59 protein-coding genes and 2 tRNA genes (2 of these 61 cut by a window edge) are annotated in these 53791 nt (G+C 69.5%); 34 read left to right on the top strand and 27 right to left on the bottom strand.

Annotated features, from left to right (window positions below; translation table 11 throughout):
• Together AB0L64_RS03135 and smpB are read left to right on the top strand one after the other, a co-directional pair.
• Nucleotides 1–916, top strand: the 3' portion of a protein-coding gene (locus AB0L64_RS03135; RefSeq protein WP_363707157.1) for a hypothetical protein. Its footprint begins 167 nt before the window's first position; the window shows 916 of its 1083 coding nt (coding positions 168–1083); its start codon lies beyond the left edge, outside the window; it ends in the stop codon at nucleotides 914–916.
• Complete coding sequence (gene smpB / locus AB0L64_RS03130) at nucleotides 897–1376, top strand: SsrA-binding protein SmpB (protein ID WP_363707155.1); 480 nt, start codon at nucleotides 897–899, stop codon at nucleotides 1374–1376. The genes AB0L64_RS03135 and smpB overlap by 20 nt, the downstream gene beginning before the upstream one ends.
• Nucleotides 1377–1391: 15 nt before the next feature.
• Here the strand turns inward: smpB and AB0L64_RS03125 are convergent, their stop codons facing one another.
• From AB0L64_RS03125 to AB0L64_RS03110, 4 genes are all read right to left on the bottom strand, one after another.
• On the bottom strand, nucleotides 1392–2129 hold the full coding sequence (locus AB0L64_RS03125) for a VOC family protein (protein WP_363707153.1): 738 nt from the start codon (nucleotides 2127–2129) through the stop codon (nucleotides 1392–1394).
• A gap of 78 nt (nucleotides 2130–2207) precedes the next feature.
• Nucleotides 2208–2393: a hypothetical protein gene (locus tag AB0L64_RS03120; RefSeq protein WP_363707151.1), complete on the bottom strand. Its 186-nt coding sequence runs from the start codon at nucleotides 2391–2393 to the stop codon at nucleotides 2208–2210.
• An 18-nt stretch (nucleotides 2394–2411) separates the two neighbouring features.
• The gene (locus AB0L64_RS03115) at nucleotides 2412–3203 is read right to left on the bottom strand and encodes a Type 1 glutamine amidotransferase-like domain-containing protein (RefSeq protein ID WP_363707149.1); all 792 of its coding nucleotides are present in this window, start codon (nucleotides 3201–3203) and stop codon (nucleotides 2412–2414) included.
• A 95-nt stretch (nucleotides 3204–3298) separates the two neighbouring features.
• Nucleotides 3299–3790, bottom strand: a complete 492-nt coding sequence (locus tag AB0L64_RS03110; RefSeq protein WP_363707147.1) for a hypothetical protein — start codon at nucleotides 3788–3790, stop codon at nucleotides 3299–3301.
• A 175-nt stretch (nucleotides 3791–3965) separates the two neighbouring features.
• Here AB0L64_RS03110 and AB0L64_RS03105 point away from each other — a divergent pair, with 175 nt between their 5' ends.
• Complete coding sequence (locus AB0L64_RS03105) at nucleotides 3966–4595, top strand: glyoxalase superfamily protein (RefSeq protein WP_363707145.1); 630 nt, start codon at nucleotides 3966–3968, stop codon at nucleotides 4593–4595.
• A 457-nt stretch (nucleotides 4596–5052) separates the two neighbouring features.
• Here the strand turns inward: AB0L64_RS03105 and AB0L64_RS03100 are convergent, their stop codons facing one another.
• Nucleotides 5053–5532, bottom strand: a complete 480-nt coding sequence (locus AB0L64_RS03100; RefSeq protein WP_363707143.1) for a hypothetical protein — start codon at nucleotides 5530–5532, stop codon at nucleotides 5053–5055.
• Between the two features lie 626 nt (nucleotides 5533–6158).
• A tRNA-Arg gene (locus AB0L64_RS03095) sits at nucleotides 6159–6231 on the bottom strand.
• A 128-nt stretch (nucleotides 6232–6359) separates the two neighbouring features.
• Between AB0L64_RS03095 and AB0L64_RS03090 the strand changes: the two genes are divergently transcribed.
• The 4 genes from AB0L64_RS03090 (at nucleotide 6360) to AB0L64_RS03075 (ending at nucleotide 11068) form a co-directional block, all read left to right on the top strand.
• Nucleotides 6360–6914 (top strand): hypothetical protein, encoded by a 555-nt coding sequence (locus tag AB0L64_RS03090; protein ID WP_363707141.1) that lies wholly within the window; start codon nucleotides 6360–6362, stop codon nucleotides 6912–6914.
• A 132-nt stretch (nucleotides 6915–7046) separates the two neighbouring features.
• Entirely contained in the window at nucleotides 7047–7637 is a 591-nt protein-coding gene (locus tag AB0L64_RS03085; RefSeq protein WP_363707139.1) for a hypothetical protein, read from the top strand.
• On the top strand, nucleotides 7634–8857 hold the full coding sequence (locus tag AB0L64_RS03080; RefSeq protein WP_363707137.1) for a hypothetical protein: 1224 nt from the start codon (nucleotides 7634–7636) through the stop codon (nucleotides 8855–8857). The genes AB0L64_RS03085 and AB0L64_RS03080 overlap by 4 nt, the downstream gene beginning before the upstream one ends.
• A 324-nt stretch (nucleotides 8858–9181) precedes the next feature.
• Nucleotides 9182–11068 carry a phosphoenolpyruvate carboxykinase (GTP) gene (locus tag AB0L64_RS03075; RefSeq protein ID WP_363707135.1) on the top strand — a complete coding sequence of 629 codons (1887 nt, stop codon included), beginning with the start codon at nucleotides 9182–9184 and terminating at the stop codon, nucleotides 11066–11068.
• 108 nt (nucleotides 11069–11176) lie between these two features.
• Here AB0L64_RS03075 and AB0L64_RS03070 read toward each other — a convergent pair whose 3' ends face one another.
• The gene (locus tag AB0L64_RS03070) at nucleotides 11177–11833 is read right to left on the bottom strand and encodes a phosphoribosyltransferase family protein (RefSeq protein ID WP_363707133.1); all 657 of its coding nucleotides are present in this window, start codon (nucleotides 11831–11833) and stop codon (nucleotides 11177–11179) included.
• A gap of 29 nt (nucleotides 11834–11862) precedes the next feature.
• Here AB0L64_RS03070 and AB0L64_RS03065 point away from each other — a divergent pair, with 29 nt between their 5' ends.
• The 9 genes from AB0L64_RS03065 (at nucleotide 11863) to AB0L64_RS03025 (ending at nucleotide 18018) form a co-directional block, all read left to right on the top strand.
• Nucleotides 11863–12276 (top strand): TIGR03618 family F420-dependent PPOX class oxidoreductase, encoded by a 414-nt coding sequence (locus tag AB0L64_RS03065; protein ID WP_363707131.1) that lies wholly within the window; start codon nucleotides 11863–11865, stop codon nucleotides 12274–12276.
• The gene (locus AB0L64_RS03060; protein ID WP_363707129.1) at nucleotides 12267–13157 is read left to right on the top strand and encodes an LLM class flavin-dependent oxidoreductase; all 891 of its coding nucleotides are present in this window, start codon (nucleotides 12267–12269) and stop codon (nucleotides 13155–13157) included. Before AB0L64_RS03065 ends, AB0L64_RS03060 begins: the two co-directional genes overlap by 10 nt.
• Nucleotides 13158–13232: 75 nt before the next feature.
• Nucleotides 13233–13322, top strand: a tRNA-Ser gene (locus AB0L64_RS03055).
• A 367-nt stretch (nucleotides 13323–13689) separates the two neighbouring features.
• Nucleotides 13690–15273, top strand: coding sequence for an LCP family protein (locus tag AB0L64_RS03050; protein WP_363707127.1), 1584 nt, complete (start codon nucleotides 13690–13692; stop codon nucleotides 15271–15273).
• A 55-nt stretch (nucleotides 15274–15328) separates the two neighbouring features.
• Complete coding sequence (locus AB0L64_RS03045) at nucleotides 15329–15787, top strand: hypothetical protein (RefSeq protein WP_363707125.1); 459 nt, start codon at nucleotides 15329–15331, stop codon at nucleotides 15785–15787.
• Nucleotides 15788–15791: 4 nt separating this feature from the next.
• Nucleotides 15792–16751, top strand: a complete 960-nt coding sequence (locus tag AB0L64_RS03040) for an alpha/beta fold hydrolase (RefSeq protein WP_363707123.1) — start codon at nucleotides 15792–15794, stop codon at nucleotides 16749–16751.
• Nucleotides 16752–16794: 43 nt separating this feature from the next.
• Entirely contained in the window at nucleotides 16795–17112 is a 318-nt protein-coding gene (locus tag AB0L64_RS03035; protein ID WP_355693194.1) for a metalloregulator ArsR/SmtB family transcription factor, read from the top strand.
• 14 nt (nucleotides 17113–17126) lie between these two features.
• A complete protein-coding gene (locus AB0L64_RS03030; protein WP_363707121.1) occupies nucleotides 17127–17630 on the top strand; it encodes an SRPBCC domain-containing protein in 504 nt (167 codons plus the stop codon).
• On the top strand, nucleotides 17623–18018 hold the full coding sequence (locus AB0L64_RS03025; RefSeq protein ID WP_363707119.1) for a VOC family protein: 396 nt from the start codon (nucleotides 17623–17625) through the stop codon (nucleotides 18016–18018). The genes AB0L64_RS03030 and AB0L64_RS03025 overlap by 8 nt, the downstream gene beginning before the upstream one ends.
• Here AB0L64_RS03025 and AB0L64_RS03020 read toward each other — a convergent pair.
• The 3 genes from AB0L64_RS03020 to AB0L64_RS03010 all read right to left on the bottom strand — a co-directional run bounded on the left by AB0L64_RS03020 (nucleotide 17998) and on the right by AB0L64_RS03010 (nucleotide 19845).
• Nucleotides 17998–18579 carry a class I SAM-dependent methyltransferase gene (locus AB0L64_RS03020; RefSeq protein ID WP_363707117.1) on the bottom strand — a complete coding sequence of 194 codons (582 nt, stop codon included), beginning with the start codon at nucleotides 18577–18579 and terminating at the stop codon, nucleotides 17998–18000. The two genes, AB0L64_RS03025 and AB0L64_RS03020, sit on opposite strands and share 21 nt — an antisense overlap.
• 5 nt (nucleotides 18580–18584) lie before the next feature.
• A complete protein-coding gene (locus tag AB0L64_RS03015; RefSeq protein WP_363707115.1) occupies nucleotides 18585–18815 on the bottom strand; it encodes a hypothetical protein in 231 nt (76 codons plus the stop codon).
• A 148-nt stretch (nucleotides 18816–18963) separates the two neighbouring features.
• Nucleotides 18964–19845, bottom strand: coding sequence for an HIRAN domain-containing protein (locus AB0L64_RS03010; protein WP_363707113.1), 882 nt, complete (start codon nucleotides 19843–19845; stop codon nucleotides 18964–18966).
• Between the two features lie 230 nt (nucleotides 19846–20075).
• On the opposite strand from AB0L64_RS03010, the gene ilvA reads away from it, so the two are divergent.
• Nucleotides 20076–21356 (top strand): threonine ammonia-lyase IlvA, encoded by a 1281-nt coding sequence (ilvA, locus tag AB0L64_RS03005; protein WP_363707111.1) that lies wholly within the window; start codon nucleotides 20076–20078, stop codon nucleotides 21354–21356.
• A 3-nt stretch (nucleotides 21357–21359) separates the two neighbouring features.
• Here the strand turns inward: ilvA and AB0L64_RS03000 are convergent, their stop codons facing one another.
• The 7 genes from AB0L64_RS03000 to AB0L64_RS02970 form a co-directional block, all read right to left on the bottom strand.
• Entirely contained in the window at nucleotides 21360–21836 is a 477-nt protein-coding gene (locus AB0L64_RS03000) for a hypothetical protein (RefSeq protein WP_363707109.1), read from the bottom strand.
• A gap of 73 nt (nucleotides 21837–21909) precedes the next feature.
• Nucleotides 21910–22152, bottom strand: a complete 243-nt coding sequence (locus AB0L64_RS02995; protein ID WP_355693208.1) for a LuxR C-terminal-related transcriptional regulator — start codon at nucleotides 22150–22152, stop codon at nucleotides 21910–21912.
• A 5-nt stretch (nucleotides 22153–22157) separates the two neighbouring features.
• Nucleotides 22158–23615 (bottom strand): rhamnulokinase family protein, encoded by a 1458-nt coding sequence (locus AB0L64_RS02990; RefSeq protein ID WP_363707107.1) that lies wholly within the window; start codon nucleotides 23613–23615, stop codon nucleotides 22158–22160.
• Nucleotides 23612–25054, bottom strand: coding sequence for an L-fucose/L-arabinose isomerase family protein (locus AB0L64_RS02985; protein ID WP_363707105.1), 1443 nt, complete (start codon nucleotides 25052–25054; stop codon nucleotides 23612–23614). The genes AB0L64_RS02990 and AB0L64_RS02985 overlap by 4 nt, the downstream gene beginning before the upstream one ends.
• Before the next feature lie 10 nt (nucleotides 25055–25064).
• Nucleotides 25065–27104 (bottom strand): bifunctional aldolase/short-chain dehydrogenase, encoded by a 2040-nt coding sequence (locus AB0L64_RS02980; RefSeq protein ID WP_363707103.1) that lies wholly within the window; start codon nucleotides 27102–27104, stop codon nucleotides 25065–25067.
• Nucleotides 27101–28264, bottom strand: a complete 1164-nt coding sequence (gene rhaI, locus AB0L64_RS02975) for an L-rhamnose isomerase (RefSeq protein ID WP_363707101.1) — start codon at nucleotides 28262–28264, stop codon at nucleotides 27101–27103. Before rhaI ends, AB0L64_RS02980 begins: the two co-directional genes overlap by 4 nt.
• Before the next feature lie 2 nt (nucleotides 28265–28266).
• Nucleotides 28267–28596, bottom strand: coding sequence for an L-rhamnose mutarotase (locus AB0L64_RS02970; RefSeq protein WP_363707099.1), 330 nt, complete (start codon nucleotides 28594–28596; stop codon nucleotides 28267–28269).
• A gap of 206 nt (nucleotides 28597–28802) precedes the next feature.
• Between AB0L64_RS02970 and AB0L64_RS02965 the strand changes: the two genes are divergently transcribed.
• Entirely contained in the window at nucleotides 28803–29879 is a 1077-nt protein-coding gene (locus AB0L64_RS02965; protein ID WP_359934467.1) for a LacI family DNA-binding transcriptional regulator, read from the top strand.
• A gap of 56 nt (nucleotides 29880–29935) precedes the next feature.
• Nucleotides 29936–31030, top strand: coding sequence for a YbhN family protein (locus AB0L64_RS02960; protein WP_363707096.1), 1095 nt, complete (start codon nucleotides 29936–29938; stop codon nucleotides 31028–31030).
• Here the strand turns inward: AB0L64_RS02960 and AB0L64_RS02955 are convergent.
• Complete coding sequence (locus AB0L64_RS02955; RefSeq protein ID WP_363707094.1) at nucleotides 31018–31653, bottom strand: TetR/AcrR family transcriptional regulator; 636 nt, start codon at nucleotides 31651–31653, stop codon at nucleotides 31018–31020. The genes AB0L64_RS02960 and AB0L64_RS02955 overlap by 13 nt on opposite strands.
• A 77-nt stretch (nucleotides 31654–31730) precedes the next feature.
• On the opposite strand from AB0L64_RS02955, the gene AB0L64_RS02950 reads away from it, so the two are divergent.
• The 3 genes from AB0L64_RS02950 to AB0L64_RS02940 are packed head-to-tail and all read left to right on the top strand — an operon-like array spanning nucleotide 31731 to nucleotide 34105.
• Complete coding sequence (locus AB0L64_RS02950) at nucleotides 31731–32534, top strand: alpha/beta hydrolase (protein ID WP_363707092.1); 804 nt, start codon at nucleotides 31731–31733, stop codon at nucleotides 32532–32534.
• A gap of 29 nt (nucleotides 32535–32563) precedes the next feature.
• Nucleotides 32564–33508, top strand: a complete 945-nt coding sequence (locus tag AB0L64_RS02945; RefSeq protein WP_363707090.1) for an aldo/keto reductase — start codon at nucleotides 32564–32566, stop codon at nucleotides 33506–33508.
• Nucleotides 33509–33553: 45 nt separating this feature from the next.
• Nucleotides 33554–34105, top strand: a complete 552-nt coding sequence (locus AB0L64_RS02940; protein WP_363707088.1) for a DUF4240 domain-containing protein — start codon at nucleotides 33554–33556, stop codon at nucleotides 34103–34105.
• Here the strand turns inward: AB0L64_RS02940 and AB0L64_RS02935 are convergent.
• From AB0L64_RS02935 to AB0L64_RS02925, 3 genes are read right to left on the bottom strand one after another with little or no spacing between them, the layout of a single operon-like run.
• Nucleotides 34102–34758, bottom strand: coding sequence for a hypothetical protein (locus AB0L64_RS02935; protein WP_363707086.1), 657 nt, complete (start codon nucleotides 34756–34758; stop codon nucleotides 34102–34104). The two genes, AB0L64_RS02940 and AB0L64_RS02935, sit on opposite strands and share 4 nt — an antisense overlap.
• A 19-nt stretch (nucleotides 34759–34777) precedes the next feature.
• Entirely contained in the window at nucleotides 34778–36004 is a 1227-nt protein-coding gene (locus AB0L64_RS02930; protein ID WP_363707084.1) for a DUF6596 domain-containing protein, read from the bottom strand.
• Entirely contained in the window at nucleotides 36001–36354 is a 354-nt protein-coding gene (locus tag AB0L64_RS02925) for a YciI family protein (protein ID WP_363708080.1), read from the bottom strand. Before AB0L64_RS02925 ends, AB0L64_RS02930 begins: the two co-directional genes overlap by 4 nt.
• A 181-nt stretch (nucleotides 36355–36535) precedes the next feature.
• Between AB0L64_RS02925 and AB0L64_RS02920 the strand changes: the two genes are divergently transcribed.
• The 3 genes from AB0L64_RS02920 (at nucleotide 36536) to AB0L64_RS02910 (ending at nucleotide 38579) form a co-directional block, all read left to right on the top strand.
• Nucleotides 36536–37996, top strand: coding sequence for an MFS transporter (locus AB0L64_RS02920; RefSeq protein ID WP_363707082.1), 1461 nt, complete (start codon nucleotides 36536–36538; stop codon nucleotides 37994–37996).
• A complete protein-coding gene (locus tag AB0L64_RS02915) occupies nucleotides 37978–38133 on the top strand; it encodes a DUF6131 family protein (protein WP_363707080.1) in 156 nt (51 codons plus the stop codon). The genes AB0L64_RS02920 and AB0L64_RS02915 overlap by 19 nt, the downstream gene beginning before the upstream one ends.
• Nucleotides 38134–38216: 83 nt before the next feature.
• The gene (locus AB0L64_RS02910; RefSeq protein WP_363707078.1) at nucleotides 38217–38579 is read left to right on the top strand and encodes a YciI family protein; all 363 of its coding nucleotides are present in this window, start codon (nucleotides 38217–38219) and stop codon (nucleotides 38577–38579) included.
• On the opposite strand, the gene AB0L64_RS02905 is transcribed toward AB0L64_RS02910, so the two are convergent.
• Nucleotides 38550–39317 (bottom strand): enoyl-CoA hydratase/isomerase family protein, encoded by a 768-nt coding sequence (locus AB0L64_RS02905; RefSeq protein WP_363707076.1) that lies wholly within the window; start codon nucleotides 39315–39317, stop codon nucleotides 38550–38552. The genes AB0L64_RS02910 and AB0L64_RS02905 overlap by 30 nt on opposite strands.
• Before the next feature lie 338 nt (nucleotides 39318–39655).
• Between AB0L64_RS02905 and AB0L64_RS02900 the strand changes: the two genes are divergently transcribed.
• Complete coding sequence (locus AB0L64_RS02900; RefSeq protein ID WP_363707074.1) at nucleotides 39656–40525, top strand: SH3 domain-containing protein; 870 nt, start codon at nucleotides 39656–39658, stop codon at nucleotides 40523–40525.
• A 68-nt stretch (nucleotides 40526–40593) separates the two neighbouring features.
• Here the strand turns inward: AB0L64_RS02900 and AB0L64_RS02895 are convergent, their stop codons facing one another.
• The gene (locus AB0L64_RS02895) at nucleotides 40594–41859 is read right to left on the bottom strand and encodes an FAD-binding protein (RefSeq protein WP_363707072.1); all 1266 of its coding nucleotides are present in this window, start codon (nucleotides 41857–41859) and stop codon (nucleotides 40594–40596) included.
• A gap of 88 nt (nucleotides 41860–41947) precedes the next feature.
• Here AB0L64_RS02895 and AB0L64_RS02890 point away from each other — a divergent pair, with 88 nt between their 5' ends.
• Entirely contained in the window at nucleotides 41948–42685 is a 738-nt protein-coding gene (locus tag AB0L64_RS02890) for an aminoglycoside phosphotransferase family protein (protein WP_363707070.1), read from the top strand.
• Here AB0L64_RS02890 and sigJ read toward each other — a convergent pair.
• Nucleotides 42666–43544 (bottom strand): RNA polymerase sigma factor SigJ, encoded by an 879-nt coding sequence (gene sigJ, locus AB0L64_RS02885; protein WP_359934495.1) that lies wholly within the window; start codon nucleotides 43542–43544, stop codon nucleotides 42666–42668. The genes AB0L64_RS02890 and sigJ overlap by 20 nt on opposite strands.
• A 75-nt stretch (nucleotides 43545–43619) precedes the next feature.
• On the opposite strand from sigJ, the gene AB0L64_RS02880 reads away from it, so the two are divergent.
• From AB0L64_RS02880 to AB0L64_RS02865, 4 genes are all read left to right on the top strand, one after another.
• On the top strand, nucleotides 43620–44375 hold the full coding sequence (locus tag AB0L64_RS02880) for a glycoside hydrolase family 16 protein (RefSeq protein ID WP_363707067.1): 756 nt from the start codon (nucleotides 43620–43622) through the stop codon (nucleotides 44373–44375).
• Between the two features lie 145 nt (nucleotides 44376–44520).
• A complete protein-coding gene (trpD, locus tag AB0L64_RS02875) occupies nucleotides 44521–45561 on the top strand; it encodes an anthranilate phosphoribosyltransferase (RefSeq protein ID WP_363707065.1) in 1041 nt (346 codons plus the stop codon).
• Nucleotides 45561–46484, top strand: a complete 924-nt coding sequence (locus AB0L64_RS02870; protein ID WP_363707063.1) for an RNA polymerase subunit sigma-70 — start codon at nucleotides 45561–45563, stop codon at nucleotides 46482–46484. Before trpD ends, AB0L64_RS02870 begins: the two co-directional genes overlap by 1 nt.
• Before the next feature lie 55 nt (nucleotides 46485–46539).
• On the top strand, nucleotides 46540–47289 hold the full coding sequence (locus AB0L64_RS02865) for a nuclear transport factor 2 family protein (RefSeq protein WP_363707061.1): 750 nt from the start codon (nucleotides 46540–46542) through the stop codon (nucleotides 47287–47289).
• On the opposite strand, the gene AB0L64_RS02860 is transcribed toward AB0L64_RS02865, so the two are convergent.
• Together AB0L64_RS02860 and AB0L64_RS02855 are read right to left on the bottom strand one after the other, a co-directional pair.
• Nucleotides 47286–48047, bottom strand: a complete 762-nt coding sequence (locus tag AB0L64_RS02860; RefSeq protein WP_363707059.1) for an alpha/beta hydrolase — start codon at nucleotides 48045–48047, stop codon at nucleotides 47286–47288. The genes AB0L64_RS02865 and AB0L64_RS02860 overlap by 4 nt on opposite strands.
• Nucleotides 48038–49036, bottom strand: coding sequence for an acyltransferase domain-containing protein (locus tag AB0L64_RS02855; protein ID WP_363707057.1), 999 nt, complete (start codon nucleotides 49034–49036; stop codon nucleotides 48038–48040). The genes AB0L64_RS02860 and AB0L64_RS02855 overlap by 10 nt, the downstream gene beginning before the upstream one ends.
• Nucleotides 49037–49160: 124 nt before the next feature.
• On the opposite strand from AB0L64_RS02855, the gene AB0L64_RS02850 reads away from it, so the two are divergent.
• On the top strand, nucleotides 49161–49877 hold the full coding sequence (locus AB0L64_RS02850; protein WP_363707055.1) for a DinB family protein: 717 nt from the start codon (nucleotides 49161–49163) through the stop codon (nucleotides 49875–49877).
• Between the two features lie 10 nt (nucleotides 49878–49887).
• On the opposite strand, the gene AB0L64_RS02845 is transcribed toward AB0L64_RS02850, so the two are convergent.
• Entirely contained in the window at nucleotides 49888–50628 is a 741-nt protein-coding gene (locus tag AB0L64_RS02845) for a hypothetical protein (RefSeq protein WP_363707053.1), read from the bottom strand.
• A gap of 135 nt (nucleotides 50629–50763) precedes the next feature.
• Here AB0L64_RS02845 and AB0L64_RS02840 point away from each other — a divergent pair, with 135 nt between their 5' ends.
• Nucleotides 50764–53649 carry an AAA family ATPase gene (locus AB0L64_RS02840; protein WP_363707051.1) on the top strand — a complete coding sequence of 962 codons (2886 nt, stop codon included), beginning with the start codon at nucleotides 50764–50766 and terminating at the stop codon, nucleotides 53647–53649.
• A gap of 98 nt (nucleotides 53650–53747) precedes the next feature.
• Nucleotides 53748–53791, top strand: partial view of an ester cyclase gene (locus tag AB0L64_RS02835; protein ID WP_363707049.1) — the start only. 358 nt of this gene lie beyond the right edge of the window; the window shows 44 of its 402 coding nt (coding positions 1–44); its start codon is at nucleotides 53748–53750; its stop codon lies off the right edge, out of view.

Here is a 53791-nt window from a genome sequence, read left to right as displayed (position 1 = left end):
CCGCTTCTGGTCGGTGGTCCGCTGCTACACGACCGTCGAGGGCCTGGTGTGGTTCAAGGAGAACAACCCGGGCCACCGATTCGAGCCAGGCCTGGTCGCGACGCTGGCACAGTTCGCGCCGTACGACGTGATCCTGCCGATCGCGCTGGACCGCGAACGCGGCCGGCTCCTCACCGAGCATCACGGTACGACGCTCTGGCACCCGGACGTCGCGGATCAGCCGACGCGCTGCACCGTCGTACGCGCACTGGCCCGCCTGCAGTGCTCCCTGCTCGGCCGCCTCGATCCGGCCGAGTACCCCGGCATGATCGAGCTCGCCCCGGCCGCGGCCGGCGATCGGGTCCGCGCGGTCGCCCGGGAGTGGGCGGACCTGCCGCCCGAGCATCCGCTGCACGCCGATCCGGCCATGGTGACCCGCGTCGACCGAGCCGCCGACGTACTGGATCGGCGGACCGCGTCGCTCAGCGACACTGTTCCGCTCGATCTGGAGTTCAACGACGTCTACCCGGCGAACATCTTCGCCGACCGGTCCACCGGCGTACTCCGGCCGCGGTTCTTCGACTTCGGCAACACGATCTGGGCGCATCCGTTCGTCACCCTGCACGGCTTCCTCGACGCGGTGGCCGACTGGACGCGGGCGCCGTTGTCCCGCGGGCACCGGGACGCCCTCCTCAACGCGTACCTCGACGTCTGGTGCGACCGTCTCGATGCGGATCCGCGGGTACTGCGCCGCGACCTCGACGCCACCGAGGCGCTGGTCCGTGTGCACCGCCTCGTCTCCTGGCTGCGCCTGATCCCGTACGCCGACCCGATCGAGCTCCGCACCCGCGCCGAGATCCCACGGAAGTACCTGGCCGGGATCGCGGCGCTGGCCGGCCGCCAGGCAGAATCGGAGTGTGAAGAAGCCAGAGGCTGAGCCCGTCGTCGCGCGCAACCGCAAGGCTGCCCACGACTACCAGCTGGGCGAGTCCTGGGAGGCGGGGATCGTGTTGCAGGGCCTCGAGGTGAAGGCGCTCCGCGCCGGGCGGGCGTCGCTGGTCGGCGGGTTCGCGGCCGTCGAGGACCGGGAGATCTGGCTGTACGGCGTGCACATCCCGCAGTACTCGCAGGCCCGCTGGTTCAACGAAGGCTCGCGGCGCAAGCGGAAGCTGCTGCTGCACCGGGCGCAGATCGACAAGATCGAGCGCAAGGTCAACGAGAGCGGGCTGACGATCGTCCCGGTGACCCTGTACTTCAAGGACGGCCGCGCGAAGGTCGAGATCGCCCTCGCCCGCGGCAAGAAGACCTGGGACAAACGCCAGACCCTCGCCGAACGCGAGGCGACCCGCGAAGTCGAACGCGCCGTCAACCGCCGCCTGAAAGGCCGCCGGGACTGACCCGCCAGGTTGCAGTCAGCGAGGAGCGAGGAGGCAGAACTCGTTGCCTTCCGGGTCGGCCATGACCGTCCACGTGACATTGGTGCCGCTCAGGTCGATGGGTGTCGCCCCGAGAGACTGCAGTCTGGCGGCCTCTGCCTCCAGGTCGTCGCCTGGATACGGGCGGATGTCGAGATGAACCCTGTTCCAGACGGTCTTCTCGTCAGGCGTGCGTAGGAACTGCAGGTAGGGCCCGACACCCTTGGCCGAACGCAGTACTGCGTTGTGGTCGGTCACCTTGTGCACGGTCCAGTCCATGGCCTCGCCCCAGAAGTCGGCCATGGCGCGCGGATCCGCGCAGTCGACCACGACCGTGGCGATCGGTCCGGTGTCCTGGACCGGGTCGTGCCAGTCCAGCACGCAGAACTCGTTGCCCTCCGGGTCGGCCATCACCGTCCAAGAGACGTCGCCCTGGCCCACGTCGGCGAGTGTCGCGCCGAGAGCCTTCAGGCGCGCCACCAGCTCCGCCTGATGGGCGGCCGAGGTGGTGGCGAGGTCGACGTGCACGCGGTTCTTCACCGTCTTGGGTTCCGCGGAGGCGACCAGATCGATACAGACGGCGACGGGGTCGGGGTAGACGAAGCCCTTGGGCTCGAGATTGGTCACGCCGGGTCCCTCGCTCGAGAGTTCCCAGCCGAGCACCTCCGCCCAGAAACCGCCGAGCGCCGAGTCGTCCCGAGCCTTCATGTTGATCTGCACAAGCCGCGTCGCCATGCCGCCGATGCTAGCGACAGTCCCGTCTGCCACTCGCCTGGGTCAGCTCCAGAGGCCCCGCGGGATCCAGCATCACCCTTAACCTGCGCAGTCGTTGGCCTGGATGTTGAGCCACATTCCGCTCCTGGGGTCCTGCAAGGCAGCCCAACGCGGCTCGCGCTCAGGCACCTCCGCCCCGAGCAGGTCGCGGTAGAAGGCAACCTCGGCGTCGTACTCGTCCGGCGCGCAGTCGACGCACACCGCGTTCCACGCGAACCCTGGCATCGTCGGTCGACTCCTTCGCTAGGCGGGAAAGGCCTTCCAGTGTCCTTCGGAGACGACCTCGACGGTGCCGTCCGTCACCTTGATAGCGGTCTCGTCGTCGATCGCGTACGCCGGCCCTGCGATGGCCGCGGCCCATCTCTCCGCATCGGCCATGGTGTTGCCCGGCATCTGCTCGTGGTCCAGGTGCGGGTAGATCGAGAAGTCGACGACCCCGAGCGTGCGGTCGTCGGGCGCGGACGGCCAGCTGACAAAGTCGTCGCCGATCCGCGGGGTCATCACCATGCTGCCGGCACTGAGCCCTACCCAGACCGTCTCCGGCAGCGACGAGACGACGCCCGCCAGCCCCGACTCCCGCATCCAGTGACACAGGTACGTCGCGTCGCCACCGTCCACCAGCAGCACATCAGCCTCCCGAACCCACGGCACCCACCGCTCCTCGCCAATGCTGGGCAACGCCGTGAGCTCCAGAACGCCCAAGGACGCCCACCCCAAGCTGGTCAGCCTGTCAAACGGAGGCTCACCGACGACGGACCTTCGCACCGAGACAGGCCCGAGCATCGGATGCCCCCACTGCGCAGTCGGGATGCAGAGCGCACGAGCCTCGGAGATCGGCTTCCCCAGCAGCTCGACCAACGCATCACGGATGCTGTCGTTCGTCACACCACCGGATGTGAGCAGCAGCTTCACAACACCTCCCAAGCCGAGTACGACGGATCCGCGTGAACAACCGCCATTCACCTGTTCAACGCACGCTACGTTCCGGATCCGACATTCTTGCCAAAAGATTCGGTGGGCATCGATCCCGGACATGCGAAGACGCCAGGTCAGCTACGCGCTCGATATGGGTTTGTCGGCGCACTCAACGTACGCCTGCAATCCCGAACCAAGAGGCGGGCACACGGCGGTCATTGCCGCACCTGTTCGATGCACGCCTGGCGCACGATTCCGGCTAGCTCATCCTCCGTCCGGCTCCATGGAGACCGCAGATCATCGTCAATTCCCCACAACTCGCCGAGGGGCTGCTCGAAGGCCTCGGAGGAATACCCGATGCCAATCACAAGTTCGGCGACTTGATTAACGACCCAGGCCCAGCGGGCCATGCCAGTGAGATGCAGGTTCGCGATGTGGTCGTATGCCACCTTGAGGGCCGCATGCCTTGAGGACAAAGGGTCAACGCCCACGTCTGCGAGAGCTGCCGGGAGGAGATCGCGAACCTCACGGGTGTCCCGTCCACTCAGGCCGGCCAGTTCCGCCAGCGACGCGCCGTCATACCCCTGAACGAGCCAGCTGGCCGCCCACATCGGCACTGACTCTGCATGCAGGGTGTCCAGGGCCAGCCACGCACCCACCAGGCCGGGTGTCGGCGTCTCCCCATCCGGAACAAACTTCTGCAACATGGCGCCATTGTGCTCGGCTCGCGTGCCACCGTCATGGCAGTTTCGCCGCCGAGTGCCCAATGCGCTGTGGTAATCTCGACCTCGCAGGCGCGGGTTCAACCCCGGTCGTAGGGCGCAGCGGCACGCAAGCCGAAAGGGCAAGGCCCACCTACTTCAAGACCGAAGAGGGAGCGCCATGCCCAAGCTCGAAACGTACAAGAAACAGGCGAAACTGCTCGTTCGCTGGCACCGCGAAGGCAACTTCTCGATTGGCGGTCGCATCCGACAGCTCGAGCGCTATCGCACGTTGTCCGACCACGAAGCACTTGCGCTGAAGTTTCCCCTGACCGAGGCCCAGGAGATCATCGCCCTCGAAGCGGGCTGCGCCAACTGGGCCGAACTCAAGGCGAACACGGAAGCGGCCCCGCCCACCAGCGAGCAGCCGGAGACTCAGGACACGCCAGTCGCGAGCGCCAAACCGGTGCTGTTCGTCGCCGACGTCGATGTCTCGGCCACGTTCTATCGGGACCAGCTGGGCTTCCGGATCGACTTCTTGCACGGCAACCCGCCGTTCTACGGATCGGTGTCGCGCGACGGCGCGACCTTGCACCTGAAGCTCGTACACGAGCCGGTGTTCGCGCCCGGCGCCGCGGAACGAGAAGGGCTCATCATGGCGTTCGTCGATACGCCGAACGTACGCGAGCTTTACACGGAATATCTGGCCGCCGACACCGAAATCGTGCAGAAGCTGACCAAACAAGCCTGGGGCGGCACCGACTTCATCGTGCGCGACCCACACGGCAACGCGATCGCATTCGTCGGCTGAGGCCCGACACGGCGGGAGCATGATCACCACAGCCTCAAGAACCCCATCCATTCAGGAACTACCGACAGGCGACACCAGCTCTGTCACACCCCTGACAGTTCGACCCCGATAGTTGCCCCGTCCCCCTGACAGCTGCCAACGAAGGTCAGCGCGGCGCGGGTCAAGAGCCGGCCCGCCGATCCCGAAGCGACGCCGTACACGCTCTTGACGCGTGCCGTGCTGGCCGTACGATCGGGCGGCGAGGGGACGGAGCCATCGCGACTCGACGCCAGACCTCGGACGATGCCGATGCTCTTGAAGCGGGCGATCCTCGGTCGTCTCCGCGAGGGGCAGGCGAGATCCGGCGGCAGCAAACGAGGGAGGCGGCTGTCCTCCGTCGATGGATGCGCGACACCCGCCCACCAGGTGGTCTGCGACAGCTTGAGGGGGTCGAGCGTTGGCTCTGGCGTCGAACGCGTCAATCCCCGCCGAGGGGTATTGGGTCGATGATGCCGCGGAACACGATGGGTACGTTGGTGCCTGCTCGGGCCTTGAGTTGGGCAAATGCGTCCGGTGGCGCGGTGGAGAAGAGCGCGACACTGACGGCTGAACGGTCGGGTTCGCTGCCGATCGCGGACACGATGCCTGGGTTGTTGGCGATCACGGCATCGATCGCAGTGCTCAACTCGTCGAGCGAATACGGCGCCGGCGTGAAGGTCACGGGAACTGGCTGGAGCGCCGCCAGGCTCCGTAGCCCGGCGGGGATGGTGCCCTTCCAGTAGACCACGACCGTCGTGCGGTCCCTGAGAACCCGCACGCCGCCGGAAGACCTGGCGTGATGCTCATGGATCCAGCCGGCCAACGCACGGCCGACCTTCTGCGCCGCCACCTCGTGCGGCGGCAACTCCGCGCCCAGGAAGCCACCTTCCGTGGCGTCGGGGATCTCGCGCTTCAGCATGGTTCGCCCCACCTCCCGGAGTCAGGTTCGCGGGCAGCCCACGTATCTCATTCTGCGCGTGCTTCGCACGACCTGTTGCACCTGGTCGGTGTCTTTCGAGCGCTGGTGATGCACGGATCGCGGTGGCCATGCATCGGCTAGCCAAGAGGCTTGACCATGATCAGACAGGGCTCGTCCGGACCCCAGAGGTCGGTCAAGCTCCAACGGAAGCAACCCACGCATCTCGTAGAAGTGCGGGGCACGGGCGTACCCAGGGTCGGGTTGCGCCGTGTCGACGGCCAGCTACAGCTCGGGCTGGTCAAGCGCCACAGCCGTCGAGGCGTGGGACAACGGCTACGCCCTGACAACCATGCTCGGTACGCCGATCGAGCCGCGCGGCACTCGTGTGCGTCAGCGCTGTGGAGTCAGCCGTCCCGCTCAGTCACATTCTCGGGCACGCTGACCCCGTACCAAGATCATCTACGTCGACGTGGCTGAGGAGCTGGAACTTGAGGACGTCGACAAGCTCGAGGTCCTGTTCGCGGAGCGCAGAGAGTGACGTGGGGGTTAACTGCCGCCCTCTTCGCCATCACCTCCGAACACACAAAAGCCCAGGTCAGGGAGTGTCTGCCTGGGCCTTCGGTTTGCGCGCTCGGAGGGATTCGAACCCCCAACCTTCTGATCCGTAGTCAGATGCTCTATCCGTTGAGCTACGAGCGCTGGACAACGTCGAGTAACGATACATGGCGGGGGCGGGTGGATGCCAATCGGCTCTCGCAACGAGGTCGTGACGGTGGTGGGGTGCGGCGTGGCGGGGGGTGGGGAGGTGGCGGCTCTACGATCCGCGGATGGGTATTGAGGACTTGCTCGGTGGGCGGGATCTGGGGGACGTGAAGAAGGCCGTCGGGTTCGTGATGGAGAACTCGGACGACTTCCAGAAGGTGCTTGATCTGGTGCGCGGGCTACCGGACGACGCGGTCGGGTTTCTCGGGAAGCTGCCGGAGCTGCTGAAGACGATCGGGGCGGGGCTGGCGGAGGCCGGGGAGCAGGCGGCGAAGGCGGCCGGGGCGCTCGTCGGCGAGGACGGAGAGGGCGGCGCGCGAAAGGCGCTGAGCGGGAGTGCGACCACGATGAGCGCGGCCAAGGATCGGCTGCATGACGCGGCCGGGATGCTCGCGGGACTCGCGGGTGAGCTGGACAAGATCCCCGGGATCGGCGACGCGGCGGCGAAGAAGCTCAACGACGGCAGCGGCCAGATCGGCGGCGTCGCGACCGAGATCGAGAGCCTGGCCGGCAACCTGCAGGACCTGTCCGGCATCCTCGCGACGGTCGGCGAGGCCCTGAACGGCCTCGGTACGAAGCTCACCGAGTCCGGCGGGTCGGTCAAAACACTGCTCGCCTGAGGTCTGGGAACACCCGTCGGTGTCTGACGACAAGCAATAGCCTGTTCCCAGACACCGTCGCGTGTCTCGTGACGGAACCGCGACACGGCTTGTCCGAGGTCGGAGGACCTTTGCGTGACTAAGGTCGCGGGCATGGGTAGTCGACTGGTGCGGGGGACCGCGATCGGGTGTGGGGTGGCCGCGCTGGTGGGCGGCGGCGTCGGGTTCGCGGTCGGCGAGCCGGTGACGCCGGAGGACATCGTCCCGGCGCGGGTGCTGCCGGCCGATCTGTGCGCACGGATCGGCGACGTGGCGAACCTGTTGCCGAAGGCATCGGACGGGCCGGTGACGATGACCCAGGGCGGGACCACGACCGTCACCTGCACGGCGGGCAGCTCCCGCGCGAAGGTCCGGGCGTACACGTCGGCGAGCGTGCAGGTCACGATCACGGCGTACGGCGGGAAGGACGCCGGCGCGGGGAACGCGCCGTTCACGCCGGACCAGGTGGCGAGCCGGACGTTCACCCGGTCGCCGCTGAAGGCGTACGACGAGAACCGCCCGTACCCGACGAAGGTGAGCCGGACCGCGAGCGGACTGGCCGGTGAGACCTGGACCGTACACACGATGGTGCAGCGCGCCGACGTCGTCGTCCTGGTGGACTACACAGCCAACCCGATCGACGCGGACCCCGCGCAGAAGGCGGCGCTGGCGCTGGCGGACCGAGCGATCTGGGAGAGCAAGTGAGCAACAGCGCGCCGGAGATCCCGGGCTATCAGTTCGACCAGCGGATCCTGCTGCACCCGCTGGCGGAGTTGTGGCACGGCCGGACGTTCACCGGGATGAACGTCGTCGCGCTAGTCCTCAGCGACGAAGGCGCCCGGAACCCGACGGTCGTCGACCGGCTGACCCGGGCGAGCCGCGACGCCGCGCTGGTGCCCGGTCGGCAGGAGACTCCGCTGTGGGCGGCGAACTTCAGCGCCGGCCGCCCGTACGCGATCACGCAGCTCGTCCACGGCCAGACCGGCGCCGAGCGCCTGGTCGACCCGCTCGACGGGGTGCTCGGCAACGACGACGAGTCGCTGCAGGCGGTCCGCAACCAGCTCGCCGGGTACGGCGCGACGCCGCCGACGCTACTGCCCGGCGACACCAGCTCCCCGCGGGGCGACATCCCGTCGTACGTCGACCGCCCCGAGCAGGCGACGCCGCAGGACGAGCAGCGCGAGCAGCCGCAGTCGAAGATCGAGATCGCCCGGCAGTACCGGCGCAAGATCGGCGCCTGGATCTACGCCGTCGTCGCGGTCGCGGTGCTGATCGTGTTCAGCATCGCGTACTCGATCGGCACCGCGATCGGCGGCGCCGTGAAGGACGAGCCGGGCGAGGCGGCCCCGGCGGCCGCGGTCAGCCCGGAGCCGATCCCGTCCACCGTCCTGATCCCGCCGATCAACCGCGTCACGACCGCGCCGTACAAACGCCCCGACGGATCGGCCGGGATCTTCGGCGCGACCTACGCGGCCGGCGCCGACGTCCAGGTGGTCGTGAACGCCGAGCTGCCGTTCGCGCTCGGCTGGCCGCGGCCGCCGGAGGTGGCCTTCCTGGGCGAGTCGTCGCAGCTGATCCTGCGGCGGATCGTGACCAAGAACGACTACGAGCCGGGCGGCCTGAAGAACGCGATGAAGGCGCAGTTCGCGCTGCACCCGTGCGCGAGCCTGGCCGGGTGCGCGGCGGACCGGCCGGCCTTCGACCAGCAGTGGACGAAGATCTACAAGACCACGGCGCCGGCGGTCGCGAAGGACTCACGGACCTGGCTGACGGTGTCGGCGAAGGCGCCGTACACGATCACGATGACGCGCGCGTTCCAGAGCGGCGGGCAGTGGTGGCTGGTCGGCGCGATGGTCGTCGGCCAGACCGCCGAGGCGCCGGACATCCAGAGGGTCGTCAACGACATCTGGCGGCAGACCAGCTGATCCGCCGCAAAATCTCCTGAACGGCCCGCGCGAAACAGCGCGGGCCGTTCTCTTTTTCACAAGGTTCAGCGGAAAGCGATTGTCGCGAAAACTTTGTGACCGGGTTCACGTTCTAGGGGTTCTCAGCACTTGCGCCGATCCCGTACGGTAGTACCACTTGCGCACTGGTATACGTCCACTGGACGCACTGGTCTGCGAGAGATCACACCGCCAGCCAGCTGGATCGAACCGCCGGAGACCCCGGCGGCCGGAGCCGTACCTCCTCAGCGTCGAGGGGGCCGCGCGGTTTGCCGGGCCCGACAGCCGAGAGGGAATGAGCCGCCGATGACGACCACCGCCAGCCCGACCCATACCGAGACCGCCGCCCCAGCAGCCGCACCGGACCTCCCGGCCGCACCAGCCACGACGTACGACCTGACCGACGCACCGACCCGGCACGCCGACCTGCTGGCCTGGGTCGCCGAGGTCGCCGAGCTCACCCAGCCGGACCGCATCCACTGGGTCGACGGCTCGGACGCGGAGTACGCGAAGCTCACCGACGAACTGATCGCCGCCGGCACCATGGTCCGGCTGAACGACGAGAAGAAGCCGAACTCGTTCTGGGTCCGCACCGACCCGTCGGACGTCGCCCGGGTCGAGCAGCGGACGTTCATCTGCTCGGTCGAGGAGAAGGACGCGGGTCCGACCAACAACTGGATGGACCCGGCGCAGATGAAGGCGCTGATGACCGGGCTGTACCGCGGCAGCATGCGCGGCCGGACGATGTACGTCGTCCCGTTCTGCATGGGCCCGCTGACCGCCGAGAAGCCGATGTTCGGCGTCGAGATCACCGACTCGGCGTACGTCGTCGCCTCGATGCGGATCATGTGCCGCACCGGCGCCGAGGTGCTCGCGAAGCTCGGCACCGACGCGTCGTACGTCCCCTGCCTGCACTCGGTCGGCGCCCCGCTGCAGCCCGGCGAGGACGACGTGCCGTGGCCGTGCAACGACGAGAAGTACATCGTCCAGTTCCCCGAGGAGCGGGCGATCTGGTCGTACGGGTCCGGGTACGGCGGCAACTCGCTGCTCGGCAAGAAGTGCTACTCGCTGCGAATCGCGTCGGCGATGGCCCGCGACGAGGGCTGGCTCGCCGAGCACATGCTGATCCTGAAGCTGATCTCGCCGGAGAAGAAGGTGCACTACGTCGCGGCCGCGTTCCCGAGCGCCTGCGGCAAGACCAACCTGGCGATGCTCGACCCGACCCTCGAGGGCTGGGAGGTCGAGACGCTCGGCGACGACATCGCCTGGATGCGGTTCGGCAAGGACGGCCGGCTGTACGCCGTGAACCCGGAGTTCGGCCTGTTCGGCGTCGCCCCCGGCACCGGCTGGAAGACCAACCCGAACGCGATGCGCACCATCGAGAAGGGCAACTCGGTCTTCACCAACGTCGCGCTCACCGACGACGGCGACGTCTGGTGGGAGGGCTACTCGCCCACCCCGCCGGACCACCTGACCGACTGGAAGGGCCGCGAGTGGACGCCGGCCTCGGGCGAGCTGTCCAGCCACCCGAACAGCCGGTTCTGCACGCCGATCAAGCAGTGCCCGATCATCGCCGACGAGTACGACGACCCGAACGGCGTACCGATCTCCGCGATCATCTTCGGCGGCCGCCGGGCCACGACGGTGCCGCTGGTGACCGAGTCGCGCGACTGGGCGCACGGTGTCTTCATGGGCGCCACGCTGTCGTCGGAGACCACCGCGGCGGCGGTCGGCCAGGTCGGCGTCGTCCGGCGCGACCCGATGGCGATGCTGCCGTTCCTCGGCTACGACGCGGGGCAGTACTTCGACCACTGGCTGACCGTGGGCAAGCAGCACGACGCGGCGCAGCTGCCGAAGATCTTCTACGTGAACTGGTTCCGCAAGGACGAGGCGGGCAAGTTCGTCTGGCCGGGCTTCGGTGAGAACAGCCGCGTGCTGAAGTGGGTCATCGAGCGGATCGAGGGTCAGGCCGACGCGGTCGAGACGCCGATCGGCCGGGTGCCGGCGCCGGGCGCGCTCGACGTCAGCGGGCTGGACCTGACCGACCACGACCTGCAGATCGCGCTGGACGTCGACGCCGAGGAGTGGAAGGCCGAGCTCCCGCTGATCGAGGAGTGGTTCGCGAAGCTCGGCGACACGGTGCCGACGTCGCTGAAGGTCGAGCTCGACCACCTGAAGGCCCGGCTGGGCTGACAGCGCGGCCCCAGAGCACCGGCCGCCGAGTCGGAAGCCGGCGGCCGGCCCAGGTCCTGTCCGGCGATGGATTACCGGACAGGACGTAACACGGTGCGGCGCCCCGGATCATCCTCCGGGGCGCCGCGCCGTGCTTTCCGCGAGCACCCGGCGGACCTCCTCGTCGCCGACCGGCGAGAAGTCCCGGTACGCCTGACCGACCGCGGTGAAGTACTGCGGGATCCACGCGCACACCACCTGGTCCGCGACCTGGGACAGCCGCCGGCAGCTGTCGATCCCGCCGACGGGTACGGCGACAACCACCCGCGCCGGACCCTGGCGGCGTACGGCTTCCACGGCCGCGCGCATCGTCGCGCCGGTCGCCAGGCCGTCGTCGACCAGGATCACCACGCGGTCCCGGACGTCGATCGGCGCGCGGTCGCCGCGGTAGGCGTGCTCGCGGCGGCGCAGCTCCAGGACCTCCTGCTGCCGGACCGCCTCCAGCGTCTCCGGGGCGACCTCCGCCGCGATCGGATCGTTGCGGACCACGTGCAGCTCCTCGCCGACGCCGGCGATCGCGCCCATCGCCAGCTCCGGCTGCCCCGGCAGGCCGAGCTTGCGCACGATCAGGACGTCGAGCTCCGCGTCCAGGGCGTCCGCGACCGGGGCCGCGACGGGTACGCCGCCGCGCGCCAGCCCGAGGACCAGAACGGAGCCGCCGACCGATCCGAGCTCTTCGGCCAGCGTGCGGCCCGCGGCCGCCCGATCCGGGTACGGCCTCCTCATAGCGCCCATGATCCACGTACGTTGACCGCATGCGAATCCCTGAGAGTGCGCGAGCCGTGCTCGAATCCGATGCCCTCGGCCACCTGGTGACCCTGAACCCCGACGGCAGCCCGCAGGTTTCGGTGGTCTGGGTCGGCCTCGACGGCGACGAGATCATCGCCGCGCACGTGCCGAACAACCGCAAGGTGAGGAACATCCGCCGGGACGGCCGGGTCGCGTTGTCGATCGAGACCGACCGGGTCAACGAGATGGGCCTGGCGGAGTACCTGATCGTCACCGGCACCGCCCGGATCACCGAGGGCGGCGCGGTCGGCGTACTGCGGGAGCTCGCGAAGACCTACCTCGGTCCGGACGCGGAGTTCCTGCCGGGTGACGACCTGCCGGCCGGGTACATCACGCACATCAGTGTCGAGAAGATCGGCGGTGTCGGACCGTGGACCTGAAGATCGGTGTGATGCTTCCGCTGGGCGCCGGGGACGGGCCGGGCGGCGGGATGCCGGGCTGGAAGGACGTGCGGGCCGTCGCGGAGGCGGCCGATCAGGGCGGCCTGGACTCGGTCTGGCTGGCCGACCACTTCCTCTACCGGGACCCGGACGGGCAGGTCTTCGGGATGCACGACAGCTGGACCCTGCTGAGCGCGGTCGCCGCGGTCACCGAGCGGGTCGAGCTCGGGAACATGGTGCTCTGCGCATCGTTCCGCGATCCCGGCCTGACCGCGAAGATGGCCGTGACGCTGGACGAGGTCTCCGGCGGCCGGCTGACGCTCGGTGTCGGCGCCGGCTGGCACGACCCGGAGTACGAGGCCTTCGGGCTGCCGACCGACCATCGCGTCGGACGGTTCGCCGAGTGGCTGGAGATTGTCGCGCGGCTGATCCGCGGCGAGACGGTCACGTACGACGGCACGTACTACTCCGTCCGCGACGCCGACCTCGACCCGGCGCCGCCGCACCGGATCCCGATCCTGGTCGCCGGCCACCGGCCGCGCATGATGCGGCTGACCGCCCAGTGGGCCGACGCCTGGAACACCGCCTGGTACGGCGCCCCCGACCTGCAGGTGGAAGAGCGCCTCGAGACCCTCCGCCAGGCAGTCGAGACGGCAGGCAAGCCGGCGGGGTCGGTGACCGCGACGGCCGGGATCATCGTGCGCGACCCGGACCAGTCCGTACCGGATCCCAGTCCGAAGGCGATCACCGTCCAGGAGCTGCCCGAGGCGGCCGCGGGGTACCGCAAGCTCGGCGTACAGCACCTGATCGTCTCGCCCGAGCCGATGACGCCGCGGACGGTCGAACTGGTCGCCGAAGCGAAGCAATCGCTGAGCAGCTGACCCCGCTTTTGCTGCCGGGCGGGTCCACCGGATAGTCTTGGCCGTCGTCGTGTCCCCCGCGTGGGGATCGTCGGAGGAGGCGTCGCCTAGTCCGGTCGATGGCGCCCGCCTGCTAAGCGGGTTGAGGGTAATCCCCTCTCGCGGGTTCAAATCCCGCCGCCTCCGCTCTGGGAGCTCCCTGTCTGCAGAAAGCGCAGACGGGGAGCTCCGGTTGTTTTTCCGGGGGTGCAACCCCCGGGGCCCGCCCGGGGGGGTTCGCCCCCCGGACCCCCCGCGCGGCGTGGGTGCCCACGAGCCTTCGGTGGGGCGACTCACCTCCGATTGGCTTGAGGAGGGTGAGTGGGGTGGCGACTGTGAGTGTTCGGGGTGGGACCTTCGGTGTGTCGGCCGGTGGATGTGTACGCTGGCGGGCATCGACGGGGGTCGACAGCATCACGTCAACCAAGTGGGCGGCGTGGGCGTCTGATGTACCGTGGGCCGCTGCGCGCGGCCGACGGAGGGGTCGTCACGTCGTCGATCAGGGAACGGAGCCATGTCGCGAAGCACTCGCGCAGCCGGTCGGAGGGCAGCGCCGCGGGCCAGCCGGTCCCGTGCCCGTTCGCACCGCGCCCGGACGGCGTCGAAGGCGATCGGCCTGACCCTGCTCAGCGCTCTGGTCCCCGGCTCGGGGCTGCTGATGGGCGGCCGGAAGAAGCTCGGCGCCTTCGTCCTCACGATCAGCATCGGCCTGCTGCTGATCGCCGCGTACGTCGGCCTCACGCACCGCGACTCGGTGCTGGCCCTGCTCGTCTCCCCACGCCAGCTGCTGATCGCGACCGGCGCGGTCGTGCTGCTCGGCGCCGGCTGGATCTGGACCGTGGTGGCGTCGCACAAGCTGCTCCGCCCGGTCAGCATGACCTACACCGGCCGGCTGGCCGGCTCGATGTTCGTCGGGCTGCTCTGTTTCGCGATCGCGGTCCCGACGACCGTCGCGGCGCAGACCGTGATGGCCCAGCGCGACCTGGTCGGCAGCGTGTTCCAGTCCGAGGGCAACTCCAAGAGCGCGACCCGGCCGAAGGTGAACAAGAGCGACCCGTGGGCAAAGATCCCGCGGCTGAACCTGCTGCTGCTCGGCGCCGACGACGGCGTCGGCCGGACCGGCGTCCGGACCGACACGGTGATCGTGGCCAGCATCGACACCAAGACCGGTGACACCGCGCTGATCTCGCTCAGCCGGAACTGGATGCGGATGCCGTTCCCGCAGGACTCGCCGCTGCACAAGGCGTACCCGGACGGCTTCTGGGACCCGAACCTGGGCAACGTCGAGCAGCCGGAGTACTACCTCGACGCGATGTACGAGAACGTCCCGAAGGCGCACCCGGGGATCCTCGGCCAGACCGACAACGAGGGCGCGGACGTGGTCAAGCTGGCCGCGAGCGCCGCGCTCGGCCTGGACATCGACTACTACATGCAGGTCAACCTGGCCGGCTTCCGGCAGATCATCGACGCGCTCGGCGGCATCACGGTGAACGTGAACTACCGGGTGCCGATCGGCGGCGACTACGGCGCCGGCCCCGGGTCGAACAGCGAGAAGAAGCCCAGCGGGTACATCGAGCCGGGCCCGGAACAGAAGCTCGACGGCTACCACGCGCTGTGGTTCGCGCGCGGCCGCTACGGCCTCAGCGACCCGTCGCGTCAGGAGCGCCAGCGCTGCACGATCCACGCGCTGGTGAGCAGCGCGAACCCGCAGACCCTGGTGACGTCGTACCAGCAGATCGCGAAGGCCGGGAAGCAGCTGCTGCGCACCGACATCCCGCAGGACATCCTGGCGGCGTTCATCCAGCTCGCGCTGAAGGTGAAGAACGCCAAGGTCACCAACATCGACCTGGACAAGAACAAGAACTTCCCGACCGGCAAGAACCCGGACTACACGGCGATGCAGGAGATCATCCAGAAGGCGATCGCCCCGAAGACGAACCCGGTCGCCTCGACCCCGAGCGCGAAGCCGACCAAGAAGCCGACCAGCAGCACCACCACGAAGCGCCCGACGACGCCGCCGAAGCCGACGGCGACCCCGGGCGAGGCCCAGAACCTCAACGACGCCTGCGCCTACAACCCGAGCCAGACCGGCAACTGACCTCCGGCTCGGGCCTTCTGATCCGGTCACCCCGGGCGGATGAGATCCTGTGGCGATGCGGACGACGTACCGGATGCGGGCGGGGCGGTTCCTCGGGATCCTGGCCGCCGGGCTGATCATTCTCGGGGTGGCCGCGGTGCTCTGGGCGCTGGGGCTGCCGAGCGTCGCGGTGTCGGTGTTCGTCACGCTCGGCGGCCTGATCGCGATCGGCGGCCTGTGGATCCTGGCCCGGCCGCCCAAGGTCGCGCGGCTCCGCGACCGCGACATCGAGGTCCGCGGCCTGCGCACGCCCTGGACCGACATCACCGAGGTCGGCCGGGTCGAGACCACGCACGGCGAGGCGATCGTGCTGCGGACCAAGAACCCCGACCACCCGATCCTGCTGCCGGTCTCGTGGCTGGCCCCCGGGCGGGTCGAGGAACTGGAGACCGCGCTGCGGGACAAGCTGAACGCCGCACACGGGTACACGATCTGGGACGGGACTGCCCCCGAGGACGCCGGCGACGCAGAATGATGCGGTGCTTTCCTTCGACCTGTCGTACGACGAACTCCTGACCTACCAGGGCACGAATCCGCGTCCCGCGGACTTCGACGCGTTCTGGGACAAGGCGCTGCTCTCACTGGACGAGGTCGCGGCCGACGCCGAGTTCGTCGACGCCGCCGACTTCCCGCTGACGACCGCGACGGCGCAGCACCTGTACTTCACCGGGACCGGCGGCTACCGCGTGCACGCGAAGGTGCTGCGTCCCGCCGAGCCGACCGGGCCGGCCGTGCTGCTGTTCCACGGGTACGGCGGTGAGCAGCCGAAGTGGGTCGAGCTACTGCCGTACGCCGCGCGCGGCTTCACGGTCGCGGCGCTCGACGTCCGCGAACAGGTCGGGTTCCGTACGCCGTCGCAGGAAGCCAACGCCTTCTCGCTGCAGCACCACCTGGTGCACGGGCTGGACGCCGGGCCGGACGGGCTGCTGTACAAGCACGTCTTCCTGGACACGCGGCGGCTGGCCGACATCATCGGCGGCCTGCCGGAGGTCGACGCGGCCCGGATCGCGACGACCGGGTGGAGCCAGGGCGGCGGGTTGTCGCTGGTGGCGGCCGCGCTGACGCCGACGATCAAGTACACCGCGAGCGTGTACCCGTTCCTGTCCGACTACCAGCGGACGTGGGACCTGAACCTGGAGACCTCGCCGTACGACGAGATCGTCACCTGGTTCCGCAAGCGCGACCCGCGGCACCTCCGGCAGGAGGAGGTCTTCACCACCCTCGGCTACATCGACATCCAGCACCTCGCACCGCGGATCCGGGCCGAGGTCACGCTGTTCACCGGGCTCGAGGACCAGATCTGCCCGCCGTCCACGCAATTCGCGGCGTACAACAAGATCACCTCGCCGAAGGAGGTCCGCAGCTACCCCGACTTCGGGCACGACGACCTCCCGGGCGCGCACGACGAAATCTTCCAGCTGATCGGCGCCAAGCTCTGAATGTACCCTTGTGGTTACGTAACTACTTGGGTACATTAGCGCCATGGACGTGGTGTTGCAGGCGTTGGCGGATCAGAGCCGGCGCACGGTGCTGGAGATCCTGCGGGATCATCCGGCGACGGCCGGTGAGCTGGCCGACGCGCTGCCGATCGCCCGCCCCGGCGTGTCCCGACACTTGCGGGTGCTGCGGGAGGCGGGGCTGGTCGACGTACGGCAGGAGGCACAGCGGCGGATCTACAGCTTGCGGCCGGAGGCGCTCGTCGAGGTGGACGAGTGGCTCGAGGGCTACCGCGCACTGTGGCGGAACCGGCTCGACGCCCTGCACACCGAGATCGCTCGAGGAAAGAAGGCGTCGCAGTGAGGATCACCGGGACGATGCGAGCTCTGGACGAAACCCGCGGCGCGGTGCGCGTCGAGGACGTCTACGACACCGACATCGAGGACTTGTGGGCGGCGTGCACGACGCCGGAGCGACTGGCGCGCTGGATCGCCAAGGTGTCGGGCGGCTTGCACGAGGGCGAGACGATCCACGCCGTCTTCACGAGCACGTGGAGCGGCGCGGTGCGGATCGACAGCTGCGAGGCTCCGCACCATTTGCTGCTCACCACCGAGCCCGGCACCGACGACGAGGGCCAACTCGAGGCCTGGCTCGCTCCGGTCGGGTCACAGACCAAGCTGGTGGTGGAGGAGCGCGGCCTGCCGATCGGCTCGATGCACTTCCACGGCGCCGGTTGGCAGATCCACCTGGAAGACCTCGGCCGTGCGCTCGCGCTCGACGGTCCGGCCCACGCCGACGGCTGGTCGGAGGAAAAGCCGGCGCCGGAGTGGCATGCCCGCTGGACCGAGCTCACCCCGGCGTACCGAGGTAGTGATGTCTGACACGATCCGGCTGGAAGGCACCACGCTGAACGCGCCCGACGCGCTCGCCCTCGCCCGGTTCTACGCCGAGATCACCGGCGGAACCGCCAGCGGTACGACGCATTGGGCCGCTGTCACGGGCCCGAACGGTTCCCTCGGCTTCCAACAGGTCGACGACTTCGAGCCACCACAATGGCCCGGCAGCGACATGCGAATGCACCTCGACTTCTACGTCGACGACCTCGCCGCGACCGGCGCCCGAGTCCTTGCCGCGGGCGCCAAACTCCACGACCACCAGCCGAACTCCGACCACTGCTACGTCTACACCGACCCGGCCGGCCACCCGTTCTGCCTGTCCACGTGGGACACCGAAGCCGCAACCGCCTCGTCACTTTCTCCAGGTGATTGAGTAGCGGAAGAGGAGATGGCGGCGGAAGGTCGCTCCAGGTAGGAGGTCAGCGGCCAGGGACTGCATTTCCGGGAACGTGACGGGTGGGGGCCAGACCGTCGGGGACGGGTGTTCCCAGTGGCCCTTGACGGCGCGATGTGCCCAACTGGCGGCGACGCCGGCCAATTCGCGCGGGAGATCGCGCGGGAGGTTCGACCGTGCGACGCCGATCACCACCAGAGCGCCGCCGGGACGGAGCAGGTCGCGCAGGCGGAGCAGGGCGGTGCGGGCGTCGACGTGGTGGATGGTGGCGACGGATCCGATCACGTCGTACGCCGCCGACTCGAGCGGATACGCCAGGAAATCTCCGTGGACGTACTCGATGTCGTCGCCGTGGCTACGCGCCAACTCCAAGCTCGGCGTGTGCAGGTCGATGCCGGTCACCTGGGGTACGACGCCGCGCAGCTTCCGGGCCAGCATGCCCTCGCCGCAGCCGACGTCCAGCGCGCGCTCGGCGCCGGGCGGCACGGCCTGGAGGATCTGCGGGTGGTAGTGAATGTTGTGGTTCCACGCCTCCCGCATCCTGCTCACTTCCGGCCGAGTGCCGCGTCGATCGCGGCCGTCAGCACCTGGTCGTCGTCGGCCTGCCAGGTGTGGTCCTGCGGGCACGTCCAGTTGTCCGGCTCCGGCGGGATCACGCACCCGAACAGCCGCACCTTGCCGGCTGCCGCCGCCTCCCGCGCGACCGGGGTCGGCAGCCCGTACAGGATCGGCACTCCTCGTTGCCCGCAGACCGGGCAGGCAGGTGCGTTCGCCATACGCCCAAGGTACGTCACCACCCGTCCACCGACGCCTGATGCCGTCGGCAACGGCGCCGGGCAGCTTCCCGGAGGGAACTGCCCGGCGTCATGAGAAGTAGCTCCGCAGTACCGGCCTGGTGAGGCATGGTCAGTACTGCGCAGCCGCCTAGTTGGCTTCTTTCGTCGCCCAGTAGTGCCATTGCGGGGACGCGACTGGGGAGCGAGCCAGCCCGTCCGGCCAGGTGGCCGGGAGGTCGTGACTCCGCGCCGCGTAGAGAATCACCTCCGATGCGGTCCGGTCCCCGCGGACGGTGACCCGGGCGGCGGTCTCGGCACGCATGTCGGTGAGGTAGTGGATCGCCGGCAGGAACTCGGCGCTCAGCCGTGCGCTGAGCCGGCCGACGGGTTCGTCGTCGAGCCGGACCTCGACCACGATCCGGTGCCGGTCCTGGATGGTGTCCTCCTCCTCGATCGCGTGCATGGTGGCGTACGCCCAGCATTCGCCTTCCGCGCGGAAGAACGGCGCCAGGATGTCGGGATGCACCTCGCTGCCCGGCACCACGATGCCGCTGCCGGCCGGCAGCAGGTGGAAACTGCCTGGCGGGGGCAGGTTCACCGGCACGAGCATGTGCGGCTGCCCGAGGGCGACCGCGACGCTCGCGTGGAACTCGGTGCCCTGGGGTCCGTTGCCGCCGGCGTCCGCTCCCTCCCAGTTCGCCGCCGTCCACTCGCTGACCCACAGGTGGCACGGCACCTGCGGTTGCAGGCCTTGCGCCACCAGTTCTGACAGCACCGGGTGGTACCGGTGCGCGTCGTCCCTCGGCAGATAGCCGACAACCTTGCCCTGCACCCTGACGGCGATCGACCGCGGGTCGAAACGGTTGTGCGGTTCCGGGACGAGGTCCGCCTCGGTGTCCAGATCTGCGCCGCGCGCCGGGATGGGGTCCGGGAACAGGCTACGGATCGCCTGCTCGTGCGGGGCCTCCCGCACGACTTCCTGACCGCACCACAAAGCGTCGCCCCACAGACTGAACGGAATCAGTTCCATGTGCCCTCCAGTCCTCACTGTCCGGCTTCTACCCGGCTCATCTCTTCCAGGGGCCTGGCCGTTACACCCAGTGAGCGTATGAAAACTAAGATGCCCAGTGAAGAGCCGTTTCACGCATGGTGCAAGAGTCTGATACGCAAAGGTATCCGCCGGTCCGGACTGTGGACGCGAATCGTCTTGTGCAGCGAGCGAATCGGCGAAGATCGTGCAAATGCACGGGAAGGAACACCATGCAGGGCAGTAGTTCAGTGGCTCGATCGACAGTATCGACTGTTGACGCCGAAGCGATCGAGGCCGCCATCAAGCGCTTGGACGGCGTCGCCGTCCGTACACCGTTGCAGCGCAATCTCCGCCTCTCCGAGCGCACCGGGGCGCAGGTCTGGCTGAAGCGGGAGGACCTGCAGATCGGGCGTTCCTACAAGCTTCGCGGTGCGTACAACCTGATCGCGCAGCTCGACGACACCGCCAAGGCCGCGGGCGTGGTGTGTGCGAGTGCAGGCAATCATGGTCAGGGGCTGGCGTATTCGTGCCACATCCTCGGCGTGCACGGCAAGGTGTACGTGCCGCGGACGACGCCGCGCCAGAAGCGGGACCGGATCGCGGCGCTCGGCGGCAAGCAGATCCAGGTGATCGTCACCGGCGACACGTACGACGACGCGGCGGCCGCGGCGATCGCGGAGGCGTCGGCGACCGGCGCGACGATGGTGCCGGCGTTCGACGACCCGAGAACCGTTGCGGGACAAGGGACTGTCGCCGTCGAGCTGGTGGAGCAGCTCGGCCACGCCCCCGACGTGCTCGTGGTTCCGGTCGGTGGCGGCGGTCTCGTTGCAGGGGTTGCAACGTGGATCGCCGAGCGGCATCCCGGCGTACGCATCGTCGGCGTGGAGCCGGGTGGTGCGGCGAGCATGGCGGCGGCGCTCGCGGCCGGCAAGCCTGTCACGTTGCCGCACTTGGACAGTTTCGTCGACGGCGCCGCCGTGCGCCGCGTCGGCGACGTGACGCTCCCGCTGGTGCGAGACGCCGGCGTGGAGCTGATGTCGGTGCCCGAGGGGCTCGTGTGCTCGGAGATGCTCGCGCTCTACCAGACCGACGGACTGATCGCCGAGCCCGCGGGCGCTTTGTCGACAAGTGCCCTGGGCAACGGTCTCGACGTCCGTCCGGGCGAGACCGTGGTGTGTCTGCTGTCCGGCGGGAACAACGATGTCAGCCGGTACGGCGAGATCCTCGAGCGATCACTCGTGTACGAAGGGCTGAAGCACTACTTCCTGGTGACGTTCCCGCAGGAGCCGGGCGCCTTGCGGGCGTTCCTCGACGAGACGCTCGGGCCGGACGACGACATCACCCTGTTCGAGTACGTGAAGCGCAACAACCGCGAGACCGGTGTCGCCCTGGTGGGCATCGAGATCAGCAGCCGGGACGACCTCCCGCTGCTGCTGTCGCGGATGGAGGCCGCCCCGCTCGACATCGAGCGCATCAACCCGAACTCACCGGAGTTCCGGTACCTGATCTGAGCGTCAGTGCTCGGAGTACTTCGGATGCCGCGGATCGTGCGGATGCGTCCCGTCGTCCCAGCTCTCGTCGTGAACCGGCTGCTCGTCCACGGCACCGGCCTTACCGTCGCGGCTCATGGTGCCGTCGGTGTTGTCGTCCGGCCACAAGTTCTGGGCCTGGTCGCGGTGCTCGTCGGCTTCCCTGCGGGCACCGGCGGCCGCGTCGCGCCGCTCGCTCGCTCCGGCGGACAGGCGGCGTGCCTCGGCGGCCTTCTCGTCGGCGATCGCCTGCGCCTTCCGCGCCCTGGCGTCGACCTCGTCGGCCGCGGCCTGCTGCCGCTCGGCGTGCATCGCGCTCGTCCTGGCGTGCTGCTCGTGCTCGTAGGCCTCCTGCCGCTGACGTTCACTGCGGCGCTTCGACATCGCACCCGCGATCAGTGCGATCACGATGACCAGCACGGCGGCTGCGACGACGATCCAGACAACGGTCATTCCGTCCATCGGTCCTCCCTAGGCTCGATGATCAGAACCTCCGGTACCCGGAGCCGTCGCCGCCTAACGCCGTGCGGCGTGCTCAGACCAGACCGCGGCGCGCCGCCCAGACGATGGCTTCGATCGCGGTGCTGAAGCCGAGCCGGTCGCAGATCAAGCGGGTCCGCCGGCGCACGGTCCGCTCGGACAGCTCGAGCCGGCGGGCGACACCGTCCACCGGCAGCCCGGTGGCGAGCAGCCGCAGCAGTTGGAGGTCGTCATGACTGATCTCGCGCGGCGGCACCCTGCGAGCGAGCGGTCGGAATTCCTGGGAGAGGACGGTCATACGGATCACCTGGTTCCGAAAAGCCGGGACTCGGCGGCGTCCCAGTCGGCCGGTTTGCCCTGCGGGGCGTAGCGCCGCAGAGAATGGGTGGACCGGACCAGGGCGCGCATCGCGCGCAGGTCCGGGAAGGGCTCGCCGAGGGCGCGAGCCTGGACGAGGACGTTGCCCAGCGCGGAGGCCTCGACCGGTCCGGCGAGCACGGGCACGCCGCACGCGTCGGCAGTGAGCTGGCAGAGCAGTTCGTTCTGCGATCCGCCGCCGATCACGTGCAGTACGTCGACGTCCCGGTCCGCGATCGTCTGCGCGGCGCGCAGGGTGCGGCGGTACGCGAGGGCGAGGCTCTCCAGGATGCAGCGGACCACCGCGCCGCGGGACCGCGGCACGTCCTGCCCGGTGGCCCGGCAGTGCTCCTCGATCCGCGCCGGCATGTTGCCTGGGGCAAGGAACTCGGTCGCGTCCGGATCGATCAGTACGGCGAACGGCGGCGCGTCGGCGGCGTCCCGCAGCAGGCCGGCGAGGTCGTCGTCACCCCAGACCCGCTGGCATTCCTGCAGGATCCACAGCCCCATCACGTTGCGCAGGAACCGGATCCGCCCGTCCACGCCGCCTTCGTTGGTGAAGTTTGCCTCCCGCGCCGCATCCGTCAGCACCGGCGCGTCGAGCTCGAGACCGACCAGCGACCACGTCCCGGACGAGATGTACGCGAACCGATCGTCCGCCGCAGGCACCGCGACCACAGCAGATGCCGTGTCATGCGATCCCACGGCAACCACCGGAATCCCCGGCGCCAGCCCAGTTTCGTCCGGCAACGCGGTCCCGATCACGTCACCGGGCTCCCACAGCCGCGGAAACACCCGCCGCGGCAAGCCGCCACCCGAACGCGCACCCCCGACCCGAGCAGGCACCCGCGAGATCAGCTCATCGCTCCAGTCCCGGCGCGACACGTCGTACAGCTGGGTAGTTGATGCGTTGGTCCGCTCGACCCCGATCTCTCCGGTCAGCCAGTACGCCAGCAGGTCCGGGATCATCAGCAAGGTGGCAGCGTCGGCCGGCAGTTCCTCGGCAGCGAGTTGGTAGATGGTGTTGAAGGGCAGCTGCTGCACCCCGGTCACGGCGTACAACTCAGCGGCGGAGATCGTCGAGAGGACGTGCTCCAGCACGCCGTCGGTGCGGGAGTCGCGGTAGTGGACGGGGTTGCCCAACAGGCGACCGGAGGCGTCGAGCAGGCCGTAGTCCACGGCCCAGGAATCGATGCCGACGCTGTCGATCCGGCCGGCGAGGTGGAGGCCGTCCAGTACGGAGCGGTACAGGTGAAGGAGGTCCCAGTGGAGGGCGCCGTGGACGCGCACCGGGCCGTTCCAGAAGCGGTTCAGCTCGCGCAACTCCAGCACCTCGGGACCGACCGAGCCGAGCATCACCCGGCCGCTCGACGCGCCCAGGTCCACCGCGGCGACCCGCTTCACGGCGCGACCACCGTGAGGTCGAGGTGCAGGAGATCGGCGACCGCGGCCAGGTCGGCGGCGCGGTGGCCCGTACCGAGCGCCCAGTGGTGCGCGACCCCGGACGCCGACCACGCGTCGGTCCATTCGCCGGGATCGCACCCGAAGTCGACCCGCGACGTCGTGTTCCCGATCTGCAGCAGCGGTCCCGGTACGACGGTGCCTTCGGAAGCGATCAGGTTGAACGACCCGTCCCGCCGCTGGCCCAGCCCGCACAACGTCACCGGACCCTGCTGTACGTCGAACTCCACCGACACGCCCCACCCGCGCTTACCGTGGTACACGCCGAGCCCGCGCAGCAAGGGCTTCCGGGCCGAGATCGCCAGGTGCGCAGGCCCGTCGTGGCCCATCTCGACCACGTTGTCGCGGAAGTTCAGCGCCTGCAGTTCGGTGAACGACCCGCCCGCGCCGAGCCGGTCCATCACGAGCATCGCCAGCGACGTCCGCAGCTCGTACTCACCGGCCGCCGGCACACCCCTTGCCGTCAGCAACGAAGCACCGAGGATCATCCCGGCCGCGATTCGCTCGTGCGTCTCGCCGTCCAGCCCGCGGTGGTAGTAGGCCAGCGAATCGAGGGCGAAGTCCTCGACCAGCCGGTCCAGCGCGACCGACACCGTCGCACCCCAGCGGAAGTCCTCGAGCTGCACCGAGTCGTCGAGCTCGAAGAGCTCACCCGCCAGCCCCATCCGGGCGGACGTCTCCACCTCCGTGACCTGCTCCACCCGCACCCGCAGGTCGTCGATCTCCAGAATCTCCACATGCCCGCCGAGTTGCGCGGACACCAGGGTCGGGTCGGTGACGACGTCCATCATGCCCGGGTACAGGTGGCCGAGCAGGCCGTGCCGTCCGTGCCGCAACGCCGCCCGGACACCGGCGGCGCGGATCCACCGGTCGATCCGCGCCCAGGCCCGCTCGTCCTCGAGGTATCCCGAGACCGAGCGGAAGTCGATCCCGCACCGCTCGAACGCGTTCGCCATCTCGGGCAGCGGGCACGCCCCGCAGTACGCCAGCCAGGCGCCGGTGTCGAACGAGGCATGATCCATCGCCTCGGTCGGCTGCAAGTTCAGCAGCAGCACCGGTGCGCCGCTGCGCTGCGCGACCGGCACCAGCATCGACGCCGTCATGTACGTCGCGAGGAAGCCGACGATCAGGTCGCAGTCGGCCACCCGCAGCTTCTCGGCGGCCGCCGCGCCCTCCTGCGCGTCGGAGATGAACCCGACGTCGACCACCTCGCAGTCGAGCGCCGCGAACCGCTCGGACACTCGCCGCGCGGACGCCTGCAGCTGTGGCAGCAGGTCCGGGAACTGCGGCCAGTACGCACCCAGCCCGCCGGCGACCAGACCGATCCGGGTCCGGCGTGGCGTGATCCGTTGCAGACCCCGGTGGGCGGCGGGCTCGGTCATCCGGCAACTCCTAACGCAGGAAGGCGGCAGCCACGCCGGCGTCGACGGGCACATGCAGACCGGTCGTGTGCGTCAGGTCGCCGCCGGTCAGCGCGAACACCGCGGCCGCGACGTTCTCCGGCAGCACCTCCCGCTTGAGCAGGGTCCGCTGCGCGTAGTACGCACCGAGCTCCTCCTCCGGTACGCCGTACACCGCGGCCCGCTTCGCGCCCCAGCCGCCCGCGAAGATCCCGGAGCCGCGGACGACGCCGTCGGGGTTCACGCCGTTGACCCGGACCCCGTACTCGCCGAGCTCGGCCGCGAGCAGCCGGACCTGGTGCGCCTGATCAGCCTTGGCCGCTCCGTACGCGACGTTGTTCGGCCCGGCGAACACGGAGTTCTTGCTGGAGATGTAGACGATGTCGCCGCCCATGCCCTGGTCGATCAGCACCTTCGCGGCGGCCCGCGACACCAGGAACGAGCCCTTGGCCATCACGTCGTGCTGCAGGTCCCAGTCCCGTTCGGTGGTGTCCAGCAGCGACTTCGAGATCGACAGGCCCGCGTTGTTGACGATCAGGTCGACGCCGCCGAAGGCCAGCACCGCCTGCCGCAACGCCGCCTCGACCGCGTCCGCCGACGACACGTCCGCACCGACCGCGACCGCCACGTCGGACGACCCGATCTCCTTCGCCACCGCCTCGGCGGCCGCGAGGTCCAGGTCCGCGACCACGACGCAGGCGCCTTCCGCGGCGAGCCGCTGGGCGATCGCCTTGCCGATCCCCGAACCGCCGCCGGTGACGAAGGCGACCCGGGTGGCCAGCGGCTTCGGCTTCGGCATCCGCTGCAGCTTCGCCTCTTCGAGCGCCCAGTACTCGATCCGGAACTTCTCCCGCTCGTCGATCGGCGCATACGTCGACACCGCCTCGGCGCCGCGCATCACGTTGATCGCGTTCACGTAGAACTCGCCGGCCACCCGCGCGGTCTGCTTGTCCTTGCCGAAGCTGAACATCCCGACCCCCGGCACCAGCACGATCGCCGGATCCGCACCACGCATCGCCGGGCTGTCCGCCTCGGCGTGCCGGTCGTAGTACGCCGCATAGTCCTCGCGGTACGCCGCGTGCAGCTCCTTCAGCCGCGCGACCGCGTCCTCGAGCGGCGCATTCGCCGGCAGGTCCAGCACCAGCGGGCGTACCTTCGTCCGCAGGAAGTGGTCCGGGCAGGACGTCCCGAGCGCGGCCAGCTCGGCCAGCTTCTCGCGGGCGGTGAACTCGAGCACGACGTCGGAGTCGTTGAAGTGGCCGACCTGCGGCTTGTCCGTCGACGCCAGCCCACGGATCACCGGCGCCAGCGCGGCTGCCTTCAGCTGCCGCTCCGCCGGGTCGAGCGGCTCGAATCCGGCGACCACGGCACCGAACGGCTCGGCGGTGCCACGGTCGGCGAGGAAGCGTTCCGCCGTACGGATGATGTCGAGGGAGTTGGCCTCGCACTCCTCGGACGTGTTGCCCCACGCGGTGATGCCGTGGCCGCCCAGGACGCAGCCGATGGCCTGCGGGTTGTCGCGCTTGACCGCGGCGATGTCCAGCCCGAGCTGGAATCCCGGGCGGCGCCACGGCACCCACACGACGCGATCGCCGAAGCACTCCGCGGTGAGCTTCTCGCCGTCGGCCGCGGTCGCCAGCGCGATCCCGGAGTCCGGGTGCAGGTGGTCGACATGAGGGGCATCGACCAGTCCGTGCATCGCGGTGTCGATCGACGGCGCCGCACCGCCCTTGCCGTGCAGACAGTAGTCGAACGCGGCGACCATCTCGTCCTCACGCTCGACGCCCGGATAGGTGTCGACCAGCGCGTTCAGCCGGTCGAGCCGCAGCACGGCGAGACCCGCTGCCGTCAACGTGCCGAGGTCGCCACCGGAACCCTTGACCCACACCAGGTCGACAGGGTCCTGGGTCACCGGATCGGTCGCCGTCCCCTTGGCGGACGTGTTTCCGCCCGCATAGTTGGTGTTGCGCGGATCGGCACCCAGTCGGTTGCTACGCGCAACGAGTTCGGCTGCAGTGTCGCTCACTCTCATGCTCCCCATCCCGCCTGCTGACCGCCGACGCGGTCCTTGGTGATCTGCTCGAAGTACCCGCTGCGCTTGTAGGCGGCCACGGGATCCGCATCCAGGCCCTGCGACTCGCGCAGGTCGGCGAGCAGCGGCCGGACGTCGGTGTTGTACGCGTCCATCAGCGCCGCGTTCGCACCGAGTACGTCGCCCGACTGCTGGGCGGCGCGCAGCACGTCGCGGTCGACCAGCAGCGCCTTCGCGGTGGCTTCCTGGACGTTCATCACCGAACGGATGATCGCCGGGATCTTCTCCTCGATGTTGTGGCACTGGTCGAGCATGAACGCGATCCCGCGGTCCGGGTCGAGCGCGTCGCCGCGGACGATCTCGTTCATGATCCGGAACAGCTGGAACGGGTCCGCGGCGCCGACCATCAGGTCGTCGTCGGCGTAGAACCGGCTGTTGAAGTCGAACGCGCCGAGCTTCTTCGTGCGGAGCAGGAACGCCACGATGAACTCGATGTTCGTCCCCGGCGCGTGGTGCCCGGTGTCGATACAGACCGTTGCCTTCGGCCCCAGTTCGAGACAGTGCGCGTACGACGTACCCCAGTCCGGCACGTCCGTGGTGTAGAAGGCCGGCTCGAACAGCTTGTACTCGAGCAGCATCCGCTGATCGTCGCCGAGCCGGTCGTACACCTCCTTCAAGGCGGCGGCGAGCCGGTCCTGGCGGTCCTGGATGTCGTCCTGGCCCGGGTAGTTGGTGCCGTCGGAGAACCACAGCTTCAGGTCGCGGGACCCGGTGGCGTCCATGATGTCGACGCACTCGAGCAGGTGGTCGGTGGCCTTCCGGCGGACCGCCGGGTCCGGGTTCGTGACGCTGCCGAGTTTGTAGTCGTCGTCCTGGAAGACGTTGCTGTTGATCGCTCCGAGCCGGACGCCCTGCTCCTTGGCGTACGCCGCCAGCGCCGCGTAGTCGTCGACCTTGTCCCAGGGGATGTGCAGCGCGACGCTCGGCGCGACACCGGTGTACTTGTGGACGACGGCCGCGTCGGCGATCTTCTCCTCCGGCGACCGCGGTACGCCGGGCTGGGTGAAGACCTTGAACCGGGTGCCCGAGTTGCCGAACGCCCACGACGGCAGTTCGATCTCCTGGCGGCTCAGGGCGGCCCTTACGGCATCGGTCGTCATGGTCAGTCCTCTTCTTTCAAGTGGAAGATCTCGGGGAGCAGCAGGAAGGACTCGTCGGGCGGCCGGCCGTCGATCCCGGTGAAGAATTCGGTCATCTCCGCCTGCCACCGGGCGTTGACCTCGGTGGCCGCCATCGCCTTCTGCGCCGCGTCCAGGTCGGCGGACTCGACGTATCCGATCAGCAGGCCGTCGTCGCGGAGGAACAGCGAGTAGTTGTGCCAGCCGGAGTCCCGGAGCGCGGCCTGCATGTCGGGCCAGACGTCGCGGTGCCGCTCGACGTACTCGTCGAGCCGGTCGGGCCGGACCTGCAGGCAGAAGCAGTAACGATTCACGGCGGCACCTGTACGTAGGGCGGTCGGGACTGCGCAGACGGCGATGAAAGGTTTCAAGAGCGCCCCACGACGCTATGCGCGGGTGCGGGTGGGCGTCAAGAGTCTGACCAGCTTTCGCGACCGATCCCGGACTGCCGCCACGGAGATCCGGGGAGAACCGGGTATCCTTCGGCAGCTAAGACGTTTCAAGTGCGCCGGGAGGTTTCGTGTCCGTGGACGATGCGGAAGCCCTGCCCGAGCGCACTCGCCGCCGGCGCGCCCCGAAGCCGCACGCGGCCGGCGTGAAGGCGGTGGCGGCGGCCGCCGGCGTCTCACTCGGCACCGTGTCGAACGTGCTGAACCGCCCCGAGGTGGTCAGCCCGCTCACCCGGGCCAAGGTCGAGGCGGCGATGGCCTCGCTCGGCTTCGTCCGCAACGAGTCGGCCCGTCAGTTGCGCGCCGGTTCGAGCCGGATCCTCGCCTACCTGATGCTCGACGCCGGCAACCCGTTCTTCACCGACGTCGCGAAGGGTGTCGAGGAGGCGGCGCAGGCGGCCGGGCTCTCGGTGTTCCTCTGCACCAGCAGCGAGGACGCGGACCGCGAGGCGGCGTACCTGGACCTGCTCGAGCAGCAACGCGTCCAGGGCATCCTGATCACGCCGATCGACCAGAACTCGTCCCGCCTGCGCAAGCTGCCGTCGCGCGGTACGCCGGTGGTCGTGGTCGACCGGACACTCGACGACGCGGAGCACTGCTCGGTCGCGGTGAACGACATCCTCGGCGGCGAGCTGGCGATCTCGCATCTGCTCGAGCTCGGCCACGAGCGGATCGCGTACGTCGGCGGGCCGAACACGATCGGTCAGGTCGTCGACCGCCGCGAGGGCGCCCGGCGCGCACTGCGAACCGCCGGCAAGCCGCTGTCGAACCTGATCGAGCTGACCACCGGCGCACTCACCGTCGCCGAAGGCAGGGGCGCGGGGCAACGACTCGCCGGCCTCCCGGCGGATCGCCGCCCGACCGCGGCGTTCTGCGCGAACGACCTGCTGGCGTTGGGATTGCTGCAGCAGTGCGTCAGTCTGGGACTGCGCGTGCCGGAGGACCTCGCGATCGTCGGGTACGACGACATCGAGTTCGCGGAGGCGGCCGCCGTACCGCTGACGTCGGTGCGCCAGCCTCGGCAACTGCTCGGCCGGACGGCAGCCGAGCTGCTGCTGGACGAGTCGTCGAACCCGGACCACGAGCACCAGCGGGTCACCTTCACGCCCGAGCTCGTCGTTCGGACCTCGACCCGAGGGACCCTCTGAGCTCAGCACCTCGCGGTATGGTGGCGAAGCGAGGGGATCTTTGTGCGGGGTGAGACATGCGCTTCGCTGGGGGCTTGGTACGGCGGTGGGGCGGCCGCGCTGTCGGCCTGGCGATCACCGGTGCCGGGCTCTACATCGTGGCACCGAGCCTGCTGTCCCTCTTCGGCACCTGGCCGCGCCTGGCGGATATCGAACCGTGGTGGTTCCCGGTCCTCGCAGTACTGGAGGCCTGCAGTTTCGCCGCCTTGTGGTGGCTCGCCAGGCTGGCCATGGCCCGCCCTGCCGGGGACCAGGAGTCACCACCGGTCCCCGTGGGTTGGGGCACGATCGCGACGGCGCAGCTGGCGGGGAACGCGGCCGCGAAGGTCGTCCCGGGCGGCCCTGCCACCGGCGGAGTCCTCCAAGCCAGACTCCTGATCCAAGCCGGTGAGCCGGCCGGCGTCGTCGCTTCCGCGCTGACCGCGATGGGCCTGATCACCACCGCCGTGCTGCTGCTGTTGCCGCTCCTCACGATCCCCGCCCTGCTGATCGGTCCACCGCCGGCCAGGCAGCTCGAGCTCGGCCTCCTGGTCTCGCTGATCATGGCGATCGTCATCGTCGGTCTCGGGCTCACCGCGCTCAAGTGGCACCGGTTCCTCGTGTGGATCGGTCGTGCGGCCGGTCGCGTCATCCACGTGGTCAAGCGCAGTGTGACCCCCGACAGCTGCTCCGCTCTGCTGGTCACGCAGCGGAACCGGGTTGCCGCCGCCTTCGACGGCCATTGGTGGGCCGCGGCCTTCGCGGCCGCCGCGAACCGCATGTTCGACTACGCCGCACTCGTGGCCGCGCTGGTGGCCCTCGATGCGCACGCCCGCCCGTCCGAGGTGCTGATGGCCTATGTCGTAGCCCAGGCCCTCGCCATGATCCCGATCACGCCGGGCGGTCTCGGCTTCGTCGACGCGGGTCTCACCGCGCTGCTGGTCCTGATCGGGGTCAGCGCGGACACCGCTCTCATCGGGACGCTGCTGTACCGGCTCGTCTCCTTCTGGCTGCCGATCCCGGTGGGGCTGCTGGCCTGGGCGGGCTGGAGAATCCATCGGCACGTCACCGATCCATCGAGAGCCCAGACGCCGCCTCCCGTCACGGAAGACGAGGAGGGTCAGGCGCCGTAGGCCGCCAGGAAGACGTCGACCGCGCGGTCGGCGAGACCTTCCAGCTCACCGGGCTTTGGCCGTTGCCGGGTGCCCGCGAACATCGCGCGGTTCATCGGCTTGTACATGACCAGCCCGGCGAACTGGTACGCCGCCAGCGTCGGGTCGTCGAGCTCGCGCAGCAGACCGCGCTCGCTCAGCCGGTGTAACGCCTGCCCCAGCGCCTCGAGCGACTTCTCGAAGCCGCTGGTGAACCACGCGCCGCACACCTCGGGGAAACGGTCTGCCTCCGCGATCACCAGCCGGCGGAGCTGGAGCACGCCGTCGGCCGTGAGGCTCTGGAGCAGCCGGTGCGCCAGCGCCCGCAGGGCCTCGCGGGCATCGGCGGCGCCTTCGAGCGTCTCGGCGTACGCCTGCTGGAGGCCGTCGATCAGCTGGTCGCTGGTGCCGAGGACGATCTCGGTGAACAGGCGCTCCTTGTTCTCGAACTGCTTGTACACGGTCTGTTTGGAGACGCCGGCCTTCGCCGCGACCTCGTCCATGCTCGCGCCGAGGTACCCGTGCTGCAGGAACACCTCGGTCGCCGCGGCCAGGATCGCGCGGCGCTTGCGGGGCGTCCGGCCTTCGATCTCCACCTGCTCCATCCCGAAATCATACTAGACAGTCCAGTTCTCTGCCGAGTACTGTACGGTCTAGTTTCCGCAGAGCGAGGAGAACCACCATGAGCACCGTGACATCGGCCGACGGCACCGCGATCGCGTTCGAGGCGTACGGCGAGGGCAGACCGCTGATCCTGGTCGACGGCGCGACGGCGCACCGGGCCGTGAACCCGATCAACGCCGAGGTCGGGCAACTGCTGAGCGACAGCTTCCGGACGTACGTGTACGACCGGCGCGGCCGCGGCGGGAGCGGCGACACCGCGCCGTACGCGATCCAGCGGGAGATCGAGGACATCGCCGCGCTGATCGAGGACGCCGGGCAGCCGGCCATCGTGTTCGGCTGGTCGTCGGGCAGCCTGCTGGCGCTGGACGCCGCGGCCGCCGGGCTGCCGATCGCCGGGCTGGCGCTGTTCGAGCCGCCGGTCGTCGTCGACGACGTCCGGCCGCCGCTGCCGTCCGACTACGTCGAGCAGCTCGACGCGTTCGTCGCCGAGGGGCGGCGGGACAAGGCCGCCGAGCTCTTCATGACCGCGGCCGCGATGATGCCCGCCGAGGCGATCCCGGGAATGAAGCAGTCGCCGTACTGGGCACCGGTCGAGGAGATCGCGCACACGATCTCGTACGACGGCCGCATCATGGGGACCACCATGTCGGGCAACCCGCTGCCGGCCGACCGGTGGGCCGGCGTGAAGGTGCCGGTCCTGGTGCTGCACGGCGACCAGACCTGGCCCGCGCTGTCCGCCGGCGCCCGGGCCGTGGCCGAGCGTCTGCCGACCGCCACGTTGCAGGCGATCCCGGGCGAGAACCACGCGACCGAGGCGTCGACACTGGCCCCGGTGCTGCGGGAATTCGCGGGCTTGACCTAGAGCGCGCTCCAGCCGGTTTGATCTGGAACATGCTGAATCTTGCACTGGGAGCAATGGAGTACGGAACGCGGATCGACGAGCAGACGTCGTTCCGGTTGCTGGACGAGTACGTGGACGCCGGCGGTGAGTGGATCGACACCGCGAACTGCTACGCGTTCTGGCAGGACCCGAGCGGTCATGGCGGGCAGAGCGAGGAGCTGCTCGGGAGATGGTTGGCGCAGCGACCCGGCGTCCGGGACCGGGTCAAGCTGGCGACCAAGGTGGGGTGTGAACCGCTCTGGCCGGGCAGCTGGCCGGAGCACTCGGAAGGCTTGGGCGCCCAGGCGATCGACGCGGCGCTCGAGACCTCGCTGCGTCGTCTCGGGGTCGACCACATCGACCTGTACTGGGCACACCGCGACGACCGGACCGCTCCGCTGGAGGAGACCGTCGCAGCCTTCGGCAAGCACGCCGCGGCCGGCACGATCGGCCGCCTCGGCCTGTCGAACTGGGCGCTCTGGCGGGTGGAGCGGATGCGCGATCTGGCGAACCAGCTGGGCGTGATGGCGCCGAGCGCGCTGCAACTGCGCTACTCGTACCTGCAGCCGCGGCCGTTCGTCCGCGATCACATCCACGACCACCGCTTCGGCTGGATCACCGACGAGGTCCTCGACTACGCGGAGAACAACCCGGAGCAGCAACTGTTCGCCTACAGCCCGCTGATGTCCGGCGGCTTCGAGAACCGCACCGACCGCCCGATCGACCCCGCCTTCGACCACCCCGGCACGACCCGCCGCCTGGAAGCCCTGACCGACCTGGCCGAGTCCCTCGGCACCACCCGCTCCGCAGTGGTCCTGGCCTGGCTCGCCGGCGGCACGCCCGCCGTCACCCCGATCGTCGGCATCAGCACCCCCGACTACCTGACCACCGCCCTGACCGGCACCCGCCTCACCCTCACCCCCGACCAGCGCCGCCAACTCGACGAGGTCTGGTAGTTCTCGCCCTCCCGCTGGACCGGGGGTCGGTGAGATGGTTTGAGGGTGGACAGGGATGGGTTCTGGGGTCTGGTCGAGGATGCGCGGGCCTCGGTGGATGACACCGTGGCTGATCCGGACGGGGTCGCGGACGCGTTGACCAAGGTGCTGGGTGCGGCGGACGCCGAGGAGATCGTCGGGTTCGGGACCGAGCTCGCACGGTTGCAGGTCGAGTCGTACCGGTGGGACCTGTGGGCCGCGGCCTACCTGGTCAACTCCGGCGCCTCGGAGGACGGATTCGACTCGTTCCGGGGCTGGCTGGTCGCCCAGGGCCGGGAGGTCTGGGACGCCGCGCTGGCCGACCCGGACTCGCTCGCGGACGTGGTGGACGAGGACCGGCCGGAGGACTTCGAGGGCTTCGACGGTGAAGGGATGCTGCACGTCGCCAGCCACGCCTACAAGAACGTGACCGGCGACGAGGCGGCGTACTGGAAGGCGGTCGACGCCGACGCGCCGGACACTCCGGACGTCCCGGCGGGCACCGAGATCGACTTCGACGACCAGGACGACCTGGAAGCTCACCTGCCCCGGCTGGCCGCGCTGTACCTCAACGTCTAGGTCGGTTCGCCACCGAGGCGTTCGATGGCGTTGCGGAGCCGGCGGCGCCAGCCGGGCTGCCCGGCCTCCGTGTCCGCCGCTGCCAGGCTGACCAGGTGCTGGGCCGTCTCGAAGCCCTCCGAGGTCTGCGGCTCCACCTCGGTCACCGCGGCCTGGGGTTCGTCGTAGAGCTCGCGGCTCGTCCAGCCGAAGCCCTCCGGGATCAGCAGTTCCGGTACGAGCGTCTCGTGGCTGAGCGATGTCAGCTCGTTGTCCCCGTTCCCGATGCTGAAGATCGTCGTACCGCGCCGGCGGACGTCGCTGATCCGTTCCAGCAGCGTCTCCCCCGGCGCGTCCTCGGCCACCACCAGGAGCGACTCACCACGCCCTGCGTCGCGCAGCCGGTCCAGTCCGATCGCCAGGTGCGGTGGTGCGTCCGGCGGGGGCGCCCAGCGGACCAGTGACGGCCGCATGTCCTCGATCCCCGCACGGTGCAGCTCGTCGTCCAGGTGCGCCGTCAGGTGCCACGGCTCCTCGTCGGCCGGGCCGAACAGCATCAGCCCGCTGCGCCTGGTCGTGAACCGTCGCAGCGCATAGCCGAACTGTGTGGTCCGGCTGCCCAGCTCGGTACCGGTCAGCATCTCCCGGAGGAGTGACGCCCTCGTGAGGTCCACGCGTCCAACCTACGCGACCTCAGGTCAGCCGGTCCGCCTTCGACTGCAGGTAGTTCCGCTCCGGCGTGCTCGTCGTACGGCGCGCCGCCAGCAGGTAGCTCTCGCGCGCAGCGGCCAGCTCACCGGCCATCTCGAGCAGGTGTGCGCGGACCGCTTCCAGCCGGTGGTTCATGCGGTCGTCGGACTCCAGCGGCTCGAGTACGGCGAGGCCCTCCTTCGGGCCGACCGCCATGCCGACAGCGACCGCGTGGTTGAGCTTCACCATCGGGTTGTCGACCAGCTGCTCCAGTACGTCGTACAGCGCGACGATCTGGCGCCAGTCCGTGTCCTCCGCACGCTCCGCCGTGTCATGCACCGCGGCGATCGCCGCCTGCACCTGGTACGGGCCGAGTTGGCTGCGGGACAAGGCATCGCTCACCATCGCCTCGCCCTCGACGATGGCGGCGCGGTTCCACCGCGAGCGGTCCTGCTCGGCCAGCGGGATCAGTGTCCCGTCGTCCCCGGTCCGGGCCGGCCGTCGCGCGTCGGTCAGCAACATCAGCGCGAGCAGCCCGGCGACCTCCCCGTCGTCCGGCAGCAGCTTCCGCACGCCACGAGCAAGCCGGATCGCCTCCGTGGTCAGCTCCGCGCTGTGCAGCGACGTACCGGACGAGGCGGTGTAGCCCTCGTTGAAGATCAGGTAGAGCACATGGAGTACGGCGACCATCCGCTCGTTCCGCTCGGCCTCCGGCGGCATCTCGAACGTGCTGCCGGCCTGCTTGATGCTCCGCTTCGCCCGGCTGATCCGCTGCGCCATGGTTGCCTCCGGCACGAGGAACGCGGCCGCGATCTGCGCCGTGGTGAGACCACCGACCGCACGCAACGTCAGCGCGATCTGCGACGCCGGCGACAACGCCGGATGGCAGCAGAGGAACAGCAGCGTCAACGTGTCGTCACGGCCGCCCGGATCGTCGATCTCCGGGCCGGAGGCGACGAACTCCTCCGGGGCCGAGAGCTGCGCCGCATTCTCCTCCCGTCGCCGCCGGGCGGACTCGCTCCGGAGCAGATCGGTGAGCCGCCGCGACCCGACCCTGATCAGCCAGCCCCGCGGGTTGTCCGGCACGCCCTCGGACGGCCACTGCTGCGTGGCCGCGAGCAGCGCCTCCTGGACCGCCTCCTCGGCCAGGTCGAAGTGGCCGTAGTGGCGGACCAGCGCACTGAGCACCTGCGGCGCCTGCTCCCGCAGCAGCAGTTCGAAGTCGCTCACATTTCCAGTCCTGACATGTCCATCACAGGCCGCACCTCCACAGCGACGTACTCGGCGTCGGGCATCCGTGCCGCGTAACCGATCGCCTGGTCGATGTCCTCGCACTCCACCAGGTAGAACCCGGCCAGGTGCTCCTTCGCCTCGGCATAGGGTCCGTCCGTGGTGGTCGTGGTCTCGTCACGCACCTGCACGGTCCGTGTGGTGATCGGATCCGCCAGTCCGGCCGAACTGACCAGCAGGCCCTGCTCCAGCAGCTCCCGCGTGAGCGACTCGTGCGCACGGCTCAGACCGTCGCGCTGCTCGGCCGACAGGCTCTCCCAGCTCTCGGCGTTGCTGTAGATCAGCAGCATGTACTTCACAGTCACCATCCTGTCCCCGGCGAGGGCCGCTGTGACCCCCAGTCAACAGGTACGTCGAAACAGAGCAGCCGTACTTCGACAGATCCGGAATGTCGAAGTCCACCGGGCCGGCACCGACGTCTCCGGCGAGTGACGCTCAGCCCGGGCGTCCCCGCCGTACTGGAGATGGCTGATGGTTTCGCATTCGAAGCGATGGTTCGCGCTGGCGTTGCTCTGTCTGACCGGGTTCATGATCATCCTGGACGCCTCGATCGTGCTCGTCGCCGTACCGTCGATCGAGCGGGAACTGACCTTCTCGACCGGCGGCGTGCAGTGGGTGCCCAGCGGGTACGCGCTGATGTTCGGCGGCCTGCTGCTGCTCGGCGGCCGGATCTCCGACCTGCTGGGCCGGCGGCGCGTGTTCATGACCGGACTGGTGCTCTTCGCCGGATCCTCGCTGCTGTGCGGGTTCGCGTGGAGCGGTGACGCACTGGTCCTCGCCCGTGGCCTGCAAGGCGCCGCGGCCGCCGTACTGGCACCAAGCGCGTTGTCGATCGTCATGACGACGTTCCCGTCCGGCCCGGATCGCAACAAGGCGCTGGGCATCTGGGGCGCGACCAGCGGCGTCGGCGGTACGGCGGGGTCGCTCGTCGGCGGACCTGTCACCGACGGACTGGGCTGGCAGTGGATCTTCTTCATCAACGTGCCGGTCTGCGTCCTGGTCGTCGCACTGGCGCCCGTACTGCTGCTGGACAGCCGCGGACCGGGCCGACGCGGCTTCGACGTGGCCGGGGCCGTCACAGTCACTGCCGCGCTCATCGTGCTGGTGTACGCCGTCATCGAGGCGCCGGAGGCATCGGTGTCCCGGACTGTTCTGCTGCTGCTCCTGGCCGCGGCGCTCTTCGTACTGTTCGTCGCCGTCGAGAAGCGCTCTGCCGCACCGCTCGTACCGCTCCGGATCTTCCGCTCCCGTGCACTGGTCGGCGGCAACCTCATCACGATCAGCTGGGGTCTGGCGGCATTCGGGCTCAACTTCGTCTACACGCAGTACGCACAGCTCGCACTGGGCGCGTCGGCGATCCGCTACGGCCTCATGTCCGCCGTACTCGCCGCATCCGCGGTCGTGGCGTCGATGATCGGTCAGCACCTCGTCACACGCGTCGGACCGCGCCGCGTCGCGTTCGTCTCCTTGGTGGTCGCGGGAGTGGGGACGACGTTGATGACCCGGCTCACCGTGACGTCCGGGTACTTCGAGCTGGCCTTCTGGGGTCTGACGATCTTCGGCGCCGGACTGGGCGCGGGGACCGTCGCCGGCTCGATCGCCTCGCTCAGCGACGCGGCCGGCGAGGACGCCGGGGTCGCCTCCGGTCTGCAGAACGCCAGCTTCCAGATCGGCGGCGCGGTCGGCGTCGCGGCTGTCTCCGCGGTGGCTACAGCGAGTACGTCGGGGACTACGCCGATCGCGTTGACCCACGGCTACCGGGTCGCGTTCGCGGGCGTGTGGGTGTTCCTCGCGATCGGCTTCGCCGGATGCGCGCTGATCAAACAAGTGTTGGAGGTTCACGGCGCGAAGAGTGGGCACCTGACGTCCGTGGTCGCCACTTCCGCCCGGCGGCCCCCTGAGAAGGAGGCTCCATGCTCATCCTCGGACTGATCCTGTTGATTCTCGGGTTCGTCCTCAACATCTCGATCCTGTGGACGATCGGCATCATCCTGCTGCTGATCGGCGCGGTGTTCTGGATCCTCGGAGCGACCGGCCGCGCGGTCGGCGGACGAAGGCACTGGTACTGATCCGGCACCCCAAGGCCGGATCGAGCAGAACCCCGCGGATCATCCGCGGGGTTCTGTCGGTCCGGATGGTTACCGTGAGGCGCATGAAGTACGTCGTGATGATCTTCCGGCACGTCGACCGGGTCTGGACCGCGGAGGACGACGCGGCGCTCGGCCGCCTGATGCGGCTCGAGCGGGAGCTCGCCGAGTCCGGTGAGCTGGTCAGCTCGGAGGGCCTGCGACCGCCGACGGAGGCGAGGATCGTGCAACTGCGCGACGGCGCGCAGGTCGTCACCGACGGCCCGTACGGCGAGGCCAAGGAACAGCTGGCCGGCTTCTTCATGATCGACGCCGCCGACGACGCGCACGCGCAGCGGATCGCCGGCCGGGTCTCGGCCGCCGCCGGTGACCGGGTCGAGCTGCGCGGCACCTTGATCTCAGCGGGGATGCCAGACGAACTGCGGTGACCGTTTCTGCGTGAAGGCTTCGATCCCTTCCGCGAGCTCACCACAGGCGATCGTCTCGCGATACCGCCGTACCGCTGCCGCGTCCCCGGTGTGACCGGCCAGCAGCGCGTTGACCGACTCCTTCGCCGAGCGGATCGTCAGCTGCGACCGCGACACCAGCGTGTCCGCGAACGCCTCGGCCGCCGCCATCGGGTCATCGGCCACCTGATCGACCAGCCCCTTCGCCTCGGCCCGTTCCGCGGTCAGCAGGTCACCGCTGAACAGCAGGTACTTCGTGGTCGCCGGACCGACCAGGTCGAGCAGGACCTTGATCGCGGCCGGCGGGTAGACGACCCCGATCCGGGCCGGCGTAACACCGAAGCTCGCGTCCCGCGCGGCGAACCGGAAGTCGCAGTTCACCGCGATCTCCAGCCCGCCGCCGATGCAGTGCCCCCGGACCACCGCGATCGTCGGCTTCGGGAACTCCCGCAGCGCCGCCTGGGCGCGCAGGTTGGACGCCCGCAGCTCCGCCATCGGATCGGCCGGGTCGGCGCCCGAGATCAGCTCGCGGATGTCGGCGCCGGCGGAGAAACTCGCGCCCTCGCCGGTCACCAGCAGCACCTTGACCTCGTCGTCGGCCGCCGGCCCGGCGAGCAGCCCCGGCAGCGCCGCCCACATCTCCCGGGTCAGCGCGTTCCGCTTCGCCGCCCGATCGATCACAAGCCGCGCGACCGCACCACCTTCGATCCGAAATCCCACGCCGGCAGTCAACCGCAGACTCCGCGGACCCGCCGCGCCCTGGATCACACCGCGTTTTGTGCACCAAGCGTTTGATCTCGAACGGGTCACATCCGGATAGCGGCCGGATCACGCTGCGGCCCAGCCTGTGGATGTTCGTAATGCGTTAAGAGTGGGGGCCGATTCGAACCGGCGCGGCGATGTGTGCTTGACTCCTCCGGTCGATAACGGTTTGGTCTCGGCAGATTGGGTTCAAGGTGGCTGCAGGACGACATAAACAGGCGCGGCACCGGCAGTCGCGCCCCAAGGTGATCCAGCCCGGTATTGCGAAGGTTGCGATCCCCGGCGCGGCAGTGGCGATGGTTGCCACCGGTTCGGCCGCCGCGCTCCCCAGCCATCACGTTCAGCTCGACCCGTCGATCGCCAGCTCGTCCCTGCAGCTGTCGCGCGACACCACGGTCAGCCGGGACGCCCTGCGTCCGCCGATCAGCATCACGTCGACGACTCCGACCGCGGCGCCCAAGCCGAAGGCGAGCCCGACGGCCAAGCACCTGAAGAAGCAGGCGCCGATCCCGAAGCCGACCGCGGCGAAGACCCGCGCCGCCCAGGAGCTGAACGCGGCGCCGCCGAAGATCACCGGCACGAAGTACACCACCACCGACGTGAACCTCTGGACGCTGCCGTTGACCGGCGTCCTGCTGGACGTGCTGCCGAAGGGCACCAAGGTCTCGGTCACCGGCAAGGTCGACGGTCTGTACGCCGAGGTCGTCAGCGACGGCAAGTCCCGCTGGGTCAAGGCGCAGTACCTGTCCGCCACGAAGCCGGTCGCGAGCACGTCCGGCTCGATCTCCCAGGCGGCCTGCGCGTCCGGCTCCGGCGTCGAGGACGGCCTCACCCAGGACGCGATCCGGGTGCACCGCGCGATCTGCGCCAAGTTCCCCGACATCACGTCGTACGGCGGCCTGCGGTCCGGCGACAGCGGCTCCGAGCACTCGACCGGCCACGCGCTCGACATCATGGTCAGCGGCGCCGAGGGCCAAGAGGTCGCGGACTGGCTGAAGGCGAACTACAAGAAGCTCGGCGTCAGCCAGCTGATCTGGCAGCAGCACATCTGGACGGTCCAGCGCAGCAGCGAAGGCTGGCGCGCGATGGAGGACCGCGGCGGCGTGACCGCGAACCACTACGACCACGTGCACGTGACCGTCTACGGGAACTCGGGCACGGTCTGATCTACCGCAGGACAGCGGCCCAGGGCGGGGACCTGGGCCGCTTTTCCATGGGCGGATGTTGGGCGTTTCTATGGACGGATGTTGGCGTTCAGGTGGAACAAGTTCGTCGGGTCGTAGGCTCGCTTGACCTCCCGCAGCCGCTGCAGGTCCTTCGCGCTGTACGCGGTGTCCGCACGCCCCGGGTCCCCGAGGAAGTTCACGAACGTCCGGCCCGAGGTGGGCAGGGAGACCTCGCGGTCGATGATCAGGGAGTACTGCGCCTCGCGGTGCCCGACCGGTCCGGCGCCCGGACCGGGGTGAGCCATCGCGCCGCCCCAGTGCCGGATCTCGACGGTCGCGTCCTCGAGGCCGGCGACCTCGTCGATCACCTCGTCGGTCAGCGTGTCCAGGAAGTCGAGGTGCCGAGCGGGCGTGCCGCCCATCGCGGCGTCGGCGTACTCGATCGTCCGCAGTTCACCGGCCAGCCGCGGTCCGGCGACCTCGAACAGCGGCTTCAGCAGGTGCTCCGCCAGGTCGGCGGCACCGGCGTACAGGACCTTGATCGCGACCGCGCGCTGCTCGGTGCCGGGGACGCGGGTCAGAACCACCGCAGTGCTCAGCTCGTTGGGGACGGCGGCGGTCCAGTCGCGGTACCGGCGCAGGATCGCGGCGGCGCGGTCGATGCCGTAGTACACGATGCCGGCGTGCACCTCGCGGACCGGGTACAGGCGGAACTCCAGCGAGGTCACGACGCCGAAGTTGCCGGTGCCGCCGCGGATCGCCCAGAACAGGTCCGGGTGGTGCTCGGCGCTGGCGGTGACCACCCGGCCGTCGGCGGTGACGACCTCGGCGCGGATCACGCTGTCGGCCGCGAACCCGTACTTGCGGGCCAGCCAGCCGACGCCGCCTCCCAGCGTGTACCCGGTGACGCCGACGTCACGGTGCGAGCCGGACAGCGGCGCGAGTCCGAACTGCCGCGCGGCATCCAGCACCGCACCCCAGCGCGCGCCCGGGGCCACCTTCGCGATCCGGCGCTCCGGGTCGATCAGTACGCCGGTCATCCGGGTCGTCTTCAGCAGGACTCCGCCGTCGGCCGGCAGCCGCGTGCCGTGTCCCGTCGCCTGCACGGCGATCGGTACCCCGTACTCGCGAGCGGTCCGTACCGCCGCCTGGACGTCGGTCCGCGCGTACGCCTCGGCAATCACCAGCGGGCGGGAGTCCACCGACGGGATCACCGACCGCCGCTGCTCGTCGTACTCCGGCTCGCCCGGCAGCCGGACGACACCGTTGAACCCCGCCCCCAACAGCCCCGCGACCACGTCGCCGGCAACCGCTGCAACCGCCTGCGTAGACATCTGGTCCCGCCCCTTCGCCGTATCCGCTTCCTGCCCATACGTCGAAGGAGGCCGCCAGGAATCGACACGGTCCGCCAAACTTTTCCCGATGACCCACTCAGTCGAGATCTCCGGCGCCACCCTCACCAAGCACTACACCTCGTGGTCCCGCGACGAACCCACCCGCGAGTGGACCGCCCTGACCCTCCTCTCCCGAACAGCTCCCGGCCTGACCCCGGTCCCCCTCGCCTTGTCCGCAGGCGACACCCCGTGGATCACGATGACGCTCGTCCCCGGCCACCCTCTTCAGCCGCCCCTCATCCAGACCACAGCCGTCGGCGACGCCCTTGAGACGCTCTGGTCAGCCCCGTTCGACGGCCTGCAGCAGATCGATCTCCAAGCACTGGTCGACCGCACCCGCACCGGCCTGACCGCACTCGCCGACACGACAGGCGTGATCGGCCAAGCCGCCCGTACCTGGCTGGACAACGAGCCGCCCGACCTGACCGTCGTACAGGACCCGGTCGTCGCACACGGCGACCCGAACCTCACCAACTACCTCTGGGACGGCACCCGCGTCCGCATCGTCGACTTCGAGGACGCCGGCTCGGGCGACCGCGCGGTCGAGCTGGCAAACCTCGTCGAGCACCTGTCCTGGCGCCAGGCCGACCCAAGCCCGCTGGTTCGACGATTCGAGGTGGACCCGTACCGTTTTCACCAGGCGCGCACCCTGTGGGCCGGCTTCTGGCTGACGCTGATCGGACCGGGCGGCCCCAGCGCCCACCGCAATCCACCCGGGACCGTGGCGGCGCAGGCGCGGCGAATCCTCAGGCTGGCAGCGGAATGACTTCGAGGCGGTCGAGATCGGCGAGGATGTCGATCTCGGTGATCCGGCCGTCGGTGACGGTCAGCGCCATCACGCCCATCAGCCGCCCGTTGACGACGGTGATCGCGCCGGGCAGCCCGTTGATCAGCGCCGGCTCCGTGTACGGCGCCATCCGGCTGAACATCAGCGCCTGCTCGACAACCGCCTTCGCGCCGCGGACGAGCTTCGACACCGCAGGCCCAGCGAACTCCGCGCTCGCCGTACCCGCGTCCGCGCGGAGCAGCACGTCCGGATCCAGCAGCGACAGCAACGCCTCGAAGTCACCACCGCGGGAGGCCGCCAGGAACGCCTCCACGATCACCCGCTGCCGGCCGGTGTCCCCGTCACTCGCCGGCGCGCCCTGGACCCGGCGCCGCGCGCGGCTGGCCAGCTGACGCGTCGCGGCCGGCGACTTGTCCACAATCGTGGCGATCTCGTCGAACCCGACGCCGAACATGTCGTGCAGCACGAACGCCAGTCGCTCAGCCGGCGACAACGTCTCCAGTACGACGAGCAGCGCCAGCCCGATCGCATCCGCCTGGACCGCCTCGTCCTCCGGTCCCGGGGAGCCGATCACCGGGTCGGGCACATAGGTGTCGAGCGAATCCTCCCGCCGCGACTTACGGCTGCGCAGCATGTCCAGACAGACCCGCGACACCACCGTGGTCAACCAGCCCGCCAGGTTGCCGACATCGCTCACGTCGGACCGGCTCAGCCGCAGCCAGGCCTCCTGTACGGCGTCCTCGGCCTCAGCCACCGACCCGAGCATCCGGTACGCGACCGCACGTAAGTGCCCGCGGTTCTCCTCGAACCGCCGCGCCAGCTGCTCATGCTCGTTCACCGCTGCCTCCTCAGTGCCCTGACGGATCAGCCCACCATGATGTGACAGAGGGCCGGATCGGCCGATCATGGGGGCATGACTCAGCCGGTGTTCGCGGACGACTTCGACGCGTCGGCCCTGGATCTGTCCGTGTGGTCGCCGTACTACCTACCGCAGTGGAGCTCGCGTAGTGCGTCCGCCGCGACGTACGGCCTGGCCAACTCGTGTCTGACGCTCAGCATCCCCGTCGAGCAGGCCATCTGGTGCGCCGGCTCGCACAAACCGGACCTGCGCGTCTCCGGCATCCAGTCGGGTAACTACTCGGGTCCTGTGGGCAGCACGGTCGGCCAGCAGCCATACCGTGACGGTCTGCTCGTACAGGAGGAGCAGGAGCCATTCTGGGGCTGGACCGCGGACGGCGGGCACGTCGAGCTGCGGGCCAGGGCTGACATCGCTCCGGGCTCCATGGTGTCGCTCTGGATGGTCGGTCTGGAGGACCAGCCGGACCGCTGTGGGGAGATCTGTGTCATGGAGGTGTTCGGCGACACGGTCGTCCCCGGTGAGTCCGCCGCGGTCGGCATGGGGCTCAAGACCATCCGCGACCCCGCCGTACCTCAGGACTTCGAGGCGGTGCGGTTGCCGATCGACGTCCGGGAGTTCCACATGTACGCCGTGGTGTGGTCCGGCGGTACGGCGACGTTCTCGGTCGACGGCGCGGCGATCCGCAGCTGCCGGGGCGCACCGACGTACCCGATGCAGCTGATGCTGGCGGTGTTCGACTTCCCCGAGCAGTCCGGGCGGGACCACGTCCCCACCTTCACCGTCGACCACGTCCGGCACCGCGTGCGCTAAGGTCGGTGGCATGTTCCAGCGCGCGAGTATGTGGTGGGCCGTCGACCAGACGGCCTGAATCCGCGCGTACCCACCCGGCCGTCTCCTGCGAGGCGGCCGTTGTCATGTTCTCCTCGTGGGCGGCCCAGCACCCTGAGGAATGCCGATGGCAACAACACTCCGGACGTGGTCCGGTCTGATCTCCGCGCTCCTGGCCGGCTCCGACTTGTCGGCTGCGGACACCGGCTGGGCGATGGACCAACTGGTGCTGGGCGACGCGTCTCCGGCGCAGATCTCCGGGTTCTTGATCGCATTGCAGGCAAAGGGAGAGACCGCGGACGAGCTCAACGGGCTGGCCGAGGTACTGCGCTCGCACGCGACGCCGGTGCGGATCGACGGACCGTTCGTCGACATCGTCGGAACAGGCGGCGACCGTACCGGCGCGGCCAACATCTCCACGATGGCGGGCGTGGTTGCAGCAGCGGCCGGTGCCACCGTCGTGAAGCACGGTGGGCGGGCCGCGTCCTCATCTGCTGCTGGTAGCGGGGATCTGGTCGAGCAGCTCGGAGTTCCACTCGACCTGTCGGCCTCTGACGCGGCTCGGATGGCGGCGGAGGTCGGTCTGACCTTCCTGTTCGCTCCACGCTTCAATCCGGCCCTGCGGCAAGTTGCCGTCGTACGGCGTGAGTTGGCAGTGCCGACTGCGTTCAACGTGCTCGCGCCGTTGCTGAATCCGGCCCGCCCTCAGCACCAGCTCGTTGGCGTGGCCAACCCACGCATGCTGCCCGTGCTCGCAGGTGCGCTCGCCGAGCGGGGCACGTCCGCACTGGTCGCCCGTGGGGACGACGGGCTCGACAAGCTCACCACGACTGGCTACTCACGGCTGTGGGTCGTGCATGGCGGGTCCGCGTCGGAGGTCGTCTTCGACCCACGCTCGCTGGGGCTGCGGCCGTCGTCCTTGGCAGAGCTTCGTGGCGGCAGTGCGGCGTTCAACGCACAGCTGCTGCGCCGGCTGGTCGACGGAGAACGCGGACCCGTGCGGGACGTCGTACTGCTGAACGCCGCGGCCGCACTGGCGACGCTGTCATTGGAGTTCGGCCTGGAGCACTTGGCTGACTGCTTCGAACGCTGCCAGGAGGCCGTGGACAGTGGACGAGCAGCCGAGACCCTGGACCGCTGGGCCAACCACTCGTTAGCGTGCGGGTGATGCAAGACCTGCTGGACGCCGCACGCGCGGGTGACGAGCACGCCTTCGGACGCTTGGTCGATCCGTGGCGTGGTGAGCTCCACGCGCACTGCTACCGGATGCTCGGCTCCGATGCCGACGCCGAGGACGCTGTCCAGGAGACGTTGCTGCGCGCGTGGAGCGGCCTGCACGGGTACGAGGACCGCGGGTCGATCCGTCCGTGGCTCTACAAGATCGCGACGAACCGCTGCCTGACCCTGATCGAGCGGCGCGGTCGACGTGAGGTGGAGACGCTGGACCCGTATCCGGACAGCAGGCTCACCTGGACGTCCACGCTGACACCAGAGGCCGAGCTTCTGGCGCTGGAGTCCGTTGAACTCGCCTTCGTCGCGTCACTGCAGCACCTGTCCGCTCTGCAACGTGCCGTCCTGTTACTGCGAGATGTACTGGCTTTCAGTGCTCGCGAGGTGGCTGAGTTGCTGGAGACGACGGTTGCTGCGGTCAACAGCGCGCTGCAACGAGCACGGGCTGTCGTGAGCGACGTACCGAGTCAGCAGCAGACACTGCGTGCATTGGGCGAATCGGGCGAGCGCGACCTGGTACGGCGGTACGTGGCGGCCTGGGAGGCGCGTGACGTCGACGCGATCGTGGCCATGCTGGCGGCGGACGCGAAGTACTCGATGCCGCCGCTGCCCGACTGGTTCCTCGGGCGGGACGCGATCCGCGCGTTCCTGCTCGACGGGCCGCTGCGGGAGGAATGGCGCTTCCTCCCGGCTCGCGCGAACGGTCAGCTCGCCTTCGGCACGTACCTGCTTCAGGGCGATCGCTACGTACCCGGCGGGCTGGATGTCGTCGTCCTGCGAGGGCCGGCGATCGTCGAAGTGGTGTCGTATCTGGAAGCGGACTTCCCGGCCTTCGGACTGCCCGCCGACCTGCCGCGATGAGTTTGCCGGACGTCGCGGGTTGTAGGGGGTGAAGACGACCTTCCGAGGGAGAGACATGACTGACGAGCAGGCGATCCGCACCCTGATCGAGACCTGGGTCGCGGCCGTGCACGCCGGCGACCTGGACACGGTGCTGGCGCATCACGCACCCGACCTGGTGATGTTCGACGTGCCCCCGCCGTACGACGGTGTGCGCGGCCTGGACGCGTACCGCGACACCTGGCCCGGCTTCTTCGAGTGGCAGAAGTCCGGTGCCTCCTTCGAACTGGAATCGCTGGACGTGACCGCGGGCGCCGACGTCGCGTTCGCCTTCGCCTTGCTGCACTGCCGCACCGGGGACGACGATCCGCGACAGTTGCTGCGGCTCACGATCGGTCTCCGCAAGATCGACGGCCAGTGGACCGTCACGCACGAGCACCATTCGTTCCCGCACGAGGACTCGGCGGCTCCCGAGATCACGGCGGTGTTGGACCGCTGGAGCGCGGACACGACCGCGGGCGACCTGGACGCCCTGATGGAGCCGGTCGCCGAGAACGTCGTCTCGTACGAGATCGACGGCAACTACACCGGAAAACAAGCCGTCCGCGAGGTCTGCGCCGCCGGCCTGGCCTCGAGCCCGGACCCAATCACCTTCACCGTCCCCGACCCGACCATCGAATCCGCCGACAACCTGGCCGTCGCCTGGTCCGTCGACCACGTCACCGCCGACGGAACCGAAACCACCTCACGCGCCACCCGCGTCTTCCGCCGGACCGCCACCGGCTGGCAACTGATCCACCAGCATCTGTCCTATCCGGCGTCCTAGCCCGCTGCGAACCGCAGGATGGTGTCGGTCACCAGCTGTGGTTCGCGGAGGCTCGGGAAGTGGTCGGTGCCGGGGAGCCAGACGAACTGGCAGCCGGGGATGCGTGCGGCGGTGGCGCCGGCCACGGCTGCGAGGATCGGGCGGTCCTTGTCGCCGACCATGACGACCGACGGGGCCTGGATCTCGTGCAGCCGGTCGTAAACGGGCGGATCCGGTTTCAGGTACTCGTCCTGGTCGAACCACGCCGGGACAGCGGCGCGCAGCTGCGCGACCACGGCGTCGTCAGCACCCGCTGCAGCCCAGTGCCGCAGGCCGAACTGTACGAGGCCCTCCACGTCCCGGTCCGCGGCCAGTACGTCGTACTGCGCGTCCAACTCCGGCTCCTCCGGCATCGGGAAGCCGGGGATGCCTGGACAGAGCAGCACCAGCCCATGGGCCCGCTCCGGATGCGCCAGCGCGAAGCTGAGCGCAGTACTGCCGCCCATCGAGCAGCCGACCAGCAGGACCCGTTCCAGGTTCAGCTGGTCGAGGACTGTCTCGAGGTCGCCGAGCAGCGAGAACTCAGTTGTCGGTTGCGGTGAGCGCCCGTACCCGCGAACGTCGTACCGGACAACTCGTCTGCCGTCGAGCCCGGGCATCACGAGGTCCCACGACCGCGAGTCCCCGATGCCTGGGTGCAGCAGCACGATCGGCACTCCGTCGCCGGCCAGGTGCTCGGTCCAGACCGTGTCTTGCCCGACCGGGATCGTCAGTTCCATCTCTTCAGCATGCCCGTCCGTGCGTACCAATGCCCGCCAGCTCGCAGGTGCTTGACGAACGCTCTTTGCAGCGTGGTCTCCTGCGGGATCTTGGCGAGGTCCTCGTCAGTCAGTTGGTGATCCGGGACTTCCAGGTGCAAACCGAGCCGCATCAGCTCACGGTCGCCCTCGGTGGGCTCCTCGGGCGGCAGCAGCGGCAGCAGGTCGAAGCGGCGCTGGAAACGGATGATGTTCGACTCCGGGCGCAGGTACTCGGCCAGCTGCGGGTCCAGCAGCCAGGAGTGGCAAACGAGCCCGGCGATCGGCTCCTCCGGGTACCAGCGTTCGAACGACGCGACCGCGGTTGCGATCGACTCCTCCGACTCCTGCGCGTCGAGCGGGCCGATCGGTGGGATGTGGATGGAGAGCACATGGCCGGACACACCGTCGCCCAGACCCATGTGCGTGCGGGTGAAGTCGTGCCGGCCGATCTCGTAGTCGGCTCCGCGGAACCTCAGTGGCGGGCCCCAGAGCGGCATCAGCCCGACGCCGGCACAGCCGAAGATGTGCCGGTGCGTGCCCATCACCCCACCGAGCGCCGAGACTGTTGCGACCGTCACGGACTCCGGTACGCCGCGCTGCTCATGCAGGTCCCGCAGCCTCGGCAGGTTGGCCAGCAGCGCCCACGCCGGCGCGAACAGTCCCGTCGGCGACGCGTCCCGCGGTACTGCGGGCCAGCCTCTGAACCCTGTGGACGGCAGGGCCAGATCCATGTCCCTTTCAACCTCTCCTGCGAGAGCCCACGTGATCGCCCACCACTCGGGCTCGCGGTCGGGATCCGGGCGCGCCGCCAGCATCGCAGCACGATCAGCCGGGTCCACACCGCAGTACGCCAGCAACTCCTCGGCGTCCTCGGGCACCTGTGGGTCGGGGCCGACCTCCAGTCCATCGAACCGCGTCAATGCCTCCTTCGTGAAGCCCACTCGTTCTGCCGCGCTCAGAACGTCCACAGCCGTGTCCTCCCACCTTCGGGTCAGTCCCCTCGACCTCACCACGGGCCGTCGGTCTCGCGCACGACTTTTGTGTCCCAGGTCACGGCTAGGCTCGCCGAAACGTCTATTGAGGGAGTTGGGAATGGCCAAGTTCGGGGAGTCCGACGACCTGGCAGGTGCGGAGTTCGTCGGGGCGAATCTGCGCGGCGCCCGGTTCGTCGAGTCCGATCTGTCCGGTGTGGTGATGCGCGGCATCGACTTGCAGGGCGCGGACATCGACGCGCCCTGGATCGTCGAGCCGGGCGGCAGCCTGAAGGTGAACGGCGTCGAGGTCTCGGGCTATGTCGAGGACGAGCTGAACCGTCGGTTCCCGGGCCGGGCGGAGCGCCGGGCCAAGGACCCGGACGGCCTCCGGGCCGCGTGGGCCGCGGTCGAGCGGACCTGGGCGACGGCGATCGAGCGCGTGGCGACCATGCCCTCGGGCACGGCCGACGTCTCCGTGGGCGGCGAGTGGTCGTTCGCGCAGACACTGCGGCACCTGGTGCACGCCATCGACCTGTGGTTCGGCCGATCGGTCCTCGAGCGCGAGGACTTCCACCCGCTCGGCCTGCGGTACGGCGTGGCAGGCTCGCCCGACCACCCGCCGTACGCCGAGGTGCTCGAAGTCCACGCGAGTCGCTTCGGACTGGTCCGCGACTTCATCGCCACGGTGACACCGGCCGAGCTCGACACAGCCCGTAAGAACCCGCACAACGCGAACCCCGAAACCACGAGATCCTGCCTGCACGTGATCCTCGAGGAAGCTTGGGAGCACTACCGTTTCGCCACCCGAGACCTCGACACCATCGCCGCGAGCTGATCGGCCGCTGTCAGAGCCGCAGCAGTCCCGCGGCGAGCGACTCGCGCAATCCGGCGGGCGGCTCCTGGTAGCCCTCTTCCCACAGCGCACCGGGAAAGCCGCCGGCCGCGAATGCCGTGTTGAGGTCGTCGACGAACCAGATCGTCGGCCCCACTTTCCCGTCGATTCCCACGGCCGGCAGGTCGATGCCGTACGGCGCGTCTCCGCTGATGTTCGCCTTGTGGAGCTCGTCGGGCGCGTAGTCGAGCTGGAACGCGATACCGGCCTCCTGGCGCGTGGTGTCCTTCAGGTACGCGGCGTGCTCGGCCTCGAAGTAGGAGCGCGAACCGCCGTGCTCTGCCCATTCCAGCTGCACCACCAGCGGATCCGCGAGCATGCTGGTCGGCCAACCCGGCAAGTCCCCGACGAGCCACACGTCGCCCACCTGCCGGATCCATGCGCTCACCGTCATCGGGAACGGCGCGAACGTCGCCTCCAGCCAGTCGGCCAGCGCGTCCGCGTCCGGCGACGGCGGAACATGGGCACGACACGGCGTCCCCTCGTCGTCGTTCACCTCCGCCCGGAACCCCTGCGCCTGCAGCCGCTCGACGACCATCTCGACGTTCCTGCGAGCCCGGCCGGCGAATTCCCGCGCCACCGCCTCGGCGTCCTCACGATACGGAGCGTCGAAGACCCGAAGGCCGAGACCGCGCAGGTCGCGCCATACGTCGTCGGGATCACCGGACACGTACCGCGCGTGAAAGCTCACCATGGCCGCAATCCTTGCAGAGCGCGACCACCGCCGCCGACACAGCACGGGCCACGTCGGCCTTCGGTCGACGGCCAGGTGCCAGTGCGCCGGGAGCTGCACTCCAATGGACCCAGGGTGTCCGCGCGGCCACTCTGAATGGTCGCCCGCTTCGACGGCTGGACTCTGGTACTGGCCTGGGGAGAGCCTTTGAACATGCCTTCCCAGGGGGGTCTGGTCGGACGGGAAGCCGAGCTTGCCTTGGCTGCGGCTGCCGTGCGCGATCTGAGCGAGGGCAAGGCGTCGACGCTGGTGATCGAGGGGGAAGCCGGCATCGGCAAGACCCGGCTGGTGGACTGCATCGTCGAGGACGCGCGTTCTCGTGGAGTTGCCGTGTACGGCGGCCAGGCGCATCCCTTCGAGCGCACCCGCCCGTTCGGTGTGGTTGCTGAGGCCCTGAGTCTGAGCCGGCGGTCGCCCGACCCGCGCAGGGCTGCGATCGGCGAGCTGCTGGACGGCCGGGGCGCGGGGATGTCTGCGCCCGCCGCCGGCGACATCCAGTACAGGGTCGTTGAGGAGATTGTGGACCTGGTCGACAGCATGTGCTCGAAGAGCCCGGTGCTGCTGGTGGCCGAGGACATCCATTGGGCCGACAGCGCAAGTCTCTTGACGATCCTGTCGGTGGCGCGGCAGCTCCCCCTGGCGGCGTTGCTTGTCGTGGTGACAGCCCGGTCCTCGCCGCGGTCGGCTGAGCTGGAACTGCTGCTCACCGATCTAGCGGCCGGGGGCGCGCACACCCTGCAGCTCCAGCCGCTGTCGCCCGACGAGGTGGCCGCGCTCGCCCGCGACGCGCTTGGGGCTTCTCCTGGCCCCACTTTGACCGCGATGCTGACCAAGGCCGGTGGGAACCCACTGTGGGCCGTGGCCACGGTGCGCTCACTGGTCGATGACGGCCGGCTGCGCCGCATCGGGGACATCGTCGACGTCACGACATCGGAGCTGCCGGCCTCGCTGAGCGACCTTGTGGTTCGGCGCCTTCGCGACCTGCCCCCGGCAGCGCTGGAACTGCTGCAGGTCACGGCTGTTCTGGGCGACTCCGTTTCACTTCGCGACGTCGCAGCCGTGACCCGCCAGCCGCCGGCCGAGGTGGTCCGGCATCTCAGCCACGCGTTCGACGCTCAGCTCCTGGACGTGGCCGACGAACGCGTCGTGTTCCGGCACCAGCTCGTGCACGACGCGATCTACCAGCACGTGCCGCCCGCGGCCCGCCGTCTTCTGCACCGTGAGGCAGCGGTCGTACTCATGGCGGGGGGCGCGGATCGACTGGACGTGGCGGATCATCTGATCCTCGGCGCGGAGCGGGGTGACGAGCAGGCGGTTGCCTGGTTGCGGGACGCCGCCCGTGAAGCGTCGGCTCGGTCGCCGTCCGTCGCCGTCGAGCTCACGCGCCGCGCCGACGCGCTGCTGCCCCGCGGTCATCGCGAGGCGGATCTGGTGTCGGCGGAGTTGGTCCAGGCGCTGCTGCGCGCCGGGCAGCCTGCCGAGGCGTCCGACCGCGCACAGGCGGTGCTCGCGCGGCCGCACGCCATCGAGGTGCACACACCGTTGCGCGTGGCGCTGGTCGGTGCGTTGGCTCTCCAGAACCGTGCCGCCGAGCTGTCCACCGTCGTCCAGGCCAGCTTCGCCGACCCTGTCCAGCTTCAGCCCTCCGACCGGGTGCTGATGCTGGCCCAGCAGAGCTGGGCCCTGACCTATACGGGCGATCCGAGGGCAGGCGAAGCGTCCGCCGGCCAGGGACTGGCCATCGCCGAGCAGGCGAGCGATCCGGCGATGACGGTGTGGGCTCTGACGGCGTTGATGGTGGCGGTGGGCCGGCAGGGCCGCTTCGGTGAAGCGCTGGTCCACGCCCGGCGCGCATCGCTACTGGCTGAGGACTCGCCCGACACGAGATCGCTGCCGCTGCGGCCGAAGTTCTTTCTCGGCCTGGCGCTGTTCGACTGTGACCTCGTCGGTGAGGCGCGAGCGGCGTACCGGGCTGCTCTCGACGACGAGTTCGGCGCGGGATGGTGGCTCTCCGAGACGCTCATGGCCGACGCCCAGGCGTCCTTCGCGCTCGGGGAGTGGGACGACGCCGTACCCGGCCTGATCGCCGGCGGCCGGACCGCGCTGGAGAAGGGCAACCCGCTCTTGGTGTCTCAGTCCCTCGCCTACCGGGCCATCATCGCGACGGGCGTGGGGGATCATCGGACCGCCGGCGAGCTGACCGCCGGAATCGCCGCCTCGCTGGACGGCGACCAGCTCAGCTACAACGCTGGAGTCCTCGCCTTCGCGGTGGCGGGACTCAGGGTGGCCCAGGGCGATCATCAGGCTGCCTACGATCTGCTGCTGCGGTGCTGGCGGTTCGACGCGGCACGAGAGAGCCGTTTCTACCATCGCTGTCTCGCGCCCGATCTCGTGCGTCTGGGCCTGGAGCTGGGCCATCGTGACCTCGCGGCCGAGGTGGCCGGCGCCGTAGCGGAGGGAGCGGCCCTGGCACCGGAGGTGCCGACCGTTCAGTCCCTGGCGCTGCGCTGCCAGGGCATGGTCGACGGCGAGGTCGAGCCGATGCTCCATGCCGTCACACTCGCCCGCCAGGCCCCGCTCCTGGTCGAGCACGCCGGCGCCTGCGAGGACGCGGCAAGGCTATTGGCCCACGGCGGGCGGCGGGACGAAGCAGCGACGCTGCTGACCGAGGCACTGGAGCGCTACGAGCAGGCGGGGGCCGACGCCTGGGCGGGCCGCGTCCGGGCGCGGTTGCGTGAACTCGGCATCCGGCCTGGCCCCCGTGGGTCGAGGCACCGCCCGGCCGGCGGCTGGGACAGCCTCACCACGACGGAGCAGGCAGTCTCGCGGCTGGTGGCAGAAGGACTCACGAACGGTGCCGTGGCCAGGCGGCTCTACATCTCGCCGCACACCGTCAACACCCATCTCCGGCACGTGTTCGCCAAGCTGGGCGTCTCCAACCGGGTCGCGCTCGCCACCGCCGTACATCACACGATCGAGTGATGTCTTCGCCGCTCGCGGCTCAAAGAATCGATCGCAGGCAGCAACGCACGCTGCAACCACAGACTAAGGGGGGCGCCACGATGGACCACGCTGCGACGATGCGGACTACCTACGAGCTGATCAACGCGGGAGACCTCGCGGG

This window comes from Kribbella sp. NPDC051936 (assembly GCF_040680955.1).
In the GTDB taxonomy this organism is placed as follows: Bacteria; Actinomycetota; Actinomycetes; order Propionibacteriales; family Kribbellaceae; genus Kribbella.
This window is presented reverse-complemented; position numbering and strand designations above follow the sequence as displayed.

Bases quoted from the DNA above. Each gene is read 5' to 3' on its own strand.
- AB0L64_RS03125 (WP_363707153.1), bottom strand. From the start codon at position 2,129: ATGGCGACGCGGCTTGTGCAGATCAACATGAAGGCTCGGGACGACTCG.
- AB0L64_RS03120 (WP_363707151.1), bottom strand. From the start codon at position 2,393: ATGCCAGGGTTCGCGTGGAACGCGGTGTGCGTCGACTGCGCGCCGGAC.
- AB0L64_RS03115 (WP_363707149.1), bottom strand. From the start codon at position 3,203: ATGTCCGGGATCGATGCCCACCGAATCTTTTGGCAAGAATGTCGGATC.
- AB0L64_RS03110 (WP_363707147.1), bottom strand. From the start codon at position 3,790: ATGTTGCAGAAGTTTGTTCCGGATGGGGAGACGCCGACACCCGGCCTG.
- AB0L64_RS03105 (WP_363707145.1), top strand. From the start codon at position 3,966: ATGCCCAAGCTCGAAACGTACAAGAAACAGGCGAAACTGCTCGTTCGC.
- AB0L64_RS03100 (WP_363707143.1), bottom strand. From the start codon at position 5,532: ATGCTGAAGCGCGAGATCCCCGACGCCACGGAAGGTGGCTTCCTGGGC.
- AB0L64_RS03090 (WP_363707141.1), top strand. From the start codon at position 6,360: ATGGGTATTGAGGACTTGCTCGGTGGGCGGGATCTGGGGGACGTGAAG.
- AB0L64_RS03085 (WP_363707139.1), top strand. From the start codon at position 7,047: ATGGGTAGTCGACTGGTGCGGGGGACCGCGATCGGGTGTGGGGTGGCC.
- AB0L64_RS03075 (WP_363707135.1), top strand. From the start codon at position 9,182: ATGACGACCACCGCCAGCCCGACCCATACCGAGACCGCCGCCCCAGCA.
- AB0L64_RS03070 (WP_363707133.1), bottom strand. From the start codon at position 11,833: ATGAGGAGGCCGTACCCGGATCGGGCGGCCGCGGGCCGCACGCTGGCC.
- AB0L64_RS03065 (WP_363707131.1), top strand. From the start codon at position 11,863: ATGCGAATCCCTGAGAGTGCGCGAGCCGTGCTCGAATCCGATGCCCTC.
- AB0L64_RS03050 (WP_363707127.1), top strand. From the start codon at position 13,690: ATGTCGCGAAGCACTCGCGCAGCCGGTCGGAGGGCAGCGCCGCGGGCC.
- AB0L64_RS03045 (WP_363707125.1), top strand. From the start codon at position 15,329: ATGCGGACGACGTACCGGATGCGGGCGGGGCGGTTCCTCGGGATCCTG.
- AB0L64_RS03035 (WP_355693194.1), top strand. From the start codon at position 16,795: ATGGACGTGGTGTTGCAGGCGTTGGCGGATCAGAGCCGGCGCACGGTG.
- AB0L64_RS03030 (WP_363707121.1), top strand. From the start codon at position 17,127: ATGCGAGCTCTGGACGAAACCCGCGGCGCGGTGCGCGTCGAGGACGTC.
- AB0L64_RS03025 (WP_363707119.1), top strand. From the start codon at position 17,623: ATGTCTGACACGATCCGGCTGGAAGGCACCACGCTGAACGCGCCCGAC.
- AB0L64_RS03020 (WP_363707117.1), bottom strand. From the start codon at position 18,579: ATGCGGGAGGCGTGGAACCACAACATTCACTACCACCCGCAGATCCTC.
- AB0L64_RS03015 (WP_363707115.1), bottom strand. From the start codon at position 18,815: ATGGCGAACGCACCTGCCTGCCCGGTCTGCGGGCAACGAGGAGTGCCG.
- AB0L64_RS03010 (WP_363707113.1), bottom strand. From the start codon at position 19,845: ATGGAACTGATTCCGTTCAGTCTGTGGGGCGACGCTTTGTGGTGCGGT.
- ilvA (WP_363707111.1), top strand. From the start codon at position 20,076: ATGCAGGGCAGTAGTTCAGTGGCTCGATCGACAGTATCGACTGTTGAC.
- AB0L64_RS03000 (WP_363707109.1), bottom strand. From the start codon at position 21,836: ATGGACGGAATGACCGTTGTCTGGATCGTCGTCGCAGCCGCCGTGCTG.
- AB0L64_RS02995 (WP_355693208.1), bottom strand. From the start codon at position 22,152: ATGACCGTCCTCTCCCAGGAATTCCGACCGCTCGCTCGCAGGGTGCCG.
- AB0L64_RS02985 (WP_363707105.1), bottom strand. From the start codon at position 25,054: ATGACCGAGCCCGCCGCCCACCGGGGTCTGCAACGGATCACGCCACGC.
- AB0L64_RS02980 (WP_363707103.1), bottom strand. From the start codon at position 27,104: ATGAGAGTGAGCGACACTGCAGCCGAACTCGTTGCGCGTAGCAACCGA.
- rhaI (WP_363707101.1), bottom strand. From the start codon at position 28,264: ATGACGACCGATGCCGTAAGGGCCGCCCTGAGCCGCCAGGAGATCGAA.
- AB0L64_RS02960 (WP_363707096.1), top strand. From the start codon at position 29,936: ATGCGCTTCGCTGGGGGCTTGGTACGGCGGTGGGGCGGCCGCGCTGTC.
- AB0L64_RS02955 (WP_363707094.1), bottom strand. From the start codon at position 31,653: ATGGAGCAGGTGGAGATCGAAGGCCGGACGCCCCGCAAGCGCCGCGCG.
- AB0L64_RS02950 (WP_363707092.1), top strand. From the start codon at position 31,731: ATGAGCACCGTGACATCGGCCGACGGCACCGCGATCGCGTTCGAGGCG.
- AB0L64_RS02945 (WP_363707090.1), top strand. From the start codon at position 32,564: ATGCTGAATCTTGCACTGGGAGCAATGGAGTACGGAACGCGGATCGAC.
- AB0L64_RS02925 (WP_363708080.1), bottom strand. From the start codon at position 36,354: ATGCTGCTGATCTACAGCAACGCCGAGAGCTGGGAGAGCCTGTCGGCC.
- AB0L64_RS02920 (WP_363707082.1), top strand. From the start codon at position 36,536: ATGGTTTCGCATTCGAAGCGATGGTTCGCGCTGGCGTTGCTCTGTCTG.
- AB0L64_RS02915 (WP_363707080.1), top strand. From the start codon at position 37,978: ATGCTCATCCTCGGACTGATCCTGTTGATTCTCGGGTTCGTCCTCAAC.
- AB0L64_RS02910 (WP_363707078.1), top strand. From the start codon at position 38,217: ATGAAGTACGTCGTGATGATCTTCCGGCACGTCGACCGGGTCTGGACC.
- AB0L64_RS02900 (WP_363707074.1), top strand. From the start codon at position 39,656: ATGGTTGCCACCGGTTCGGCCGCCGCGCTCCCCAGCCATCACGTTCAG.
- AB0L64_RS02895 (WP_363707072.1), bottom strand. From the start codon at position 41,859: ATGTCTACGCAGGCGGTTGCAGCGGTTGCCGGCGACGTGGTCGCGGGG.
- AB0L64_RS02890 (WP_363707070.1), top strand. From the start codon at position 41,948: ATGACCCACTCAGTCGAGATCTCCGGCGCCACCCTCACCAAGCACTAC.
- AB0L64_RS02880 (WP_363707067.1), top strand. From the start codon at position 43,620: ATGACTCAGCCGGTGTTCGCGGACGACTTCGACGCGTCGGCCCTGGAT.
- trpD (WP_363707065.1), top strand. From the start codon at position 44,521: ATGGCAACAACACTCCGGACGTGGTCCGGTCTGATCTCCGCGCTCCTG.
- AB0L64_RS02870 (WP_363707063.1), top strand. From the start codon at position 45,561: ATGCAAGACCTGCTGGACGCCGCACGCGCGGGTGACGAGCACGCCTTC.
- AB0L64_RS02865 (WP_363707061.1), top strand. From the start codon at position 46,540: ATGACTGACGAGCAGGCGATCCGCACCCTGATCGAGACCTGGGTCGCG.
- AB0L64_RS02860 (WP_363707059.1), bottom strand. From the start codon at position 48,047: ATGGAACTGACGATCCCGGTCGGGCAAGACACGGTCTGGACCGAGCAC.
- AB0L64_RS02850 (WP_363707055.1), top strand. From the start codon at position 49,161: ATGGCCAAGTTCGGGGAGTCCGACGACCTGGCAGGTGCGGAGTTCGTC.
- AB0L64_RS02845 (WP_363707053.1), bottom strand. From the start codon at position 50,628: ATGGTGAGCTTTCACGCGCGGTACGTGTCCGGTGATCCCGACGACGTA.
- AB0L64_RS02840 (WP_363707051.1), top strand. From the start codon at position 50,764: ATGGTCGCCCGCTTCGACGGCTGGACTCTGGTACTGGCCTGGGGAGAG.